The 57,671-nt window shown below is 48.1% G+C and carries 55 protein-coding genes and 1 riboswitch (2 of these 56 cut by a window edge); of the genes, 7 read left to right on the top strand and 48 right to left on the bottom strand.

Annotation, left to right across the window (positions count from 1 at the left end; translation table 11 throughout):
* Positions 1 to 35 carry the beginning of a hypothetical protein gene (locus tag SPSPH_RS01665; protein WP_075752605.1) on the bottom strand. It extends 544 nt beyond the left edge of the window, so 35 of the gene's 579 nt are visible here — the first part of the coding sequence; the start codon lies at positions 33 to 35; the stop codon falls past the left edge of the window.
* A gap of 708 nt (positions 36 to 743) precedes the next feature.
* Between SPSPH_RS01665 and SPSPH_RS01660 the strand changes: the two genes are divergently transcribed.
* Positions 744 to 995, top strand: a complete 252-nt coding sequence (locus SPSPH_RS01660) for a hypothetical protein (protein ID WP_075752604.1) — start codon at positions 744 to 746, stop codon at positions 993 to 995.
* 20 nt (positions 996 to 1,015) lie between these two features.
* Here SPSPH_RS01660 and SPSPH_RS01655 read toward each other — a convergent pair whose 3' ends face one another.
* From SPSPH_RS01655 to SPSPH_RS01620, 8 genes are all read right to left on the bottom strand, one after another.
* Complete coding sequence (locus tag SPSPH_RS01655; protein WP_075752602.1) at positions 1,016 to 1,708, bottom strand: response regulator; 693 nt, start codon at positions 1,706 to 1,708, stop codon at positions 1,016 to 1,018.
* A gap of 197 nt (positions 1,709 to 1,905) precedes the next feature.
* Positions 1,906 to 2,181 (bottom strand): HU family DNA-binding protein, encoded by a 276-nt coding sequence (locus tag SPSPH_RS01650; RefSeq protein WP_075752600.1) that lies wholly within the window; start codon positions 2,179 to 2,181, stop codon positions 1,906 to 1,908.
* 95 nt (positions 2,182 to 2,276) lie between these two features.
* Positions 2,277 to 3,746, bottom strand: a complete 1,470-nt coding sequence (gene mazG, locus SPSPH_RS01645) for a nucleoside triphosphate pyrophosphohydrolase (RefSeq protein ID WP_075752598.1) — start codon at positions 3,744 to 3,746, stop codon at positions 2,277 to 2,279.
* 1 nt (position 3,747) lies between these two features.
* A complete protein-coding gene (locus SPSPH_RS01640; protein ID WP_075752596.1) occupies positions 3,748 to 5,349 on the bottom strand; it encodes a putative polysaccharide biosynthesis protein in 1,602 nt (533 codons plus the stop codon).
* Positions 5,350 to 5,515: 166 nt separating this feature from the next.
* Positions 5,516 to 6,082 carry a stage V sporulation protein T gene (gene spoVT, locus SPSPH_RS01635; RefSeq protein ID WP_075752594.1) on the bottom strand — a complete coding sequence of 189 codons (567 nt, stop codon included), beginning with the start codon at positions 6,080 to 6,082 and terminating at the stop codon, positions 5,516 to 5,518.
* 175 nt (positions 6,083 to 6,257) lie between these two features.
* Positions 6,258 to 9,557 carry a transcription-repair coupling factor gene (mfd, locus tag SPSPH_RS01630; RefSeq protein ID WP_075752592.1) on the bottom strand — a complete coding sequence of 1,100 codons (3,300 nt, stop codon included), beginning with the start codon at positions 9,555 to 9,557 and terminating at the stop codon, positions 6,258 to 6,260.
* A 274-nt stretch (positions 9,558 to 9,831) separates the two neighbouring features.
* Positions 9,832 to 10,080, bottom strand: a complete 249-nt coding sequence (locus SPSPH_RS01625; protein ID WP_075752590.1) for an anti-sigma-F factor Fin — start codon at positions 10,078 to 10,080, stop codon at positions 9,832 to 9,834.
* Positions 10,077 to 10,493 carry a hypothetical protein gene (locus tag SPSPH_RS01620; protein ID WP_075752588.1) on the bottom strand — a complete coding sequence of 139 codons (417 nt, stop codon included), beginning with the start codon at positions 10,491 to 10,493 and terminating at the stop codon, positions 10,077 to 10,079. The genes SPSPH_RS01625 and SPSPH_RS01620 overlap by 4 nt, the downstream gene beginning before the upstream one ends.
* Positions 10,494 to 10,737: 244 nt before the next feature.
* Here SPSPH_RS01620 and SPSPH_RS01615 point away from each other — a divergent pair, with 244 nt between their 5' ends.
* From SPSPH_RS01615 to SPSPH_RS01600, 4 genes are all read left to right on the top strand, one after another.
* Positions 10,738 to 11,679, top strand: coding sequence for a hypothetical protein (locus tag SPSPH_RS01615; protein WP_075752585.1), 942 nt, complete (start codon positions 10,738 to 10,740; stop codon positions 11,677 to 11,679).
* 189 nt (positions 11,680 to 11,868) lie between these two features.
* On the top strand, positions 11,869 to 12,879 hold the full coding sequence (gene hutG / locus SPSPH_RS01610) for a formimidoylglutamase (protein ID WP_075752583.1): 1,011 nt from the start codon (positions 11,869 to 11,871) through the stop codon (positions 12,877 to 12,879).
* A gap of 117 nt (positions 12,880 to 12,996) precedes the next feature.
* Complete coding sequence (gene ftcD / locus SPSPH_RS01605) at positions 12,997 to 13,887, top strand: glutamate formimidoyltransferase (protein WP_075752581.1); 891 nt, start codon at positions 12,997 to 12,999, stop codon at positions 13,885 to 13,887.
* A gap of 15 nt (positions 13,888 to 13,902) precedes the next feature.
* A complete protein-coding gene (locus tag SPSPH_RS01600) occupies positions 13,903 to 14,529 on the top strand; it encodes a cyclodeaminase/cyclohydrolase family protein (protein ID WP_075752579.1) in 627 nt (208 codons plus the stop codon).
* Positions 14,530 to 14,762: 233 nt separating this feature from the next.
* On the opposite strand, the gene SPSPH_RS01595 is transcribed toward SPSPH_RS01600, so the two are convergent.
* From SPSPH_RS01595 to SPSPH_RS01490, 21 genes are all read right to left on the bottom strand, one after another.
* Positions 14,763 to 15,581, bottom strand: coding sequence for a methyl-accepting chemotaxis protein (locus SPSPH_RS01595; protein WP_188398466.1), 819 nt, complete (start codon positions 15,579 to 15,581; stop codon positions 14,763 to 14,765).
* 154 nt (positions 15,582 to 15,735) lie between these two features.
* Entirely contained in the window at positions 15,736 to 17,067 is a 1,332-nt protein-coding gene (locus tag SPSPH_RS01590; protein ID WP_075752577.1) for a YjiH family protein, read from the bottom strand.
* Positions 17,068 to 17,555: 488 nt separating this feature from the next.
* Positions 17,556 to 18,836 (bottom strand): imidazolonepropionase, encoded by a 1,281-nt coding sequence (gene hutI / locus SPSPH_RS01585; protein WP_075752575.1) that lies wholly within the window; start codon positions 18,834 to 18,836, stop codon positions 17,556 to 17,558.
* 202 nt (positions 18,837 to 19,038) lie between these two features.
* Positions 19,039 to 21,069 carry a urocanate hydratase gene (locus tag SPSPH_RS01580; protein ID WP_083945351.1) on the bottom strand — a complete coding sequence of 677 codons (2,031 nt, stop codon included), beginning with the start codon at positions 21,067 to 21,069 and terminating at the stop codon, positions 19,039 to 19,041.
* Between the two features lie 135 nt (positions 21,070 to 21,204).
* Positions 21,205 to 22,734, bottom strand: a complete 1,530-nt coding sequence (hutH, locus tag SPSPH_RS01575; RefSeq protein ID WP_075752573.1) for a histidine ammonia-lyase — start codon at positions 22,732 to 22,734, stop codon at positions 21,205 to 21,207.
* A gap of 285 nt (positions 22,735 to 23,019) precedes the next feature.
* Positions 23,020 to 24,408, bottom strand: coding sequence for an amino acid permease (locus SPSPH_RS01570; protein WP_109298162.1), 1,389 nt, complete (start codon positions 24,406 to 24,408; stop codon positions 23,020 to 23,022).
* Between the two features lie 106 nt (positions 24,409 to 24,514).
* Complete coding sequence (ltrA, locus tag SPSPH_RS01565) at positions 24,515 to 25,903, bottom strand: group II intron reverse transcriptase/maturase (RefSeq protein WP_075752891.1); 1,389 nt, start codon at positions 25,901 to 25,903, stop codon at positions 24,515 to 24,517.
* 589 nt (positions 25,904 to 26,492) lie between these two features.
* Positions 26,493 to 27,788: a nickel-dependent lactate racemase gene (larA, locus tag SPSPH_RS01560; protein WP_109298161.1), complete on the bottom strand. Its 1,296-nt coding sequence runs from the start codon at positions 27,786 to 27,788 to the stop codon at positions 26,493 to 26,495.
* Positions 27,789 to 27,862: 74 nt separating this feature from the next.
* On the bottom strand, positions 27,863 to 28,276 hold the full coding sequence (locus SPSPH_RS01555; protein WP_075752569.1) for an aconitase X swivel domain-containing protein: 414 nt from the start codon (positions 28,274 to 28,276) through the stop codon (positions 27,863 to 27,865).
* Complete coding sequence (locus SPSPH_RS01550; protein ID WP_075752567.1) at positions 28,277 to 29,491, bottom strand: aconitase X catalytic domain-containing protein; 1,215 nt, start codon at positions 29,489 to 29,491, stop codon at positions 28,277 to 28,279.
* A 25-nt stretch (positions 29,492 to 29,516) separates the two neighbouring features.
* A complete protein-coding gene (locus SPSPH_RS01545) occupies positions 29,517 to 30,965 on the bottom strand; it encodes a sodium:solute symporter family protein (RefSeq protein ID WP_075752565.1) in 1,449 nt (482 codons plus the stop codon).
* A gap of 121 nt (positions 30,966 to 31,086) precedes the next feature.
* The gene (locus SPSPH_RS01540) at positions 31,087 to 31,854 is read right to left on the bottom strand and encodes an AfsR/SARP family transcriptional regulator (RefSeq protein ID WP_075752563.1); all 768 of its coding nucleotides are present in this window, start codon (positions 31,852 to 31,854) and stop codon (positions 31,087 to 31,089) included.
* Between the two features lie 127 nt (positions 31,855 to 31,981).
* Complete coding sequence (locus tag SPSPH_RS01535; RefSeq protein WP_075752561.1) at positions 31,982 to 32,644, bottom strand: GntR family transcriptional regulator; 663 nt, start codon at positions 32,642 to 32,644, stop codon at positions 31,982 to 31,984.
* Positions 32,645 to 32,867: 223 nt separating this feature from the next.
* Positions 32,868 to 35,963, bottom strand: a complete 3,096-nt coding sequence (locus tag SPSPH_RS01530; protein WP_075752559.1) for an AAA family ATPase — start codon at positions 35,961 to 35,963, stop codon at positions 32,868 to 32,870.
* Between the two features lie 239 nt (positions 35,964 to 36,202).
* Positions 36,203 to 37,093 (bottom strand): M23 family metallopeptidase, encoded by an 891-nt coding sequence (locus tag SPSPH_RS01525; protein WP_075752557.1) that lies wholly within the window; start codon positions 37,091 to 37,093, stop codon positions 36,203 to 36,205.
* Between the two features lie 323 nt (positions 37,094 to 37,416).
* Entirely contained in the window at positions 37,417 to 38,379 is a 963-nt protein-coding gene (locus SPSPH_RS01520; protein ID WP_075752555.1) for a M14 family metallopeptidase, read from the bottom strand.
* Positions 38,380 to 38,393: 14 nt separating this feature from the next.
* Complete coding sequence (locus tag SPSPH_RS01515) at positions 38,394 to 39,344, bottom strand: ABC transporter ATP-binding protein (protein ID WP_075752553.1); 951 nt, start codon at positions 39,342 to 39,344, stop codon at positions 38,394 to 38,396.
* The gene (locus tag SPSPH_RS01510; RefSeq protein ID WP_198930878.1) at positions 39,337 to 40,125 is read right to left on the bottom strand and encodes an ABC transporter ATP-binding protein; all 789 of its coding nucleotides are present in this window, start codon (positions 40,123 to 40,125) and stop codon (positions 39,337 to 39,339) included. Before SPSPH_RS01510 ends, SPSPH_RS01515 begins: the two co-directional genes overlap by 8 nt.
* A 4-nt stretch (positions 40,126 to 40,129) precedes the next feature.
* Positions 40,130 to 42,550, bottom strand: a complete 2,421-nt coding sequence (gene nikC, locus SPSPH_RS01505; protein ID WP_083945348.1) for a nickel transporter permease — start codon at positions 42,548 to 42,550, stop codon at positions 40,130 to 40,132.
* A gap of 6 nt (positions 42,551 to 42,556) precedes the next feature.
* Entirely contained in the window at positions 42,557 to 43,495 is a 939-nt protein-coding gene (gene nikB, locus SPSPH_RS01495) for a nickel ABC transporter permease (protein WP_075752551.1), read from the bottom strand.
* Positions 43,496 to 43,732: 237 nt separating this feature from the next.
* Positions 43,733 to 43,937: riboswitch (cobalamin riboswitch) on the bottom strand.
* 140 nt (positions 43,938 to 44,077) lie between these two features.
* On the bottom strand, positions 44,078 to 44,401 hold the full coding sequence (locus tag SPSPH_RS01490; RefSeq protein ID WP_075752549.1) for a TIGR04076 family protein: 324 nt from the start codon (positions 44,399 to 44,401) through the stop codon (positions 44,078 to 44,080).
* 106 nt (positions 44,402 to 44,507) lie between these two features.
* Between SPSPH_RS01490 and SPSPH_RS01485 the strand changes: the two genes are divergently transcribed.
* Together SPSPH_RS01485 and trhA are read left to right on the top strand one after the other, a co-directional pair.
* The gene (locus SPSPH_RS01485; RefSeq protein ID WP_075752547.1) at positions 44,508 to 44,843 is read left to right on the top strand and encodes a winged helix-turn-helix transcriptional regulator; all 336 of its coding nucleotides are present in this window, start codon (positions 44,508 to 44,510) and stop codon (positions 44,841 to 44,843) included.
* A gap of 515 nt (positions 44,844 to 45,358) precedes the next feature.
* The gene (gene trhA, locus SPSPH_RS01480) at positions 45,359 to 46,021 is read left to right on the top strand and encodes a PAQR family membrane homeostasis protein TrhA (protein ID WP_083945347.1); all 663 of its coding nucleotides are present in this window, start codon (positions 45,359 to 45,361) and stop codon (positions 46,019 to 46,021) included.
* Positions 46,022 to 46,225: 204 nt separating this feature from the next.
* On the opposite strand, the gene SPSPH_RS01475 is transcribed toward trhA, so the two are convergent.
* The 18 genes from SPSPH_RS01475 to essC all read right to left on the bottom strand — a co-directional run.
* Positions 46,226 to 46,807 carry a hypothetical protein gene (locus tag SPSPH_RS01475; RefSeq protein ID WP_075752545.1) on the bottom strand — a complete coding sequence of 194 codons (582 nt, stop codon included), beginning with the start codon at positions 46,805 to 46,807 and terminating at the stop codon, positions 46,226 to 46,228.
* A 72-nt stretch (positions 46,808 to 46,879) separates the two neighbouring features.
* Positions 46,880 to 47,578 carry a hypothetical protein gene (locus SPSPH_RS01470; RefSeq protein ID WP_075752543.1) on the bottom strand — a complete coding sequence of 233 codons (699 nt, stop codon included), beginning with the start codon at positions 47,576 to 47,578 and terminating at the stop codon, positions 46,880 to 46,882.
* A gap of 86 nt (positions 47,579 to 47,664) precedes the next feature.
* On the bottom strand, positions 47,665 to 48,084 hold the full coding sequence (locus SPSPH_RS01465) for a hypothetical protein (protein ID WP_075752541.1): 420 nt from the start codon (positions 48,082 to 48,084) through the stop codon (positions 47,665 to 47,667).
* 102 nt (positions 48,085 to 48,186) lie between these two features.
* Entirely contained in the window at positions 48,187 to 48,618 is a 432-nt protein-coding gene (locus tag SPSPH_RS01460) for a DUF1036 domain-containing protein (protein WP_075752539.1), read from the bottom strand.
* A 59-nt stretch (positions 48,619 to 48,677) separates the two neighbouring features.
* The gene (locus SPSPH_RS01455; RefSeq protein ID WP_075752537.1) at positions 48,678 to 49,220 is read right to left on the bottom strand and encodes a LemA family protein; all 543 of its coding nucleotides are present in this window, start codon (positions 49,218 to 49,220) and stop codon (positions 48,678 to 48,680) included.
* 109 nt (positions 49,221 to 49,329) lie between these two features.
* A complete protein-coding gene (locus SPSPH_RS01450; protein ID WP_075752535.1) occupies positions 49,330 to 49,839 on the bottom strand; it encodes a hypothetical protein in 510 nt (169 codons plus the stop codon).
* Between the two features lie 35 nt (positions 49,840 to 49,874).
* Positions 49,875 to 50,060, bottom strand: a complete 186-nt coding sequence (locus SPSPH_RS01445; RefSeq protein ID WP_075752533.1) for a hypothetical protein — start codon at positions 50,058 to 50,060, stop codon at positions 49,875 to 49,877.
* A gap of 114 nt (positions 50,061 to 50,174) precedes the next feature.
* The gene (locus SPSPH_RS01440; protein WP_075752531.1) at positions 50,175 to 52,670 is read right to left on the bottom strand and encodes a LuxR C-terminal-related transcriptional regulator; all 2,496 of its coding nucleotides are present in this window, start codon (positions 52,668 to 52,670) and stop codon (positions 50,175 to 50,177) included.
* Between the two features lie 43 nt (positions 52,671 to 52,713).
* Entirely contained in the window at positions 52,714 to 53,127 is a 414-nt protein-coding gene (locus SPSPH_RS01435) for a hypothetical protein (RefSeq protein ID WP_075752529.1), read from the bottom strand.
* Between the two features lie 171 nt (positions 53,128 to 53,298).
* Positions 53,299 to 54,090: a hypothetical protein gene (locus SPSPH_RS01430; protein WP_075752527.1), complete on the bottom strand. Its 792-nt coding sequence runs from the start codon at positions 54,088 to 54,090 to the stop codon at positions 53,299 to 53,301.
* A 97-nt stretch (positions 54,091 to 54,187) separates the two neighbouring features.
* Positions 54,188 to 54,853 carry a hypothetical protein gene (locus SPSPH_RS01425; protein ID WP_075752526.1) on the bottom strand — a complete coding sequence of 222 codons (666 nt, stop codon included), beginning with the start codon at positions 54,851 to 54,853 and terminating at the stop codon, positions 54,188 to 54,190.
* Between the two features lie 24 nt (positions 54,854 to 54,877).
* On the bottom strand, positions 54,878 to 55,201 hold the full coding sequence (locus SPSPH_RS01420) for a WXG100 family type VII secretion target (protein WP_075752525.1): 324 nt from the start codon (positions 55,199 to 55,201) through the stop codon (positions 54,878 to 54,880).
* Complete coding sequence (locus tag SPSPH_RS01415; RefSeq protein ID WP_075752524.1) at positions 55,201 to 55,509, bottom strand: WXG100 family type VII secretion target; 309 nt, start codon at positions 55,507 to 55,509, stop codon at positions 55,201 to 55,203. The genes SPSPH_RS01420 and SPSPH_RS01415 overlap by 1 nt, the downstream gene beginning before the upstream one ends.
* A 19-nt stretch (positions 55,510 to 55,528) precedes the next feature.
* Positions 55,529 to 55,822: a WXG100 family type VII secretion target gene (locus tag SPSPH_RS01410; protein ID WP_075752522.1), complete on the bottom strand. Its 294-nt coding sequence runs from the start codon at positions 55,820 to 55,822 to the stop codon at positions 55,529 to 55,531.
* Between the two features lie 11 nt (positions 55,823 to 55,833).
* Positions 55,834 to 56,157 carry a WXG100 family type VII secretion target gene (locus SPSPH_RS01405; protein WP_075752520.1) on the bottom strand — a complete coding sequence of 108 codons (324 nt, stop codon included), beginning with the start codon at positions 56,155 to 56,157 and terminating at the stop codon, positions 55,834 to 55,836.
* 13 nt (positions 56,158 to 56,170) lie between these two features.
* Positions 56,171 to 56,461: a WXG100 family type VII secretion target gene (locus SPSPH_RS01400; RefSeq protein ID WP_233138819.1), complete on the bottom strand. Its 291-nt coding sequence runs from the start codon at positions 56,459 to 56,461 to the stop codon at positions 56,171 to 56,173.
* A gap of 23 nt (positions 56,462 to 56,484) precedes the next feature.
* On the bottom strand, positions 56,485 to 56,739 hold the full coding sequence (locus SPSPH_RS01395) for a hypothetical protein (protein ID WP_075752516.1): 255 nt from the start codon (positions 56,737 to 56,739) through the stop codon (positions 56,485 to 56,487).
* Positions 56,736 to 57,671: the 3' end of a type VII secretion protein EssC gene (gene essC / locus SPSPH_RS01390; RefSeq protein ID WP_075752514.1), read on the bottom strand. It continues 3,675 nt past the right edge of the window; 936 of the gene's 4,611 nt are visible here — the last part of the coding sequence; its start codon lies beyond the right edge, outside the window; it ends in the stop codon at positions 56,736 to 56,738. Before essC ends, SPSPH_RS01395 begins: the two co-directional genes overlap by 4 nt.

Below are 57,671 nucleotides of genomic sequence, written 5' to 3'. Positions count from 1 at the left end.
GGCTGAACCTTTTCTATTAATTCATCTGGTGTCATAGTAACACCCCTCTAACTTTTTGTAATCGCAATCATTTTTTCGTTTACATTTATATACTACATTAGATATTATTGCTTTGTCAATACTTTTATTTTCTATGCAATTCTTTTCTCGACTAGCATTATCCATTATTCATCGTTAATGTCTAAAATCACATTTTTTCATGCTAACTGTCCAAAAAACTGTCCAGAAACAGAAAAACACTGCACTTCTACCCACATAGAAATGTAGTGTTTACACGCCTTTACCGGTATTTTTGTACCGACAATGAATGTTAATATCTTGTTAAGTTTTTCTTAATTTTTATGAGTAACTATGTCCAGCAATACCTGCAATTCCGCACGCAGGCCTATCGTTTATTATAAGTTAAAACAGCTAAGCAATAACCGGGCCATCATGCCGGATTTTTTTTCCTGGGCAGTTCCCTCTTTTTATTGTCATAGTATAACCATTTCTAACATAATTTCATAAAGAAAACACGGCTTGCGCTGAGCCTTTGGTGACAGCGGAAGTCGATGTTGCCCTTATCCTGTTTTTAAGAAAGTTCTACTTTCTGTTGGGATAAAGAAAACACGGCTTGCACTGAGCCTTGGACGACGGTCTGCAGGAAAATAAAATGAGACTTAGTTTCAGTCAGGATTTTAACCCGGCTGAAGCCAGTCTCGCACAAAACCAACAAAATCCTATTCACCAGGAGGGTTGCCTGTATGAAGTCCAACGATACCGCGCCTGCCTGTCCTGAGCTAAATCCTGAGCAATTGGAAAAAAAGGCAAAAAGGCTGGCCAAATCCCACAATGTAACGATTGCCGCCGGTAACGCAGTGGTATTGTTTACCATGTTCGTACTGGAAGAAATCCTTGAACAACTGCTCCTGGACCCAATTACCAATCTTACCAGCATCCTCGCGTTGGCCGATATTATTGCTAATTTAAACGCCAGCATCAACCTTGACCCGTAACAACCGTCCGGTAAATACTGCTACAAGTCTTTAAAGCGGTAACCAACACCGCGCACTGTTTCAATCGCCTCAGCCACTTCATTATCTTGCCCCAGCTTGACCCGCAAATGCCGCACATGCACATCCACCGTCCGGGTATCGCCGAAGTATTCGTAGCCCCATACCTTTTCCAGCAACTGCTCTCTGGTAAATACTTTACCGGTATTGGTTACAAACAGTTTGAGCATTTCATATTCCTTCGGTGTAAGCTCAAGCTTAACCGTCCCTAAATACGCTTCATAACGGCTAAAATTGAGCTTCAACTTACCTATGACCAATTCGCCGCCGGCAACATTGTCCTTGTGGCTGCGGCGCAGCACTGCCTTAATTCTGGCCACAAGCTCCCGCGGACTGAACGGCTTTGTCAGATAGTCATCTGCGCCTAACTCCAGCCCAAGGATTTTATCAATTTCCTCATTCTTGGCAGTCAGCATAATGATGGGAATGGCTGCCGTTTCGCGGGAGTTTTTGATTATCCGGCATACCTCCAGACCGTCCATACCAGGCAGCATCAGATCCAATACGACAAGATCAGGCTGCTCTGCTTTTGTCACAGCCACCGCCGTCTGTCCATTGTCTGCCTCAAGAACCTTATAGCCTGCCTTCTCCACATTGAACTTTATAAGTTCGCGAATGTTAAGCTCATCATCAATAACCAAAATTTTGCCTGCCATGAATGTATTACTCCTCACTTTTTATTTGAATCGGTGAGTCAGGAGGCTGCCGCACAGGCACCGTCAGTTCTGCTGCCATAAACGCTCCGGCCGCCCCCTGCTGTTTCAGCTCGGCTGCACAAGTGCACACGTATTACCAGAGTAAGCAAAAACCAGGTTTTTAAACCTGGTTTATTGTCATCTTGTCCACTTTTGAATTACGCGTTTACAGCATCCTTCAGACCTTTACCTGCTTTGAACACAGGATTTTTGGAAGCGGGAATAGTAATTTCCTTGCCGGTCTGAGGATTACGTCCTTTACGCTCCTCACGGGTTTTCACTTCGAAAGTACCAAATCCAATGATTTGTACTTTATCATCGTTGGCTAAAGCTTCTTCTACAGCGGCAAATACAGCATTGATAGCTTTCTCTGCGTCTTTCTGAGTCATATCAGCCTTTTGAGCCACTGCTTTGACAAGGTCGGTTTTATTCACAATCTTGCTCCCCCTAACGTAAATCGATTACGAATAGCTTTATTCGCTATGGATTTTTTTATTCCTGCCAATAATAAAAAAAATGGTAAAAAAACTCATTCTTTTGCTTCTTTTTCTTTAGCTTCCTCCCATAAAACATCCAATCCGGCCAAATCCATGTCTTCCCAGCGGCGATTTTGGGCTGCAAGTGCCGCTTCAATGTGGCTGAACCGCCGGCGGAATTTATTGTTGGCAGCGTTTAGCGCCGTTTCCGGCTCAATCCCCATAAACCGGGCCAGGTTAACAACTGCAAACAGGACATCGCCCAATTCGTCTTCGGCCCGTTGACTGCGCCGAGGTTCAGGCAAGGCTACTGCTTCCCTCAATTCTGAGAGCTCCTCGGCCACCTTGTCCCACACCGGGCCAATATCTGCCCAGTCAAAACCAACTTTGGCGGCTTTGGCCTGCAATTTGAAAGCAGCCATCAGGCTGGGCAGACCAATCGGGATACCGTCAAGCACGTTAGTTCGCTCCCCGGCCTTCTCCCGCTTTTTAATTTTGTCCCAGTTGACGACAACCTCGGCAGCATCCCTCACAGTAATTTCACCAAATACATGGGGATGACGACGAACCATCTTTTCCGTCACCGTATCCACCACATCCTGCATGGTGAACCCACCGCTTTCTTCGGCAACACGGGCATGGAAAACAATTTGGAGCAGTAAGTCGCCGAGTTCTTCGCATAACTTGACCCCATCGGCCAGTTCAATGGCCTCCAGCACCTCATAAACTTCCTCGACAATATAGCGGCGCAAACTCAAATGGGTCTGCTCAATGTCCCAGACACAACCGCCAGGCGAACGCAGGCGCGCCATGACATCAACCACCGGATCAAGGGAAAAAACCTTGCTTCTGGCCTGACGCGGCGGCACATACACACTGGTAAGATGGTCAATAACCGGCAAACGGTCAAGCTCAAACAGCATAACTTTGACAATTTCCTCATCAGGCAAGCCTAAATTGCGGACAACCGTCACCTGGTACTCATCCCCGAAATAATCCATCAGCGTCAGTTTAGCCTCTGAGGCTACCTGACGGCTGTACACCTGCGTAATGATCAGACCGGTGGCAAGATCGGGCGGCAGCGCGGCTAAATCCGCGGCATCCACAATAGTTACACCGGTAATCGGGTCAACTCCCAGCCTGGTGTACAGCACTTCCAGAAAACTCATAGCCGGAATAATGGTAAGGCTGATACCGGCGGCTTTCGCCTGGGAACTGATTAGCTCTACCGTTTTTTCCGCCACCAATGGGCTGCCGGGCACGGCATAAACAATTTTCTCACCCCGCCTGGCCTCAGCAATTACCTTGTCGGCTATTTGCCGGTAAAGGCTGGCGAAATCCTCAGCCTGCTCATACAGATGGTCAAAAGCAGTAAATCCAAGGCCCCTGGCTTTAAGCACCTCCACACAAGGGTGTTTTTCTGTACGCAGCAGCAATGTGCCTGCACCTGTTAGGATATCCCAAGTTTCCAGAGTTATGTGTTTAAAGCTGCCAGGCCCCAGGCCAACAATCGTAACTCCCATATTATCGCCTCAACAATCGTAATTTAATCAAAAGAGCTGCCAGCTGCTCTCCGATACGGGGCAGTTGCTCAATATCACGGGCCTGCACCCCGCCGACCAGCAGAAACACAGTACCAAACACAGTGCCGCCGGCTGCAATCGCCCCGATAGTAGCCACCGTATTGCGAAGAGTATAGCTCATCAGGGCATCATAGGCCAGCAATACGACAGCCCCCATGACGGCTGAGGCCGCAATGGCCTTAACCGTATCCTTGATATCCAGACTGAAACCGGTATAGCGGTATACAAAAAACATATTCAGGAGCGCCGCCACACCAAAATCGGCCACCGTAGCCCAGGCAGCCCCCATGATGCCCAGTGCAGGCATCGCGGTAAGCAGCCAGCTCATAATAACCTTGACCACAGCCGAAAGCGCCATATTAATAACCGGAATAGCGGTATGTCCCAAGCCCTGCAGTACACCGGTGGTTACCTGGTGGACACCCAGCAGGAAAATACCTATCGACAGAATGGCAATAGAGGTACCGGCATTAGGTGTACCGTAAAGCATCAGCGAAATAGGCGTGGCTAATAAGCCCATACCAATAAAACTGGGAATGGTAATCATATTAGAAATACGCATAGCCGTCGCCGTACGCTGATAAATCAGTTGCTTGTTGCCGAGCGTGAAGGCCTCCGACACCGCCGGCACCAGGCTGGCGGCCAGAGAAGCTGTTAAAATTGTCGCCAGATTAACCAGCGGTACTGCCATCCCGGTCAAATAGCCGAACAGTTCGGTGGCCTGCTCGACAGAATAACCGGCTACTTCCAGCCGGGCAGGGACAATTAAGAGATCAATGCTGGCTACCACCGGCAGCATGATATTGGCCAGCGACACCGGCAGTGCCAGTTTTACAATCCGGCTGATAATACTGACACTGGTTTCCTGGATAATTTGCGGCTGGGTCTCCATCTGATGTTTAAAGCCAGGCTTGTGTTTCCAATAAAAATATAAGAGCACCAACAGACCGGCAGCAGCCCCCGGACCGGCTCCGAAACTGGCGCCGGCAGCGGCAAACTCAAGACCGTGCGGCAACAGGATATAGGCAAAGGCAATCATGGTAATAACCCGGAGCAACTGCTCGAAAATCTGGGAAACAGCAGTCGGTGTCATCATTTGCAATCCCTGGAAATAACCACGGTAGCTTGACAATACCGTGACAAAAAAGATAGCAGGGGCCAGCGCCGCGATAGCATAATAAGCCCGGGGATCACGGACAAAGTGATGGTCGATCAGCCAGCCGGCACCAAAGTATAAGAGAAAGGTAAATAAAAGACCGGTAGCCGCCAGTACGCCTAGCGAAATACGAAATACGCGGTTAGCACCGCGATAATCACTCAAAGCGATTTTTTCAGCCACAATAATGGAAATAGCCACCGGTATGCCGGCCGAAGAAACGCTGAGTGCCAATAAGTAAATAGGATACGCCATCTGATACAGGCCTATCCCTTCGCCGCCCAACAGCCGGGACAGCAGAATGCGGTTAACTGAGCCGATAATTTTTACAATAATACCGGCCACAGTCAGGATAAATGCGCCTTTTAAAAATGTATCTTTACTCAACCGAGTCAGTCCTCTCCAAATTTTGCCTAATTGGCCACTTTTACTATTATAGCAAAATCTCACTACCAATAAAACAGAAATGTAACAGGTAAAAAATAATATAAAAGTAGCGAACTTAACAGAATTGTTATTGTCCGCTACTTACGCCATGTAATGGTGTGTAATATTATTGAGCCATTTGTTTTGCCAGGAATCCTGCGGCTGTTTCGGCTAATTTAACCTCCATATCCGCCATTTGTGCGCCAGGCTCTTTGGAACAGATTAGAACAGCACCGATGGCATCACCTTCAACAATAATAGGGGCAATGACCTCTACTGTGAATTTGCAGGGTTGATCATCCTCACATTGAGATGCGCAGCCTTTACAATGCTTATACTCGCCTGGATTGGTAATAAGAACGGTTTTGCGCTCTTCCATTACCTTCTCAACAGCCGGCCCAAGGGGTTTGTTTAAAAACTCCTTTTTGGAAGCCCCGGCAACAGCTACGACGTTATCGCGGTCAGCAATGAGTACAATGTGACCAATGGCTTCAAATAGTGAATCCGCATATTCTTTGGCAAAATCCCCCAGTTCACCGACAGGAGAGTATTTTTTTAGAATTACCTCACCCTCACGATCAACATATATCTCGAGTGGATCCCCTTCGCGAATTCTTAAGGTTCGTCTGATTTCTTTTGGTATTACAACCCGGCCTAAATCATCAATTCTGCGTACAATTCCGGTTGCTTTCACCAATATCCCCCTTTCTGCAGCTTACGTCAACTAGTGTAATACGGAAACAATTGCAACAGACAAATCGAAGCCAAACAAACACATTCACTGGCAAATACTTAATCCTTCATTGATAGTAGTATATATCCGGCCAATAGGTTTTATTCATTTTTCTGGATCACTTACAAGAGATAAATTAACATTTTTTTACATAATCCAAGCCAGCCAAAGTGGAAAATAATTTGATCAGCGCATCCGGGATAGCCACGGTAAGGCGGGAAGTAGACAGACGCATGGTTTCAGGCGGGCCGGGCAGGAAAGCCAGTTTGCCGGGAAAAAGATTTTTGGCACTCACTAAACCACCATCAGCTACCTGTGGATTATCACCAAAGGTAATCTCCACCCGGTTATTTTGCTCAACAATGGAGCGAACCCCGAGTCGCCGGGCCAGGTTCTTAATCCTGGCGACAGCAAGTAAATTGCTTACCGGCAGCGACGGCTCGCCAAAGCGGTCAATCAGTTCATCAATCAGTTCCGTCAAATGAGACTCCTGACGCACGGCGGCAATACGCTGGTATATTTCAATTTTATGCATGGCATCACCGATATAATCGCCGGTCAGATAGGCATCGATATTAAGTTCAATGGTTGGCTCCGGCGGCGGGACAAACACCTTGCCGGTTTTGAGTTCTGCGACCGCCTCATCCAGCAAACGGCAATACATTTCAAAACCAACGCTGACAATATGTCCGTGCTGTTCACGACCCAAAATATTGCCTGCGCCTCTAATCTCCAGATCTCGCATGGCAATTTTAAAACCTGAACCCAGTTCGGCAAACTCTTTGATGGCCTGCAGCCGTTTTTCGGCAACCTCTGTGAGCACTTTGTCCCGCCGGTAAGTAAAGTAGGCATAAGCCATCCGGTGCGAACGGCCAACCCGCCCGCGCATTTGATACAATTGGGACAGGCCAAAATGATCGGCATCATAGATAATAATCGTATTGGCATTCGGTACATCCAAACCGTTTTCAATAATACTGGTGCAAATCAGGACATCGTCCCGGCCTTCGTAAAAGTCAAGCATAACCTGCTCTAACAGTTCCTCCGGCATTTGGCCGTGCGCTGTTTTAATTGTGGCATCAGGCAGAATTTCGCTTAGCCGCTGGCGTACCTTATCAATAGTCTGCACCCGGTTATAGACAAAATATACCTGTCCGCCGCGCTTCAGTTCCCGGACGATAGCCTCACGGATAATTTCCTCATTATATTCAACAACATAGCTTTGCACCGGAAAACGCTCTTCCGGCGGAGTTTCAATAATGCTCATATCCCGTGCACCTACCAGCGACATATGGAGAGTGCGCGGGATGGGCGTGGCACTTAAGGTAAGCACATCCAGATTGGCCCGCCAGCGTTTCATCTTTTCCTTTTGGGCAACACCAAACCGTTGTTCTTCATCCACAATTAAGAGCCCTAAATCTTTAAACACCACATCGGACTGCAAAATACGATGGGTGCCGATAAGCACATCCACCTGGCCAAGAGCCAGTTTTTGCAAGGTGGCCTTTTGTTCTCTGGCACTGCGAAAACGGCTGACAACATCAACGCTTGTGCCAAACTCGGCAAAGCGGGCGCTGAAGGTCTGATAATGCTGCTGGGCAAGCACGGTTGTCGGCACCAGGACGGCTACCTGTTTTCCGCCCATAACAGCCTTAAAGGCGGCGCGTATGGCCACCTCAGTCTTGCCAAAGCCGACATCGCCGCATAACAGGCGTTCCATCGGCCGCGGCTGTTCCATATCGTGTTTGACTTCAGTAATGGCTTGCAGTTGGTCTGGTGTCTCCTCATAAGGGAAGGTATCCTCAAACTCCCCTTGCCAGGGAGTATCCGGCTGAAAAGCATGCCCCACCTGCAATTGACGCTGAGCGTAAAGTTCGATCAGCTCTTTGGCCATATCGGCCACGGCGGCTTTGGCCTTGGTCTTGACCTTTAGCCAGTCGCTGCCGCCCATTTTGCTGAGACGAGGCACCTCACCCTCGGCGCCAATGTATTTCTGCAACAGCCCCACCTGGTCTGTCGGCACATACAGTTTGTCATCACCGGCATAGCGAATGTAGAGATAATCCTTATGTACGCCGCCCACTTCGAGCGTCTCAACCCCGACGTATTTGCCAATACCGTGATTGACATGCACCACATAGTCGCCCAGGTTAATATCGCGAAAATAATTAATCTGCTGGTCTTTCCCCACCCGGGGCCGGCGTCTGCGCTTCTGCCGTCCGAAAATATCAAGCTCGGTCAGCACGACCAGCCTGGCCTGGGGTAATTCAAAGCCGCCTGACAGCGTACCTGTTGATACAACAACAGCGCCCGGAATCAGCGGCATGGGACCCAGCGGCGCTATAATAGTGGTAATCCCCTCTTGGGTCAGGTTCTGCTGGATATTGGCTGCCTTATCCTGACTGGGCATAAATAAAGCAATACTGTATTTCTTCTCCTGCCAGCCTTTGATTTCGTCAATTAGCATATCAATCTGACGATGAAACGGGGCAATGCCTTTGGCTGTTATGCTGACAATCTCTGTTGGCTGGGTGTTAGGGATTTTTTGCAGCAGCAGCGACAAATATACGGCATTATAGGCCTGGCAGGCAGCGGCGAGTTCAGTCCAGCCCACTACCCGGCGTTTAATATCCGGGTTTTCCTTAACCAGTTTGGCCATCTGCTCCCTAAGCCGCGCCGGTTCGTCCATTACAATGGTGGCGCCTGCCGGCAGATAAGAAACAAACACCGCCGGTTTGCCGCTTAGCTCCTGTTCGGTTAATGGCATGATGTCGGCCAGTTCCAGATCCTGTACCGAACGCTGGCTGACAGGTTCAAATTCACGCAGAGAATCTATTTCGTCCCCAAATAACTCAAGCCGGAGCGGCAGACTCCGGTTAACAGCAAAAATATCAATAATCCCGCCGCGTATGCTAAACTGTGCGGCACCGTCCACCTGGTCCACCCGCTCATAGCCAAACTCCACCAGCGAATGAATCAGTTCCTCCCGGTTAATGAGGTCGCCGCTGCTGATCGTAAGACGGCTGTTCAAAAACTCCTGTTTGGGTATAACCTTTTGCATGGCGGCTTCGGCGATAGCCAGAACAATGATTTTTTCTCCCCGTACCATACGGTTCAAAACATCCATGCGTTTGGCTGCCAACTCAACACTTTTGGCAGCTGCCGCAAAGGTTACAATATCTGCGGCCGGTAACTCGACTACCGGCACCTCAGGCAACAGCGCGGCAAAATCGGTTCGGAAGGTTTCTGCGGCTTCATGACCGGCGGTTATAATAATGGTCGGCCGGACTGCAGCCTGAAAGGCGGCCGCTATCAGCACACTTTTTTGCGAACCGGTGACGCCATAGAGCAGACTCTGAGCATTTTCCGCCGTAAATGCCGCCTGCGCCTGCCTTAGCGCCTTATCCTCATATAAAGATGCAAATAACGTCAGCATCGTTTTCTCTCCCATACTAAAAACCTCATTGATGGTAGTTATCCCATAAATGGAGACTTGATTCAGATAGGTTTTTAACCCATCTGAATCTTAGTCGGAATTATCCAGGAACTTAACCGCTCGCCTGTGCCCGTAGGGGTATAACTCCCGCTTGCAGAGGCGGGAGTCTTAGACGGGTTAGTCATCGGATAATTTTTTTTATTGGATTTCAAAAGGGCTTTAGCCTAGGCTAAAGCCCTTACATATTTATGTTTTTGCAAAAGCTATTTATTCATTAATGAATATAGCTTTTATTAGCAGTCGTCATGCCCAGTCCGATGGTATCCTCCAAACCCATGGCGGCAATACAGGAATCACACAACGATTTTACATACATAGCATTTTGCGCAGCATCAATCTTAATTATATCCTGGCGTTCCTGGGCAGTCAAGCAATCAAACCCAAACTTGGCTTCATCTACTTGATCTACTTCTAATGTATCGATAGGTTCATTACAATATTCACAAGTATAAAAAATTTTCATGGGTTATCCCTCTTTCTTGAATTTTTGCCGGTACGTTCAGCCAACAGCCGGATAACAGCAACATTGTAGACAAGATGCAGTACAATGCCTGCGGCCAGCCCCAGCCAGACAGTGCCTGTCATGGCCAGAATACCGGCAGTAGCCACTCCAAACAAACTGTGGCCGGCAAGGCTCAGCGCCGGTGCCGCCAGTCCACCGCCTTCCTGGTACCAGTCATATACTGCTTCAATAGCACCAAATATCACATGCACAGCAATAAGCTCAGCCCCCAGATAATAGGCCAGCAGCGTTTTGGCAGCTTCCTCCGCAACCGGTCCCAGGCTAATAACGGTGACCGGTCCGATATACCGCAGGAACATCCGGTTAAGTAAAAAGCTCAGACTGGCCATCAGCGCAGCAATTATATAAACCATGAGTTGTCCTCGCAATAGACAGGTAAGAGTACCCTATAAATCCAGCGCAATAATGTTAACTGCAAGCTTGGGGTTACGATAGTACAAAATCTACAATTATTATTTCCCAAGAGAACAGCCATGTATACTCCAGCATGCCTTGACGGTATTTTTTGCATTACCGCCACCATAGCAACAGGAAAAAACTGCATATGCGGCGAAATTATTTTTAAATCAATGAACAAATAGCTTTGGAGGGATAATTTTGCAAAAATTTTATAACCAACTAGTACGCCTGGCAGCCTTGGCGCTGGCTATCATCTGGTGCTTGCCGGGCATGGCGCTGGCAGCACCGAAAGAAAAGGCCCCCACGTCGCTTGTGCCTGTAAAAATCACTGTACTGGCCACAGCCGGAGTTAACGGCCATCTTATGAATTGGAATTATGACCTTTCCCGGAAAACCGATTTTGGGCTTGTACGGATTTCCAGCCTGGTGAAAAAAGAACGCCAGAGTAATCCGAACGTGCTGTTAGTGGACGGAGGCAACATGCTGTCCGGCTCCTCCTTAACCAGCTATTTTGCAAGCGATCCGCTGCCCCTGCCGCCCCCAATGGCTGCCATGTACAACTATCTCGGCTATGATGCCGTAACGCTTGGCGAAGGCGAATTGGCCTACGGCCCGGCTTACCTGTCCAAATCACTGGCAATAGCAAGATTCCCGATGTTATCAGCCAACGCCCAGATTTCGGATAAAGACAAGACCTTAGCGGCAATTACGCCTTATACCATCAAAGAGTTTGAAGTAAGCCAAGGCAAGAAAAAGGAGAAACTCCGCATCGCCATTGTCGGCGGTTCAACCATCAGCCCTTATGCCAATCAGGTTGACGGGCTTACCTTTACCGATCGCGATAAAGCCATTAATGACATCGTCAAAAAAATTCAGAAAAAGGTAGACGCTGTCATTATTGTGAAAAATGACGGCTTAACCGTAAACGGAATTACTGCTGTCGAGCCCGGCAAATTGGGCAGCAGCATCAGCAAAACAGAAATAACCTTTGTTAAAGCAAAAAAACAATGGGTGGCTGTACAGTCAGAAACCTCCAGCCTGCTTACCTTAACCGCAGCACCGGACAAAGGAATGGAGGATGCGATCTGGCCGTATCATGATGCCACACTCCAGTACCTAACCAAACGCCCTCAGCAATAAGCTGACAGGTGCCATAAAAAGCAAAAGACGGCAAACCGGCGCAATAGCCGAAAAGCCCACTTGTGGCGATACTCTAAGAGGCAGAACTTCTGCCTCTTAGTTTTGTTTTGGCGATTCATTGACGCTGACAACGGTAAAATATATTGTAATCCTGTCGGGGTTCTATTATTACTGAAAGGTTTGATGATAATGTTCGATGATAGATATCTGGCAACCGATATGAATATATGGCAAGGCCGCACCGACAGTTTTGACAACTATGATGCATTTAGATGGCATCAGTGGATACGCGGCTGGGATTTAGAAAAAGATACCCTGTTGGCATGCAATAAGCAGGGGTTTGCGCTAGTGGGGTTCTGCTGCGATGAGGGTATCAGACGCAATAAAGGCCGTGAAGGCGCTGCTATGGGGCCTGCAAGCATTCGCAGGGAACTTGCCAATTTACCATGCTCATTTTCCCCTGAGGTTATGCTGGTGGATGCCGGCGATATCCTGTGTGAGGATGGCAATTTGACTGCCAGTCAGGCTGCACTTGCCAATGCCGTTTGTCGCATCCGCAGCGCTGGTCTGTTCCCTATTGTTCTTGGCGGCGGACATGAAGTGGCTTTAGGACACTACAATGGGCATGTGAAATTTTTAAATCAATCCCACGACAAGCCCCATGTGAGTATAATAAACTTTGACGCCCACTTTGACCTTCGTCCCGTACACCAGAAAGGCAGTTCCGGCACTATGTTCAGGCAAATTGCCGAGGAGGCCTTAAGCCAGGGACAAAAATTCAATTATTTATGCATGGGCATTCAACGCACCAGTAATACCCTGGAGCTTTTTAAAACAGCCGAACGCCTAGGGGTTACCCATGTGCTTGCCGGCGACATTAATTCCCGCAAAGATGAACATGTATTAGATAAATTAGATGACTTTACCCAGGCAAATGAAAATATTTATCTAACCATATGTGCTGATGTCTTTTCTTCGGCTTTTGCCCCCGGCGTCAGCGCCGCCCAGCCTTTAGGATTGCATCCGGAGGATGTGTTACGTTATATCAAGCACATTATCCGTACAAATAAAGTAGTAGGTTTTGATATTGCCGAGGTTTCACCCCGTTTTGACCGAGATCATACAACAGCCAGCCTGGCAAAAATCCTTGTTTTCTCGGTGATTGACACCATCTGCCGGTTAAAGGGGCTGGCCCGATGAGTGATAGCTCCTTGTCTGGAGAAAATTTGACGTTCTCTTGACGCCTGCTGGTTTATTATGCATAGTGGTGGCAAATATATAGCAAATAGAAAAATTTATTATAAGGAGAATAGCAAAATGAGCAAACTTGTTGAATGTGTACCTAATTTTAGTGAAGGGCGCCGTCCTGAGGTAATAGCAGCTATTGTTGAGGAAGTAAAGAAAGTTGCGGGGGTTTCGCTCTTAAACGTTAACTCAGACGCCAGCCATAACCGCACGGTAGTTACTTTTGTCGGCGAACCGCAGGCAGCCAAGCTTGCTGCTTTCAAGGCCTGTGCCAAAGCGGCTGAGCTTATTGATATGGAGCAGCATCAGGGAGAACATCCCCGCGTAGGCGCTACCGATGTTATTCCCTTTATTCCGGTAAGTGAAGTTACCATGGAAGAATGTGTTGAGCTCGCCAATGAATTAGGCCGGGAAATTGCCGAGAAACTTGACATTCCGGTATATCTGTATGAAGCGGCTGCCAAACTGCCGGCCCGGGTTAAATTGCCTGATGTCCGCAAAGGCGAATACGAAGGCCTGAAGACAGCTATCACCTCACCGGAACGCCAGCCAGACTATGGCCCTGCCCGGATGCATCCAACCGCAGGCGCTACCGTGGTCGGCGCACGGCAGTTTTTAATTGCCTATAACATCAACTTAAGCACAAGTGATGTCAACATTGCCAAAAAAATTGCGGGCAGCATCCGTGAAGCTAAAGGCGGCTACAAATATTGCCGGGCTATGGGAGTAATGATTGAAGACAGAAACATGGCACAAGTTACCATTAATATGGTAGACTATACAGGGACACCGCTGCACCGGGTATTCGAAACCGTCAAATCAGAAGCTGCCCGGTATGGTGTCAGTGTCATCGGCAGCGAGGTTGTCGGTATGATACCGCTCCAGGCACTGATTGACACAGCCGATTTCTACCTGCGGTTCGAAGGCTTTGAGCGCAAGCAGGTGCTTGAAGAGAATATTTAAAAAGGGGTCGAAAACATGCTCATTCAAATGAAAATCACAGATTTTCTGGAAGAACTGGGTTCCAATTCACCGGCACCGGGGGGCGGCAGTATCTCGGCCTTAGCCGGTGCACTCGGCGGAGCCTTAACAGCCATGGTATGCCGCTTGACAGTTGACAATAGCAAATATGCGGAAGTTCAAAGTGAAATCCAGGCGATCCTTGCAGAAGCAGACAGGCTGTCTGCCAAGCTGACCAACTGTGTTGATGCTGATACCGAAGCCTTTAATCAGGTAATGGCCGCCTACAAACTGCCGAAAGCAACCGATGCCGAGAAGACCGCCAGAAGTGAGGCCATTCAAAAAGCCATGCAGCATGCCGCTGATTTGCCGCTGGGTGTGGCTGAGTGCTGTTTAAGGGTACTGGAAATGTCCGGACGTGTTCTTAAAATAGGCAACGCCAATGCTGCCAGTGACGCCGCAGTTGCCGGACTAATGGCCCATGCCGGTCTCCATGGCGCACTATATAACGTAAAAATTAATTTAGGCAGCATTAAAGATGAAAAGTTTGTGGCAAATACCCAAACTAAAGTTTCAGCAATAATAGAAGAAGATAAAGTGCTGCATCAAGAGCTTCTGGCTACCGCCAGCCAGGTTATCGGCTGATAGCCGGGTGCTGCAGACTTTGCCCATATATAATATAAAAGCGTTCAGACTATTTAGTCTGAACGCTTTTATATTACTCCCACCGTTTTTATCCGATGACTACTCGCTCTAAGACTCCCGCTTCCATAAGCGTGAGTTATACCCCTACGGGCACAGGCGAGCGAGTAAGCCCCTGGATAATTCCGACTAGGATTCAAATGGGATTAAAACCCCCACCTGAATCAAGTCTCCATTTATCTCTGCAATTTTGCGACTCGCTCAACCTCACCGGCTGTGGCAACCAACTGCTGCAGGGAAGCCGATATTTCCTCAGTCGCGGCAGCCTGGCGTTCTCCCACCTCGGCCGTACTAATAACCGTACTAACCAATGAGTCGGTTTCTTTTTGTATATTCTGCAGTATGCCTTTTATATTTTTTACTGCCTCAGCACTATTTACAGCCATTTTGCGGATTTCCTCGGCCACCACCGCAAAGCCTCTGCCATGTTCCCCGGCCCGTGCTGCTTCGATGGCGGCATTAAGGCCAAGCAAATTTGAGTTTGCAGCAACATCACTGACAAAACGCAAGATACCGTCGGTTTTTTGTATGTCGCCAAGAACCCGTTCCCCACTGCTGCGTATGTCCCCCAAGTTACTTGCCAGACGGGTTGCCGTCCCGGCCAATTCTCCCGAGGTAGCTGACAATTGCTCGGTTGTGGATGCTATTGTTTGAGCTGTCTCATTAAGAGCATGCTGGGTTTCCATACTGACAGCGCAGGATATGGCTCCAACCAGTTCTCCTGCTTCAAATATCGGCATACATGTCGCCTTGGCATGAAATCCGTATACTTCATACGGAAGCATCTTATGTACACTGCGTTTAGTTCTTAAACATTCGTCAACAGCGCCACCACTTGGCACCTTGCCACCGACAGGATTGTTTAGTTTAAAACTCTCCGCATTGAGAAAGTGGACAACATTCCCCTCTGCGTCGGCAATCATAATACTGCAATCATATGTGTTTAATTTCTGATAAAGACCGGCCGAATTAATTGCTGCTTCCAGTTGGTTCATACGGCTTCCTCCTGTCAATTGATTTGGGATTTCTTCTCCCCCATACATATTGATTACGGCAACGTTCGCAGGCAAAAGGGACTTACCCTTAGCGTGAGCAAGTCCCTTATACCTAATTTTGATAGGCTTTATCCCTTAAATGCTACCTTGGTATTCAGAACAGCCAATATGCAATAGGTGTTGTTATAATTAGTGTAAGTATTGTTCTCTGAAACCATATTAAAACTATCTCAGGTATACTGAGTGGTATTTCAGTTGACAATATGCACGGTATTGACGCCGAGAAAAACAATATCGCAGAAATTGATACTACAGCTATTACGAATTTGGTTACCAAAGGAGCACCAGCAACCAATAATGCCGGTAAAAACATCTCTGCTATGCCGACTGCACATGCTTTTGCAGCCAAAAACGGCTCTGGCAGTTGGAGCAATAACGTCACCGGATAAAAAACATACCCCACTATGTCAAATACAGGTGTGTATTTTGCCAAAATCAAGCCAATTAATCCCACAGACATAATTGACGGCAGTATTCCCATCGCCATAACCAAACCGTCTTTTAAATTATCAATAATGTTTTTTCCTATTGGGACAGAAATTTCAGCACCTTCCATGCCGGCTGCCCACGCACTTTTTAATAGATTTCCCTCGTTGTAGTTCTCCGGAGATCCTTCTTGATTATTATAGTACTCATCAGGTTTCGTGCTCAACGGTCTTATTCTGGCAGTAATGGCAGTGACGATAAAAGTAATTACCAGTGTTATCCAAAAATACTCATTCCACAAATGCATGATGCCTAAGGTTTTTGCAACGATAATCATAAAGGTTGCCGATACGGTGGAAAACCCTGTAGCAATGATCGCCGCTTCTTTAGTTGTGTATTTTCCTTCTTTATATACCCTATTGGTAATTAACAGAGCAAGTGAATAACTGCCTACAAAAGAAGCAACAGCATCAACAGCCGAACGCCCCGGTGTTTTCCAGATAGGTTTCATAATTGGCTTTACCAAGGCACCAATAAATTCCATTAGACCATAGCCAACTAAAAATGCCAAAAAGACCGAACCTAAAGGCACAATTACTCCCACTGAAAGAACCAATGCATTGAATAAAAATGGAATCATATCCTTCTCAAACAACCAAGCTGGTCCAATCTTGAAAAAGGCCATAAATCCAATTATGATACCTAATAGCTTAAGCACGGAAAATACTATTGCTACCTTAGTTTTATTCCATGTTTTTGTATAAAAAGGATATAATCCGCCTAAAACAATAATTACCAGGCCATAAATTCTAACACCTTCCGGCGATAAGCCTTTTATTGCATTAACCAGATGGTCTATTGGGATAGTTTCCTTGCCGTTTATAGTTATGGTTATAAAAAACATGAATATTCCAACTGCACTATAAACTAAAAACTTCAACATATTAGCTGTATTATTGGCTTTAAGATTTGCATTTACTGCTTTTTCCATAGTATTCATTCTTACCTTCCCTCCCGACTAATGCCGTATTAATTCGCTGGCCTTGGGCAGCTTGCCCTCTCTCTTCCCTACGGAAGCCTCTCCTTTCGAATAGAATACATTTGATAAGACCTTAATCTTAAGGTTTTATCGTAGTGGAATAGTAATAATACTGGGATCCTTTGATTCTGAAGTTGCCGTTTTGGTATCGCCAAATGATTCCCCAGATTACGAAGATTACGAATATACTTTTATAATAAACTACAATCGTCGATATAACGTCAACACCTTCAGACAGGGTTTTAACCCCCATCTGAAGGTTAGGTGCCAGCTGACTATTTAAACGACTGATCCTGATAAATTGCGTTCTCTTGAAATAGGGTCACTAAACTTTTGTATCTAACCTCAAATATACTTGCTTTGGAAAAAAAGAGGACTTGCCCTTAGTGTGAATGATTCTGCATTCCGCGAAAAATTCACAGCTAAAAGCAAGTCCATTATTCTGATGGTTAACAGGTCTTATCCCATACAACTTTTCCGTGCTTTATTACTTTACTCACAATGTTCATACCGGCATGATAGACTAAAAACTGGTGTGACGGATACTCTAAGAGAACCAGATCTGCCTCCTTGCCTACCTCTAAACTGCCTACCCGGTGGGCCGCGCCTACGGCAGCAGCGCCATTGATTGTCAGTGCATTGACTATCTCTGCCGCTGTCATGCCAAGCTGAGTTGCCGCAAGCGCGGCTACCAGCGGAATAGAATGACTGAAGCAGCTGCCCGGATTGTAGTCGGTCGCCAAGGCCACCGCGGTACCGCTGTCAATCATTGTCCGCGCCCGGGCATACGGTTCCCTAAGGCAAAATGCTGTCATCGGCAAAATAGTAGCCACTGTTCCACTGGTTCCCAAAGCGCTAATCCCGGCATCAGAAGCCTGCAGCAGATGGTCGGCCGAACAAGCCCCAAGCTCGGCTGCCAGTTCAGCTCCACCCAAAGAAACAATCTCATCGGCATGCAATTTAGCCTTGAGTCCCAGGGCTTTGGCGGCTGTCAGAATACGCCGCGACTGTTCTATCGAAAATATGCCTTTTTCACAGAATACATCACAGAAAACGGCTACTCCCTGCTCGGCAACAGCCGGCAGCACCTCATCAATGATAAAATCCACATACTCATCGGTTCGCCCTTTATAATCAGGCGGTATCGCATGAGCCCCCATAAAAGTCGGCACAACGTCCACCGGATGTTCCCGGTTCAGCTCATCCATGACTGCCAGTTGCCGCAGTTCTGTTTCGCAGTCCAGACCATAACCGCTCTTGCCCTCAACGGTAGTGACACCCATGGCCAGCATGGCATCCAGCCGCTGCCTGCCCAAAGCCTTCAGTTCTTCCTTGGTGGCTTGCCTGGTAGCCTTAACCGTGTTCAAAATACCGCCGCCACGCTCAAGAATCTCCAGGTACGGCAAACCGCCCAGCCGCCAGAAAAACTCGTCAGCACGATAGCCCCCAAATACCAAGTGCGTATGGGAATCAACAAATCCGGGTAATACACACCTGCCGGCAGCGTCCACTATCTCGCACTGAGCCTGGTCCACTTCCGGCAACTCATCGGTCTTGCCTACCCAGATAATTTTGCCGTCTTGTGCCAGCAAGGCTCCATCTGTAATAATTCCCATTTCTGCCATGGCCGCCCCCGCTTTGGGGGCCGGTCCGGCACAAGTTACCAGTTCGGCAGCATGTTTAATCAATAAAAATTTCTTGTCAGATTTTTGGATAAAACAGTCTCTCATGCTATTGCTCCTCTCAGCCCGGATATAGGTTTAGGATTTAGGATTTAGCCAATTCTAAATCCTAAATCCTATCATTTATCCGATGACTAACTCGCTCTAAGACTCCCGCTTCCATAAGCGTGAATTAAGAGCGAGTAAGTCCCTGGATAATTCCGACTAGGATTCAGATGGGATTAAAACCCCACCTGAATCAAGTCTCCATTTATTTCGCGAACAATTTAGCAACCAATCCCTCGACCAGCTCTTCTTCCGGAATATAGGGCAGGGTTGCGTGTCCCTTACCTGCATAATTCTGGTTGAACTCTACAATGGTTTCGATGGAGTGTTCATTTCTGGCCCAAGCCCGCCGGGCAACACCGCCAATAACGTCCCACAGCATAGCTTGCTTGAGTATCTCATCAACCCGGTGGCTGCCGTCAAGCACCATTCCAAAACCGCCGTTAATGGATTTACCAATACCCACACCGCCGCCATTGTGCAAGGCTACCAGGCTCATACCCCGGGCAGCGTTGCCGGCAAAGCACTGCACTGCCATGTCGGCCATGACGTTACTGCCGTCTTTAATGTTGGCAGTCTCTCTAAACGGTGAGTCTGTACCGCTGACATCATGATGATCCCGCCCCAGCATAACAGGTCCAATTTCCTGGTTACGAACCATCTCATTAAACTTAAGGGCTATCTTAAGCCGGCCCTCAGCATCCTGATACAGAATCCGCGCCTGCGTACCAACCACAAGTTTGTTTTGTTCGGCATCGCGAATCCAGATATAATTGTCGCGGTCCTGACCTCGGCGGTTAGGATCAATACACTCCATGGCCGCTTTATCAGTCTTCTGCAAATCTTCCGGAGCACCGCTCAGGCACACCCAGCGGAACGGTCCATAGCCATAGTCAAACAGTTCCGGCCCCATAATATCTTCTACATAGGACGGGAAAATAAAGCCGTCACGCTCGTCATACCCGTTCTTGGCAACTTCCTTGACACCGGCATCATAAATAGCTTTCAGGAAGGCATTGCCGTAGTCAAAGAAATACGTACCGCGTTCACTAAGTATCTTGATCAATTCAAAATGACGCTTAAGGCTCTTGTCAACCAAAGCCCGGAATTTTTGCCGATCACTCGCCAAGAGTTCGGTGCGTTCATCAAAAGTCAGGCCCTGGGGGCAATACCCGCCATCATAGGCTACATGGCAGGAGGTCTGATCAGATAAAAGCGGAATGTGTTTGTTGTTGGCAACAGCATATTCCAGTAAATCTACGATATTGCCGTGGTAAGCAATGGAAACCGGTTCTTTCTTTTGCTGATATTCTTCTGCCAGCGCAAATACTTCTTCCACCTTGTCAGATACCTTGCTGACCCACCCCTGATCATAACGGGTTTTAATGCGCGAATAATCTACTTCCGCAACAATGCCTACACCACCGGCAATCTCAATAGCCTTAGGCTGAGCGCCGCTCATGCCGCCTAAACCGGAAGAAACAAACAGATGTCCTCCGAGATCGCCTTCTGCCGGAATACCCAGCCGCTTTCTGCCTGCGGTAAGCAGGGTATTAAAGGTACCGTGAACAATGCCCTGCGGCCCAATATACATCCAGCCCCCGGCAGTCATCTGCCCGTAGTTGGCCACACCCATCTGCTCGGCAATCTCCCAATCCTCCTGGTTGTCAAACATGCCGATCATCAGCGCGTTGGTAATGATTACCCGGGGTGCTTCAGGCTTAGACGGAAACAGGCCCAGCGGATGACCGGATTCGAGGACCAGGGTCTGCTGATCGGTCATGACTTCCAGGTATTTTTTGATAAGCTGATACTGCAGCCAATTCTGACAAACGCTGCCGGTTTCGCCATAGGTAACCAGTTCATAGGGATAAAGTGCCACAGCAGGGTCTAAGTTGTTATCAATCATTACCTGGAAAGCCTTGCCTTCCACACAGTTGCCCTTGTATTCGTCAATAGGCTTTCCGGACAACTTTTCTTTCGGCATATAACGATAGGCATAAATTCGCCCGAAAGTGCGTAATTCCTCCAGAAACTCCGGCGCCAGTACTCTATGCAGTTCGGCAGGCACATACCGCAGCGCGTTCTTTAAGGCTACTTTAGTCTGATCAGGCGTCAGCCGGAAGCCGCGATTAGGAGCGCGTCTGATTCCCTCTTCAAATACAGGCATTTCCGGCAGAGTATTGTCAAGCTTGATTGTCATTGCATTGCCAATCCCAGTATTGTTTATCACCATGTTTTATCCTCCCCTATGACTATTTCAGGTTGCTTAGTTCCAATCTATCACAGTTTCCGTCTATCAAACGTCAAATTGGGGTAATCCCCAAACTTGCTATTTCCTGTTTCCAGTACCGCACTGCCTGTAACTGGCTTAATAGATTTTCATCGGACCAATAGCCGCCTCTACCACTTTAATCAGGGAGCCGTCAGCGATTAGCCGATATATACTTTGGATATCAGGTGCCGGTATCCGGTCTTCGTCCAAATGCGGCACAGCCTGGCGAATGGCCTTATGTGCCGCGCCGGTACCAACGCCTGGGGTCAGCGGGGCTAAAAAGTCAATGCCCTGGGCAGCCGCCAGACACTCAATCGCCAGAATATGGCGGACATTCTCCAAAATTTCCCGTGCCTGACGGGCCGCAATTGTTCCCATGCTGACATGATCCTCCTGGTTAGCTGAGGTAGGAATGGAGTCAGCACTTGCCGGATGCACCAGTACTTTGTTCTCCGACACTAACGAGGCTGCCGTATACTGGGTAATCATCAGCCCTGAATCTTCTCCCGGATAAGCAGTCAAAAATGACGGCAGTCCGCTCAAATGGGAATCCAGCAAACGGTTGGTACGCCTTTCCGAAATATTGCCAAGTTCGGCCAAGGCCAATTTCAGATAATCCATTACCAGGGCAATGGGCTGTCCATGAAAATTGCCGCCGGAAATGGCTTCACCGGTATCTGGCATAATTAACGGATTATCGGTAGCCGCATTGATCTCGATAGTAAGGGTTTCTTCCGCCCGCCGCAAAGCATCTTTGGAAGCACCATGTACCTGCGGAACACAACGCAAAGAGTACGCATCCTGTACTTTGGCACAATCGATATGCGACTCAATAATCGGACTGTGTTCAGTCAACCGCAGCATATTCTCCGTGGTAGCCACCTGTCCGATATGCGCTCTAACCTGACTAATTCGCGGATCAAAGGCAGTGCGGGTGCCCTTCAGGGCTTCGGTGCACAGAGCGGCTGCAACATCGGCGGCCTTCATCAGGTTCACAGCATCCTGCCATACCATTGAGCCGACAGCAGTCATTATTTGCGTACCATTAATCAAGGCCAGTCCTTCCTTACCGCCCAGGGCTATCGGTTCCAGGCCGCTCACTGCCAGTGCTTCTGCCCCACTCATTAACTTGCCATTAACATAAGCCTCGCCTTCTCCCAGCATGACTAACACCATATGGGACAGTGGCGCCAAATCACCGCTGGCTCCCACCGAGCCTTTTGACGGAATGGCCGGGGTTATGCGCTTGTTCAGCAGTTCTAAAAGCCGCTGTACCGTAGAAAGCCTAATCCCCGAATAGCCTTTGGCCAATGAGTTGGCCCGGAGCAGCATAACAGCCCGCACAACATCTTCCGGCAAATGCTCGCCCACGCCGGTGGCATGACTAAGAATCAGGTTTTTTTGCAGTTTTTCTCTTTTTTCCTTAGAAATAAAGATTTGGCTAAAATTGCCGAAACCGGTGGAAATACCATATACCGGAGTCTCAGCTTCCAGGATTCTATCCACAATGGCACGACTGTCCTCAATTTGTTTACGGCCCTGCTCGCTTAAACCTGCTTCCTCATACTCTCTGGCTACTTTTACAACATCTGATAGAGTTAACGCATATCCGTCTAATAATATCATGACTATACCTCCATTTTTTTGAAAATAAAAAAGAGGGTAAAACTCATCAATGAGTTTACCCCCTAATATCTCATAACTGTGGGCACGCTATTCAGTAACATTCGCATCTCACAAAAACCGGTAAAACTACTTCAATTAAACCATTCCGCCTAGCCAACTCTCATCTCTCGCATCTTAGGAAGGCACCTCATTTTTATAATAGTTGACAAGACTGCTAAAGTCAAGTCTAATATCTTTTCGACAAGGGAGGGTAAACTCATTTCCGAGCCTACCCCTTAGTTCTCATCATTTCATTATTGCTTTGGAACCCTCGCTGGCTTGTGGTTTGCATTTATAGCCAAGATACAAGACAATAAGCCAAATAGGGGTCAGGTACAAGGAAATGCGCCAGTCGCCGCCCATATACCCCATCAGGGCAAATACCATGGCCAAAAAGCCCATGCAAATATAGTTGGTGACAGGATACCATACTGCCGGAAAGTCGATCTTTGCCCCTTGGGCTAACTTGGCCTTGCGGAATTTCATATGACTGATACTAATCATTACCCAGCTAATAATATCAGCAGAAACAACCAATGCCATCAGATAAACGAAAACCTGACTTTCGATAAGATAGTTTAAAAATACCACCAAGCCCATCAGGAAAGACGAAAATAACACTCCCGCTACCGGTATTTGCGCCTTATTCAATTTTTTAAAAATGGCCGGAGCATTGCCTTGGTGCGCCAGATTATAAAGCATGCGTCCATTAGTGTAAAGACCGCTATTATAAGCTGAAAGAGCCGCCGTAATTACAACGACATTCAACAAGGCAGCTGCCGAGGAAATGCCTATTTTCGAGAAAATCTGGACAAAGGGACTGCCTTCGGCTCCGCCTACCCCTAATTGATTCCACGGATAGATCATCAAAATAACCAGCAAAGCGCCAACATAGAAAATCAATATCCGCCACATAACTTGGTTAATGGCCTTAGGAATAGTCTTTTTGGGATTATCGGCTTCCCCGGCTGCGACCCCTACCATTTCAGTCCCGCCGTAGGCAAACATGACAATAGCCAAAGAACAAAGGAAGCCTTCCAGACCATTGGCGAAAAAGCCGCCATGATTCCACAGATTACCCACACCGCTTGCGCTTCCTGCATCCCCTTTTAAGAGAATCAGTGTACCAAAAACAATCATACCGATAATGGCTACTACTTTGATAATGGCAAACCAGAATTCAAATTCTCCGTATAGCTTAACATTGATTAAATTAACCACAGTAAGAAAAGCCCAGCATACCAGGGCCGTGACCCACACCGGAATATCCGGCCACCAAAACTGAATATATTTCCCTACTACCGTCAGTTCTGCCATATTGACAAGCACATAGGCCATCCAATAATTCCAGCCTGACAGAAAACCGGGAAAATCCCCCCAGTACTTATAGGCAAAATGACTGAAGGAACCTGATACAGGTTCGTCAACAAGCATTTCACCCATGTGACGCATAATCCAAAAAATGATGATACCGCCAATCAAGTAAGAAAGCATAACAGACGGGCCAGCTATTTGAATAGCTTTGGTTGATCCGTAAAACAGCCCTGTACCAATTGCCCCTCCCAAGGCAATCAATTGAATATGCCGGTTTTTTAGCCCTCTGTGCAATCCTTCAGCTTGAGAATGTTCGGACACTTCGTTTTCCCCTCTTTCTTTTTAATAATAATCGAGTAAGAGGCTACGCATTAGTTGAGTAGCCGACTTCTCACACCACCGTACGTACGGATCCGTATACGGCGGTTCAATAGCTTAAGTGCAATACCTCGTATCTTTTGGCTATATCATCATAGCCGATGGATGCGAGGTATTCGTTCGTTAATGACCTGCATAAAATCCAGCTACCTGCAATACGCCAATATCCTAGTCGGGAATAAGACCATTCTCTAGCCTTCTGCTTTGGTATACCGTGGAGCATGAGGTTCTTAAATTTTGCGGAGGGTTTCTTCCACTGTTTCCAAAAGATTTGCCTTATTCTTCGGCGTATCCATTCGTTAAGAGATTTTATCTTGGAACTCATTTCAGCTATTGCATAATAGCCTAACCATCCGGTTGTATATTTCCTGATATTGTTTAGAATTGCCGGGATAGGCTTGGCTTGCTTTCTGCTTGTTAATTGCCTGATTTTGTTCTTGAATTTCTCCATCGACTTGGCATGTGGCCGTATACCCATTCTTTTCCCTGTCTTAAATAGGGAAAAACCTAGGAATTTAAGTTTTAATGGGCTCCCCGCCTTGCTCTTTTCCTGGTTTACCTTAAGTTTTAATTTGTTCTCAAGATATTTCGTGCTGCTGGTCATTACCCGCTCGGCCGCTCTTTGACTTTTGACGTAAATATTGCAGTCGTCCGCATACCTTACAAACTTATGACCTCTGCTTTCCAGCATTCGGTCGAAAGCCGTAAGGTATATGTTGCTGAGAAGTGGTGAAAGGTTGCCTCCTTGTGGCGTTCCCTCCGTTGTCGGACTGACTAAGCCGTTTGCCATAACGCCGCTCTTTAAGAACTTACGTATCAGCTTGATGACGTGCTCATCCTTAATTACTTCTCTTATCCTATCTATGAGAATGTCATGATTGACTGTATCAAAATATTTAGCGAGGTCTATGTCTACGACTCTGATATAACCCTGCTTATAATATTCTTCGGCCTTCTTCATGGCTTGATGGGCGCTGCGCCCCGGTCGGAAACCGTAGCTGTTTTCGGAGAAATGGGGCTCAAACATGGGTTGCATTACCTGTACTACGGCTTGTTGTACCATACGGTCTATGACCGTTGGTACTCCAAGGTTTCTCTTTCCCCCGTCTGGCTTTGGTATTTCTACTCGTCTGACCGGTTTGGGGTTGTACCATCCGGCACGAATACTTGCCAACAGTTCCTCTTTATGGTCCTTTAGATAGGGCAGCATTTCTTCTACTGCCATTCCGTCAACTCCCGGAGCGCCGCCGTTTCGCTTTACTCGTAGGTAGGCTGCATTGAGGTTGTCCCTGTGTAATATGGCTTCGAGCAAACGACTTGCACCGTCTTTCTCTGCGGTTTCAGGCGTAACAATGCTCCGCGCTCCGCTATTACTCTCTGTTTCCAACATACCCTCACACCGGTAGCCGACTTTCGTCGTTTTCTGCTCTCTTTGCATTGCTTCACCGTCCTCTCGTTCAAAGACTACTATTGTTCGGTCCTTCCCGGAAAAAAAATCCGGTACTATGACCTCTGCTGACTTCTTGCAATTTAGCCATACATCACTGCATGGGTTCTCCGGGTGTCATGGGGTTGCCTATGTCTTTCGGAGCCTTGCGAGACCTCCCCCGTTAAGAGCGATAACCTTCCCCTCATATATCTGCTACATTTACACCACAGGGTTCGGGCAGTATTGGACTTTGTTTTAGTTAGCAAACTCGTCCTCCCTGCATATGCCTTATATGTAGTTTCTATTCGTCAGACCAAGGGTTTGCATTAGGCTTACTTCAGATTCCGCCTCACGGCGGACACCCTTGCCCTCTGCTAACAGTTCCTACTGCCAAGCCTGTAGTGGACTTTCACCACCAAGTTATCACCCATTCGAGGCAAACTAAAAAGGAGGCAAAACTCAAATAGAGTTTTGCCCCCTAATTTCTAATAGCTATAGGCATTTCTACAATTTTAAATTTTCTTAACTTTAAATATATTATAAGTTAAGCATTCAGCACTTGTCAATGCTTTTTTTGAGCAGAAAACAACAACTGGAATTACCGCCTTATCGGCAGGCAATCTCCGCCGCGAGGCAGAACTCCGATCTTCCCATTAGGAATTTTCTGCAATACATAGTCTACTGCCGCCTGAAGCGTATCAAACTTTTCGTAGCCAAGGACACCAATATCCTCCTGACTCAAGCCGTCACTCACAATCAAAATGTTGGCTTTTTCACGAATTCTGGCATTGCAAATAGCAATATCAGCCGCCACCAAATCCGAACTTTCATCATCCAAAACTGTATGTCTGGCTACATCACAACCTTCCTTATAGGAATATTTTAACCACTCTCTCAGTTTCGGATGATTATGCTCAAGTCCTTCATAACACGGAGAAACGAAAATGATATAGCCACCGTTTTTAACGGTGAAATAAGCTGCAACCAGACCTTTCATAGCTTGCCAATAATCAATATTACACGGGTGCGAACTTACAATTGTTATATCAGCTAATGCCGGTATATCTACTCCGTAAACCTTGGCAGCTATTTTAGCCCCTTCGCGATGCGCTGTAACAAAGTCGCCTGCGACCACATCGACAACTTCCTGATTGGCATTCATAACTGTGTTGATGATGAATCGTAAGCCTACTCTCTCCGCTACCTTTTCAATTCCTAACCGGCACGGATTCTCGGCATCACCCAGCGGAATCTCTTCCAGCAATGCCCCTGTAATATGCGTGCTTGCCGTAGTAGCAATACCACAGATTCCAGGCTGCACAATTTTGCCGCCGCCGCTATAACCGGCATCACAATGTGGCACAATATTACCCAAACCTAAAATAAAATCCACAGCCAGTGCCCGTTTGTTCACCTGAACCGGTATCTTATTCTGCCCTGCTGCTACAGTACCCAAGTCGGCAATATCACTTTTTTCTGTACAGTCGTGCTGATAAATTCTAAGCTTGCGAAAAACATCCAAACCTACCTTCTCAATTATTTCTTCTTCAGTCATAATACGATGCGTGCCTGTTGCTATCAATATTTCAATTTGACCGGCTTTAACCCCGTGTTGCTCCAGATAATTAATCAAAACAGGCAAAATGCGTTTAACCGGCGTTTGCCGCGTATTATCTTCCACCAAAATCATAATTTTGTCTGACTGTGACACCAACTCTTTTAACGGCTTACAGCCAGTCGGACAATCTAGTCTGGCAAGCACCACAGCTTCTAAGTCAGCTAACGGAGAACACTCGGGCATAGTACCATTAAAAATTACCGAATCCGCAGAAACCGATGCTCTTACTGTCTCGTTCCCGTATGGCACTTCAATTAATTTCATCTGGCATTTCATTTTCGTTGCCTCCTATCCCATTAGTTAAGAATACAGTGTTGGCATCCTGTACCAACACTGTATTCTGGCATTTGCTACTTTCTGCGCAATATCGCAATTTCACCGTTATTTGCATCTACTCGAACTATATCGCCATTTTTAATACTGCTATAAAACTGTTCTTCCACTTTATCCACCATGGCAATTTCCATAATGATACCACTAGTGACCAACACTGTCTCAGGGTTTTTAATGACCATGGCTTTGGGGGCATTTTTTTTCATTAACAACTGGAACAGGCCGTCTGCCTGTACAACTGAACTGCCTTTACCGCCAGGAAACACCAATATCTTTTGCGCTACGCTTTGTCCTTCAATATCATGCCCACTCTCAATTACATTGCCTGTAGCGGGATCAACCAGATAGTAACAAATATCATCTTGGGATATGAGTACTTCACCTTCAACCACACCCTCTGAAAGCTTATGGCATAAAAAATTATCCTTCATTTATTCTACTTCTCCTTTCAATGCAGCTTGAACACTGGTTTCTAAATCCCTGATGACAAAATTTATTCCGCGTTTTTTCGGATAATATGCCAATTTAGGTGAATCGGTAATACCGACTTTCCCCTTCAAAAAATGCCAGCATGGCTGATCCATACAGGTTTCCTCTACAATATCAGCACCTGCCGCATTAAGAATTTCTTTAAGTCCCATTCTCTCGGCAAGATACTTATTATTAGCGGAAGTCATGATCCATAAATCAACAGCTAACTTCTGCCCCTGAACAATATCCGCCACTTGCTTTATTTGATTAATACTGAAATGCGGGCAACCAAATAAGGCAAAATCAATACGCCCTGGTGCATGCGAAATAGTGTCGCGAATTTCTTTTAAGTCCTGGTTGGTGATTACCACTTTTCTTGCCGGTTCCTTGCCGCCAAATGCCGCTTCAAGCGTCGGAGCCTCCGGCGTTACGCCTACGATATGATACATTCCGTAAGCCCCTGAGGTATTCAGCTGTGCTCCTAAATTCATTAAGGCTTCCGGCGTAGGACGTTTAGCTATGCCAACAAATACCGGTATTCCCGGTCCAATTTTTTTCCCCATATAGCCAAGCATTTGATAGGCAAAATCCTTATCCATATCGGCCTGTACTTCCACCAGGATATCGCCTTTACGGTTTTCATCCAGCAAAAGCCCGTATTCCGGTACTAGCCCGGTAATAGCAGCACATAACGCACTCAGCGAAGATTCCCGATTGCTTCTTGCTCCCCATACCGCATTTACATAGGGGGTAGCACTGGATTCCGAAAACCCGATAACTTCTTTAAACTGAGGAATATTACTGCCTAAATAAGGAGTGCAGTTGTAAGTCAGAACGGCTCCCAGCTGCTTGTAGACATTATGTGTTCTGTGCATCATATCTACATCTTCTGCTGTCATTGCCTTTTGTGACTGACAATGACCACAGAAATATTTCAATGAAAATCCTGGATTAACAGTAGGGGCAATCTTACATTTTGCACCTGCCTTTGCCATTTTTTCGGCAAACCATGTATCTGCATCCTGATTGCTAAGAGCCACATGGGCCCTGGTAATAGGAACCATACGGGCAGCACCAAACGCTTCCCCTGTTGCAACCTGCACTTTCATAGCTAAAGCAACGCCCTCACCATGTTTTCCTGCCAGCATCTCTTGTTCCATTTGTGTCAATTCCATCTCATTCATCCCCCAAACCAAGTTCTTATCCTTTAATTACATTGACAGTTTCGTCCGGTTTCATCAATCCCATTTTTTCTAAAACAGCTCGATCGGCAGGCGGCAATACCATCATACCAATGATGACAGCAATGAGAGAGAAAAGTCCCCCCACTGCCGCCGGACCAAAGCCCATAGGATGCCATCCCATATAACTGACAGCCCAGCCGATCATGCCGGCAAGCATAGCGTAAAATCCAGCCTTTTCACCAACCCTGGGCACAAAGAAACCGGCCAATATCGGCACCGTCAGAGATGCCCCCAGAATATCCGCACTGATTACAAATAGCTCAAACATGCCTGGTGCGGCAAATACAAACACTAACACTAACACGCCTAAGCCCAGTGTTGATATTTTTGAAAATTTCAACAATTCGGCATCGGTAGCATTTGGCTTGATGATCCCGTTATACAAATCACGGGTAAAATGGGTTGAAGCAACCAGCAAACAAGCCGAGGCTGTGCTGGTAATAATAGCGACTAGCGCCGCTAGCAGCAATCCGCCAATATAGGGACTGAAATGGTGGATTACCAGAGTTGGAAATAAGCTTTCCGGATTCGCAATATTGGGTTCTAAAACCTTGCCAGCAAATCCAATCATATAAATAAGCGTTTCAATAAACACAAAGCCTGCTACCAGATACATTAAACCCATGCGAGCTTCACGTTCACCTTTGGCGGCTAAAACCCGCTGCCACCAGTCCTGCATCGGTATGATCCCTAAAAAGAACACCAGGAACCACGTCAAAGCCTGCCCTGGCGAAATGTAGCCAACTAAACTAAAATGCTGCACAGGCACAGCGCTTGCTATCCCTTCCATTCCTCCAGCCTTCATATAAAGAACAGGAGCCATAATAAGAATACCGATAAAGACCAATGCACCTTTAACTACCCCGGTTATGGCAATTGCCCACATACCGCCATACGAAGTATACAAGATAGTAATCAGGGCGGCAATCAATACTGCGATATTGTAGTCAATGCCTGTAACGGTATTAATAATTCTGCCTATACCCATATACTGAAACGCAGCAATTGACATAAACGCAAACCACATCAAAGTAGCACCTATGTAACGAGCCGATTTGTTATAGCGCATCTCCAAAAAATCGGCAAAGGTATAGGCGTTACAATAAGTGCCAAACCGCCGGACACGCGCGGCCAAGAACAGCCCGATAAACAAAAACACCACTGCGTATCCCGCAGTCATCCACACCTGCGACAACCCGCGTTTCCATATCCACGCTGTTGTTCCCACAGTTGTACCGGCCCCCAAAAACGTTGCCATCATTGTAAAAAATACGAAAACTATTCCAAACTGCCGTCCCCCTAAAAAGAAATCTTCATTAGATGTCGTTCTTTTGCGACTATAGATAATCGCAATGGCGAAAGCGATAATAAAGTAAACTATCATGCTGACCGAATACACATTCATACTAATTTTCACTCCTTAATTTTAGATTTTTTAGGGTTGCTTTACTGTTTTACCTTGCCCCTTTTCCCAGATTGAAAAATACTATCGTTACCACAAACATAATATTACAGTTATCGCAAAATCAACGCCAAATTATCGTCAAATCTCTTGCAAATTTGGTAATTTGTTCAAGTGCATCTAATCTCTGTTTATGCTGTTGAGCCACTCTTGCATATATTTCCTTAGTTTTATTGCTAGGACATAAATTCAGTTCATCAGCCCATTTTTTTTCTAATTTATGATAAGTTTCAGTGACCTTATAAAAAGCTTCTTCACGTTCGTAAATCTTCATCAATAAACGATAGGCACTCTCGTTATACTCATCTATTTTTATTAATTGCTTAATGTGCTTTTTCGCATCTGTGTATTGTTTATTATGTATAAAATTCAGTATGCCACTAGTGAGACGCGTTATCATTATTTCTTTAAATTCCAGACGCTTTGCCATAACCCAATCGTCAAATAACTCCGCATCTCTGCAGTAAAAATTTTCTAGGAAATCCCCGGATTGCTTTTGCAAAAAATCCTGTACATCCGATTTATTCAATAATTCAATATCTGTTGCATAAATCAACTTACTATTGAGAGAAATCATTTTTCGAGTTGGTGTAATAAACAATTCAGGTGATATCATTTTTTTGATTGAATAAATTGTATTCCTTAAGTTCTTTTTCGCATCCTGATCCGCCTTTTCTCCCCAAAGCAACATTGCTAACTTATCACGTGTACATTCGCCCTCAACTAACAAATAATATAGTACCGCCTCCATTTTCGCAAATGGGAAAAATACTTTATTATCATTCCAGTAAATAGCAGGTGTTCCAAACATTACGACCCGTAACATACACATAAAAATCATCTCCTGTGAAATTAGAATGAAACTACTAAATATTCTGTCAAAAAAGCTCAACTATACCTTTTATCAGATAAAACTATATGTATTCAACTTGTATACAAGTTGCTTTAAAATTTTTTTCTTACATATTCTTCATAATGTATTCTTTCGACTGTATTAAGTGATTTTCCAAACTAGCACAAATCAAATTACTATCTTTTGCTTTTAATAGCCTTAATAATTCGAGATGCTGAAGTATAGTTACTTCCGAATTCCCCAATGATTTAGCCGCTAGCCGCTGATATCTAAGAATTTTACTGTTTAATAAATTATATATATGTTTTAAGATATTGTTATGACTCTTATATATAATCATACGATGCAGTTCATTATCTGATGATACAACCTGCTTCCAATTTATATTAGTATTATGTTTCAGTGCTTCCCACTCGGCTATCATTTTATTAATTTGCTGATCATCAATATAATGAATGGCTTTTTCTACGGCTAAGCATTCAAGGCTAATTCTAACTGAAAAAAGGTCGGAAAGTTCTTTTTCCGTAACGCTTTTAACAAACGTTCCACTCCCCTGAATTACTTCAATTAAATCATCTTTTTGCAACATCCTTAAGGCTTCTCTAATAGGTGTTCTGCTCATCCCTAATAAATCTGCCAATACATTTTCACTTAAAATGCCACCAGAAGGTATTTCATCATCAATAATCATATCTAGAATTTTTTGATAGGCCACTTTTGTTAATGTTTTTTTCTGTGGATTATTTATTTCCTGACTTAATTTAAACACATGATCCTCCTACCAACTTGTATACCATTAGTATACTTATCTATATTAAATACTGTCAATATTAAACGATAGAATTTTCAGTTATCTAGCAACTTAAAAATTCAAACTTAAGCAGATTGATAAAATTTATAAATTATACATTTACTATAAAAAGCTAAAACTCCTGTTAAATTAATAAAATTAACAGGAGTTTTTATAATCAGGCGATGCTCCAAAACAAGCACTAACTCCCCTTATAACCCGCATAGACTTCATCCAGTAACCGCTGATCGAGCACACTATCCAAATGCAGAAAAATTTCCTTCCCCCGCCGGTAATATTCTTCAACCGGCAACGGCAAATAATCCCTGAAGGCTTGCCTAAGCTTACCGTCTTGCTGCATCCAGATAGCAAGCTGGAGTTTTGTCCGCAAGATTACTCCGGCTTGGTAGGCATCATAATGCCTTTGTAAAATTGAATCGGCTGTTTTTAAATGCTGCCGTCCTGCCTCCGGCCGCTTATCCCTGATAGCCAGTAATGCCAGTAAAGAGTGCAGTGTTGAATAGCACCTGAGACACCAATAGCCACGCTGGTCCCCAAACCGCTGGCCTAGACCTAAGGCGTCCTCAAGGTATTGATAAGACTTACCGTATTCGCCCAACTCATAGGCAGCAAACCCGGCGTTGATGAGAAAGATGGAAAACCCGGCACTAACGGTATGTTTGCCGGTTATGCGTATAGCCTGTTCATAATAATATAAGGCTTCTGCCAGGTTGCCATCCGTCCGCCTGAGCTCACCGATATAATTATAGGCGGCTGCCATATGCAAACTATAATTAGAATTTTCTTCTCCCAGCCGCTTAAACACGGATAATGACTGCCGGTAACACTGTTCTGCCAGTTCCTGCTCTCGCCGTAAAGCATGAGCTATTCCCAAAAATCTGGATACAATAGCTGTCTTTTCCGCTAAATTTTCCTCATCGGCTTTCTTAAGCAGTTTCCCGGCAAACCATTCGATTAATCTTGGATGGCGAATTTGAATCCCACAATATACGACCTGCTGATACCCTTTAATCAGGTAATCGTCAAAATTCCACTTGGCTGACAAACGCAGCATTTGATGAATGGCTTTGAGACCCTCCCGATGATTACCCTGCCAAATATAATACCGCCCTAACATTTCTAAATACGCGACACGAAACCTGCTTATGCCCCTTTTATCCACCGTGCTGTGCTCCAGTGCGACTAAGAGCTCCCGGATATTGTCCAGCTGCCGCAGTATTTGTGCACCATCATCAAAAACACAGGCGTTACCACCCCGAAGAATTTCACTAAGGTCAGGGAATAGTTCATACTGCGGGCAAGAATACCGCTCGGCTATTTTAACAGTGTATTCCAGTACTTTGACTTTCTCCTCAATCTGGGAATAATGATACAAAATTTCCGAATATAAATCCTGGCCTCGGAAATCCCGCTCCAGCAATCCCTCCAGGTAGGTTCCGGCTTTTCTGTGCAGCATTCGCTGCCTGAGAGATGACAACTGGGAGTACACATACTCCCGGATTCGCGTATGGCTATATTTATAAATAGGTCCTCTACGCCCCAGTGCCGCGCTATCTACTTCCTGAATCAAATGTTTTTGCTGAATTTCTTCAATAGCTTCCACAATCCCGAATTCATCCATACCACAGACGGCGAAGATCTCATCATAACTAATATCGCTGAAAAAAACTGAAATAACTTCAAGTACTTTCCGGGCATTGTCCGAAACAGCATTGAACCGTTCCTGCAAAACGCCGCGCAATCGTGCCGAAAGCCCCAGTTCCTGTCCTAACTGAATAAGCTTGAAGCACTCCACTAAAAACAGCGCATTTCCCTCTGTATATTCATAAAGCTTCTGTTGTAATTCGGCATGTATCTTATCAGGCGGAAGCACCTGTGTTGAAAACCTGACCACTTCCTCCCGGCTAAAGTTTTCTAACACAATATATTCCAGCAAACCGGCCTTCTCAAACTCTCCGGTAAATCGCCCGCAGGCTTCCTGATATTCGCTGCGGCAGGTAGCAATACACAATACCTGTCTGCCAAGGACCCGGATAATAAATTTTAGCGCCGTCCACCCGGAAGTATCAAGCCATTGAATATCTTCCACAATCAAGAGCAGTTTCCCCTGACCGGCAGCCTGACCAAGTATGGCGCCCATGATTTCTTCCACCATACCGGCATGGATGTCATACGCATTGATTAAGCCGTGCTGGGGGGCTGATACTGTAGTGTTGACAAGGGCCGGAAAGACATAGGATATTACCTGCTGCCACATGGCAGGCAATACTACGCCTCTTTCTCCCAAGAGTCCCAATGCCTGACCTAGAATTTGGTTCCACGCCTTATAGGGGTACTCTTGTTCGGCTTGATAGCACTGGGTACGTAAAAGCACACTGCCACTGCCCACACGCTCTGTTAGCTGCTGCACAATGGCCGTCTTTCCCACACCCTGTTCACCACAAACCAGAACCAGCGACCTTGGTTGCCGCCCGGCGCAAAAGTTTTCATACATATTGGTAAGCAGTGCTAATTCCCGTTCCCGTCCGAAAAATATTTCCCCGCCAAACTCTTTCGGTCTGTCCGGCTTAACGAATTTCCGCGCTCGAATACGATTATAAACTTCTTTTGTTTTATCGTCAGGTTCTAATCCCAGTTCAGCGCTAACTTTTGCAGCAAGTGCGCTATATACATCAATAGCCTTATTAAAAGCGCCTTCGCGTTCATAAATTTTCATTAGCGCGCGATAAGCGCTTTCATTAAGTTCATCCAAGGCAATCAGACGCTTCAGGTAACGTTTGGCACTTGCGTAATCCTTATTATTCATCTTGCCTACAATGATTTTGGTAAAACGGGAGACCAGTTCTTCTCTGATTTGCTCCCGTTCACCACTTAACCATGTTTCAAACAGCTCGGCGTCCTTACAGGCAAAGCCTGCTAAAAATTCTCCCCGGTATAAAACCAGCGACTCCTCCAGCCCGGCAGCAAAAAATTCTTGTAAATCGGTGCTGGCAGCAATGGCTTGGCTATTCAGCAGCACATTAGCCCGTGATGGTGTCAACAAAAAATCATCGGCAATCAGCTTTTTAAGCAGATAAATAGTATTGCGCAAATTTTTCTTAGCTGCCGCGTCCTCCATATCACCCCATAATAGTGCCGCCAACTCTTCCCGCGAAGCACTTTTCTTGACTAAAAGGTAATAAAGAAGCGCTTCACTCTTGGCAAAAGGGAAAACCAGTTTCCTGCCATTCCAGTAAACTTCCGGACTTCCCAATAATACTGCGTTTAACTCGCCCATCACAGTTTCATCTCCCATTATGGTACGAACTCTAATTGTTAACTACCGCTCGCAAAGTTTAGAACAGTTTGATTATAACAATATTTTTGACTCCAGGCTACGACAAATCTTTACATTGTAGCGGTAATGGACTTAAAACACTGGATGAGGAAGTTGTTTTTATTAGGCAAATTAACAACTGATTTAAGACAATCCCCCTCAAAAAAAGAGATTGCCGCAATGGCAATCTCTTTTTTTTTTTACGGCAGCAACCCCATCGGGTCTACCGCCTCACCGTCTTTTTGGATTTCAAAATGCAGGTGCGGACCTGTCGAATTGCCGGTATTTCCCATGGAAGCAATCCGTTGACCTGCCCGTACATATTGGCCCCGTTCAACAAAATAATCGTCCAGATGACCATAGAGACTGACATAACCGCCGCCATGATCCAACATGACAGTGTAGCCGTAGCCGCCCCGCCATCCGGCCCAGATGACTCTCCCTGCCCGGGCAGCCATAACATGGGTGCCAATATCGTTGGCAAGATCAACACCGGCATGGAGTCGGCCCCAGCGCCAGCCAAACGGAGAGGATACTTCGCCCCTGGTCGGCCAAATAAACCGGCTGACCGTGGCCCGCGCTACCGCCGTTTCGGCTCTGGCCCAACGTGCTCCGGGAATGAAAAGTTTTTCGCCAACAGCAAGATGATCATCCTGTTTACTATTGGCTGACTTGATTTCCTCCACCCGTATACCATATGTATGCGCAATATCCCATAAGGTATCTCCGGTATTTACCTGGTAAATTACGCCCTTATTGGCCACTATATCCAGTTGGTCACCAGGGTGAATAAGGTCGCTGATGCCAGGGTTTGCCGCCATTAGTGTATCAAGGTCAATGCCATGTTCCTGAGCAATACCACTCAAAGTGTCTCCAGCCACTACCGTATATTTTTGGATTGGCTGCTGACTTGACTGGACAGCGGCAGTTGGGGGTGGTTCCACCACTTGTTGTTCTTCGGCTGCAGGTGTTTTCACAACCGTCTCCGGCGAGACCCTCGGCCCGGGAGCAATCCAAACTCCGGTCAGCAGCGCAACCCCGCCCAGACAGGCCCATTGCTTGTTACTTATTCGCGGCAGCTTCAAATACATCACCTCGCTTACTGGTCTAATGTTGGTTAACAGTTAGTCTGTTAACTCAAACTATCCCCAGTATTATCATAAGCACTAGACTCACAAAATATGCATAACTTGGATGATTTTACTGAAAACTTACATATTGTATAGTATTATTACAAAAAATATTCATTTTTCCGGCATAAAAAAACGACTTACCGCCAGGCCTTTGGCCTAAACGGAAGCCGCTGCAACAAGTTCACTTAGTTAATATAAACAGTATCGGTGCTTGAACCAAATCGTCTTTGCCTACCTCCGGTTTATACTATAAAACCGCCTGTTTTACGCCGTCAGCTGCCCTATTCAGCATATCTCTCCAAGCCGTAAGCCACCAACTCCTGACCCTGTTTTACCGCCAAGCCTCCCCGATAATAAAACACTGTGCCGTCAGCTTGAGCCCGGTACTCAGCTATGGTGTTCCCGAAAAAATCCTCCATCCGTCCGAGCAAATCGCCCTCCTTGACGGCTGCATTGGCAGTAATGACAGGAAACCAGAGACCGGCATGCGCGGCAGACAAATAGATAGTTTTATGAAACACCTTTTTGGGGCATACAGCCTTATTATCCTCATAAGGGTATACAGCCAGATGCCTGAGCAAAAGCCGGATATCCCGGTAATATGCCTCGACCCAACTATCTTCGCACAGGCCGCTATGGCCGCGTTCCAACAACAGCCCCGGAATTTTCAAGGCGCTGGCAGCATAGCTGTAGTGGCCTGTTGCTGCCGTTGAAGCGATCAAATACGGAATATCGGTAACATAAGCAGCGGCTTTCGCTGCCTGCCGCACCACATCGCCTGCGGTATCCGGGAAAAACAGGCATGGCGTCAGCGGCTCCATGGCGCTCCCGCTATGCAAGTCAATGATAAAGTCTGTTTGGGGAAATATATGTCTGACAAAAAAGTCGGCGATTCGCTCACCTGCTGTCCCATCAGTTTTACCTGGGTAGTTGGCGTTGAGATTGGCGCCATCTGACGGCACATACCGGCTGCCTGCCCAAAATCCGGCTGTGTTAACACAAGGGATGATCAAAATTTGTCCGGTTACAGCCGCCGAGTCAATTTCATTTGCCGCTCTGATTGCCGCAATGATACCCGGATATTCATCGCCATGAACGGCTGCCGTGATTAGAACAGTTTTTCCGGGCTTCTGCCCTTTGATCATCACTGCCGGCATTTCGCAGCCGGCAATATCTGCAGTCAGCATAATCTGCTTTTTTTCACCGCATGCGACTGCCTGTCCGCATATTGTCCAAGTATTCATAGCTATCCCGCCTTTTATAATAATAGATGACACGCCGCTTGATGCTCTGAAGCAATCTCCCGCAGCGCCGGCTGTTCATGCCTGCAAATTTCCACGCAGCTGGGGCAGCGGGTATGAAAGGAACAGCCGCACGGCAAATCAAGCGGACTGGGCACATCTCCTTCCAGCGTATTGAGCGGCTTGTCAAAATCCATATCTGTTGCGAAAACAGAACCCAAGAGTGCCTTGGAATAGGGATGGCAGGCCTGATTCCACACCTGATCACCAGGCAGAGCTTCCACAACACCGCCCAGATACATAATCATTACCCGGTGCGCTATCGACTGGACGAGCGCCAGATCATGACAAACAAAAATGATCGACAGTCCGCGCTGTCGTTGAATGTCTGCCAGCAGTTCAATAATCTGCCGCTGCACCGACACATCCAAGGCGGAAGTGGCCTCATCACATATCAGAATATCCGGATCAAGCGCCAACGCCCTGGCTATGGCAAGCCGCTGCCGCTGGCCCCCGCTCATGGAATGAGGATACCGGTCCGCGTACTCTGCCGGCAAGCCCACCAGTTCCAACAGCTCGGCTTGCTTGTCCAGCAGCTCCTGCCGGGAAAGCTTACGAAAATTGCGGAGCGGTTCGGTAATGGCTTCACCGACCTTCATTCGCGGAAAAAAACTGGCAGCCGGATCCTGAAATACCATTTGAATATGACAGCGATTGCGGCGCAAAGACTCGCCTTTGAGAAAAGTGATCTCCTGTCCATTGAAAAACAACCGGCCTTCAGCAGGACGTTCCAATTGGGTCAGAATCCGCAGCAGCGTACTTTTGCCACAGCCGCTCTCGCCCACAATGCCCAGCGTTTCTCCCTTGCGCAGCGTGACATCGACAGCACGGCAAGCGGTAAGAACACGACCGGTATCGGTTTTGTAGCACTGCGTCAAGCCCTTGCCCTCCAGAATAAAGTCAGACATAGCGTTCCCCCCTCATGGACGGAACAGCCTCCAGTAAATCCCGGGTATAAGAGGCAGCCGGCTGATGCAAAAGACTCTCCCTGGTTCCTTGTTCAACAATGCGGCCATCTTTCATGACAATGATGCGGTCTGCCATATAGGCAGCCACACCAAGGTTATGGGTTACCAGCAGAATCGCAGTGCCATATTTCCCGCGCAGCTCCAGCATCTGCCGGATAATCTGCGATTGGGTTGTAACATCCAGGGCGCTGGTAGGCTCATCAGCCAACAGAATCCGCGGCTGAAACACCATCGCCATAGCGATGCCCACCCGCTGGCGCATCCCGCCGGAAAGCTGAAAAGTATACGAATTCATGATGGTTTCGCTATGGGGCAGTCCCATGCGCTCCAGCATCACCCGCCCCAGCTCCCACGCTTCCTGCTTCTGCACCGACTGGTGGGCGCGGATATATTCAACAAACTGACTGCCAATCCGGCGGATGGGGTTGAGCATAGCTCCCGAATCCTGAAAAATCATCGACATTTGCCTGCCGCGCAAAGCCTGCCATTCCTTGGACGATAACGTAAGCAGAGATTTTCCGTTAAACAGAATATCCCCGTCGACGACTTCGCCGCCGCCGGGTAAAAGTCCAATGGCCGTCCGGATGGCGGTGGTTTTGCCGCTGCCGCTTTCGCCCACCAGCGCGACAATCTCTCCCGCCGCCACATCTAGTGTAAAGCCTGTAAGGGATGGGCCCCCATCCCCATAGGCAACCGATATATTACGAAACTGCAGTATCATCGCATTACCTTACAGGCTTGATACCGGTAGTCAGCCAGTAGTAGTCGATAGTGGCAATATCTGCCCCTGTAACCTTATTAGCCCGGCTGAACATCCGGCTGTTATAATAGCCATAAGCAATGGTAGCGGCATCATCAATCAGAATCTGCTGCAGCTGGGTAATAAGCTCCACCCGGCGATCCTGGTTCATCTCTACCATCAGCTGCTCAAAAGCGGCATCATACTTGGGATTGGAATAATAGCCGAAACCGCCGGAGTTACCGGAGTACCAGTTGCCCAAATAGGCTTGCGGATCACCTACACCCACAGTAAGCGTATTGCATGTCCACAGATCGAACTCGCCGGCCTTTAACAGGGCAAGTGCAGTGTCATAATCGCGGATGTTGACTGTTACCTTAATGCCGATTTCGGCTAGCTGGAGAGCAACGGCCTCGGCAAAGTCGTTCAGATTACGGCTGGTAAAGGCAACATGATCCAGATTGATCATTTTCCCGTCAAGCTCGCGCCAGCCGTCACCGTCCTTGTCTACAATGCCTGCCTGGTCCAAGAGGGCTATAGCCGCCTGTTTGTTAAAGGGAAACGGATTGGTCAGCTTGTCATAATTATAAGCCAGGGAAGAAGGCAATACCGAAATGCCCGGCTTATACATGCCTGATGTCGTGATATCACACATGGTTTGCTTATCCAACGCCATCATAATAGCCTGACGCAATGCGTCATTTTTCAGTACCCCGTGGAAATTCATATAGGCGTTGGCGGTACGCACACCCGCCGCCGTGGAAACATAATAGGCATTGTCGCTGGAAAGCGATTTCAAATCACTGGCAGTGGTAATATTCTCGACCAGATCAACATCGCCCCGCTTCAGCGCCATGGCCTTGGTGGAGCTGTCATCAATAAACATAACCGTAACCTTTTCATAAGGAGCAGCTCCATTCCAGTAATGCGGATTGCGGGACATCTCCACACTGACACCGGCTTTAAAACTGTCCACCTTATACGGCCCTGTCCCGATAATTTCCTTGTCAGCCACAGACGCATCAATAATGGCGAAATAAGGGTGTGACAGAATGCCGGGGATATTAGAGGTAGGCTTACTGCACACGATGGTTACCGTTCCAGCTGCGTCATCTGCCGTAATGGAATTGTAAATCAAATAACCCTTTGGCTTGGAGTTGCCTTTGCCGCCCTGCGCAGTATCGGTATTTTTGTACAGGCGCTCAATAGACGCCTTGACGGCTGTAGGGGTAACATCGTTGCCGTTGGAGAACTTGACGCCCTTGCGAATATGAAGTGTCCAGGTGGTGTAATCGTCCGAAACCTGATAACTGTCGCTCAGATTAGGCTCGGCTACCACCTTATCGGAAAAACGGAAAAGACTCTCGGTGACAGCAAAACGCATCGCGACCCAACTGGAATTTTCATTATTGGCCGGGTCGAAGGAATCTGAATAATTGTAGCAGCCAAATTTCAGATGATTGTTGGTGGCAGCTGCTTGCTGTGAATTGCCGCCGCAGCCTGTTGTGACAGCCAGCATGCAGACAATCAGCAGCAAAGCTGCAGCCTTGATTTGCTTGTTCATGTTTGGTACTCTCCTTTTTTTCTGAAAAATATTAATTTGCTCCTTCGGGTCAAGAATATCCCGCAAGCTGTCCCCTAATAAGTTGAATGCCACCACCGTAATGAAAATGGCAAGCCCGGGAAAAAGCATCAGCCAGGGGGCAGCTTCCAGATAGGCCCGGCCTTCATTGAGCATATATCCCCACTCAATCGAGGTGGACTGTGCGCCCAGCCCCAAAAACGAGAAAGCGGCAAGCTCCAGCATCATCCCCCCCATATCGGTCGCGGCAGTAATGGCTAAGGTGGGTAAAACCGAAGGCAGCATATATCGCCAAAGGATATACCGCGTGCGGGAACCAGACATAATGGCAGCCAAAATATAATCTTGATGCTTGACCTTTAGCACCAGGCTGCGGGCCAGTCTTGCGTACTTGGTCCAGCTAACCATAGTGATAGCGATTACGGCATTGGTGATGCTCGGCCCCATGATGCCTGCCATCGCGATGGCCAGCGCCATGCCGGGAAAGGATACCATCATATCGGAAATACGCATGATTACCGTATCGGTTTTGCCGCCCATGTAGCCGGACACAACCCCAAGCACACCGCCTACGGTAAAGATACTTACCACTAAAACCAAAGTCGAAGCCAGCGAGGTGCGGGTACCATAAATAACCCGCGAGAACAAATCCCGCCCCATACGATCGGTGCCAAACCAGTGTTCGCTGCTCGGTGGTTTGTTGGCTGCAGTCAACACAGCCTGTCCCGGATCATGGGTAGCAATCTGCGGGGCAAACACCGCCACTGCCACGATGCCTAACACCAAGGCCAGAAATATGTAAAATTGACATCTGCTCCGCGCCATCGCCGGTTATACCCCTTTCCTGAGGCGTGGATCCAGAAAACTGTAAGAAACATCCACTGCCAAATTAACGATCATATAAATCAGGGCAATCCACAAGACATATCCCTGAATCAAGGGGTAGTCCATCGACGTAATGGCGTTGATGGCCAGGCTGCCCAGTGCCGGATAGGAAAAAATGACTTCAACAACCGCTGTGCCGCCAAGCAGTGAACCCAGGGACAGCCCCAGCAGCGTTAAGAGCGGCAGCATGGCATTGGGGATAACGTGCCGCCACAGCACAACTGTTTCCGATAATCCTCTAGCCAAAGCTCCATAGACATAGTCCTGACTCATTTCCTCCAATATAGCCGCGCGAACCTGACGCGCATATTTCCCTGCCATGGCAAAGGCCAGGGTAAAGGCTGGCAGAATCATCTTCTGCAAGCCCATGCCGGTGGAAACAACCGGCAGCAATTCCAGTTTAAGCGCCACAAAGTAAATGAGCAGCAGCCCCGCCCAGAAATTCGGCAAAGAAATGCCGGTGAAGGTAACCGCCCGGATAAAATAATCCAAAAACCGGTTTTGATGCAAGGCCGATAGCACTCCTGCCGGTACCGCCATCACCAGCATCATCACCAGGGACAAAAGCGCCAGCTGCAATGTGGGCAGAACCCGCACCGCCAGCATCTCGGACACCGGCTTGCCCTGAGAATAAGAAGTGCCAAAGTCTCCTTGCAGGCAGTTCATCAGCCAATGTCCATACTGCACCAGAAACGGGCGGTTCAGCCCCATTTGTTCCCGCATATCTTCCAGTATTTCTTCTGATGGAATATTGCCGGTAACGGCGAACATGGCCCGCACCGGATCTCCGGGCGCCAGATAAATGAGCAGAAAACTTAAAAAACTAATACCAAAAAGTACGATGACGATTTGAAAAAGCCGCTGCAACAATTGTCGCTTAAGAATACTCCATCACTCCTGTTCCTTCTGCAATCGGCGCCATCTGTCCAATAAAGCCCGATTGCACTTACGTAATAAATATAAAAGTCCTCCGCGTAAGCGGAAGACTTTGTCCACATATTGTCCCGTAAATAAAAATTCCTGACAATACGTCAGGAATTTCAATACGGCGCAGCCATATGCAAAAATCCCCTTCCCCATCGCTCGCGGGTTCCATGGATAGACAACAGCAGCTATCCATATTCGGTGATTGCTAAACAGGCAGTTCTTCTGGCTACGGTTCATCGCTTTGCCTCGCCTTCTCAGGATGTTGATCCTAATGGCATCATGGAGACAAAACTCACCGTTACAGCGGCGGGACCGCGCCGGACTCGAAGGATGCCAAGCATCCGTCTTCACCGGTCTTCCCTATTAAGCCCCGGAGGGCACCTGCTTCTACAATATACAATTGTAACCTATATTTACCGATTCACTGTATTGTCTATAAAAATAACATAAAAATACACTTTAGGCAATAACTTTATTTTTGCCTTACTTTCTCAAAAGCACTGTCCAAAATCAAGAATGGTTACTTATATTGGTTTGCTGCTAATTTTTGTTTGATACCTGATCTGTGGCTGTGATCTTGAAAATAACTGGTCTTAGCCCATCATTACAGCTGCAGATTGCCACTCCAGGCTTATCGATCCAATCACCATAATAAAAAATATCACTCCCATGTGCCAGGGCAAATACATATTGATACATGGCTTTCCAGGCTTCATCACATAGCCCTTCCGGTTTAGCGTAATCGCCATAATAGATATCGCCAACTTTATGCATTGGACATTTCCCCAGTCCCTTGCAGCCATAGGCTCTCGCTAATTCTTCATCAAATGTAGTTTTAATAACTTCAATTTTACACTTGTTCATGCATTCTGCTCCTTTACATTAAGTATAGCTATATCTTACAATGAAAAGGAAATAACTTGAAGTATGCACTTTTATGCCGCATACTGGTGAAAAGGTAAGTGATACTATGAGCATGAGAGAACAACGCCCAATCAACAGCTTGAAAGATACACCCTTTGGTTATACTTTATCAATGATCAGCGGCAAATGGAAAATGGTCATTTTGTATTGGCTGGCTGAAGCACAGCCAATTCGATATAATGAATTACAACGACTGATCGGTACAATTTCACATAAGACCCTGAGTGTACAACTGAAAGAATTAGAAAATGATGGCCTAATCACACGTGAAGAATATCCTCAGATTCCCCCAAAAGTTGAATACAGCTTATCTGAAAAGGGGCTATCACTTTATCCTTTGATGGAACTAATATGTCAATGGGGAGAAAAACATAAACCATAGATGATACTCTGCGGGTGCCTTTTGTTCTCCTCGAGATTTTTTCTGAGAAGCAAGTTAAGATTAAGATAAATCGAAAATGAGGAATACTATGAAAAGATATGCAAGTAAGCCCCAGAGGGACAGCGGCAAAATGCTATCGTAACTTGGGTGTTCGAGAAACCAAAATAACTTCTTACAGCCGCACACACTCACGCAGCCTTTTGGCAAACAAGCGGTTTACGGAATGTTATCCTTGATGCCGTCTTGCAAAATTTCCTCGTTTTGTGTACGCTTCATAGTAAGATGCCGACTCAGCACATTGCCCATATATTGCCTGGAACCTCTTTTCAAAGAAACGGCAGTTAGATTGCTCAGAAATGCGTGGATTTGGAATCGTTAATTCCTTCAATCATAATATTGAAATTACCTGTAAAGGGGACTCCAAAGGTAAAGTAGCCGCCATGTGTCCTCGGTTATAATTTGAAGCAGAAAGAGATAATAACCATGGACAATAAATCACAGAAGGGGATGAGTAGATGGTAAAGAATGCAATGACCGCGAAAGTTAATCTAGAAGAAATATTGAATGCTGCTACACATGGCGTGGGAACGATTTTTGCACTAATCGGACTTGGTGTGCTTACGGTATCAGTCTATAACAATGGAAGTATATGGCATTTACTAAGCGTTATCATCTATGGTACTTCTTTGGTGCTGTTGTACTTGTCATCAACACTTTATCACAGTTTTACTAATGAAAGAGCAAAATATATCCTGAAGATTTTTGATCATGCAGCTATTTATGTACTGATTGCCGGCAACTATACACCGTTCACTCTGATTCCGCTGCATGGCGCACTGGGGTGGACAATCTTTAGTGTAATATGGGTACTCGCGATAATTGGGATCATTTTTCAAATATTTTTTGTCAACCGATTCAAGGTTTTCTCAACCTTATGCTATTTATTAATGGGATGGTTTGCGGTAGTAATGATCAAGCCGTTGTTAGTTACGCTGCCGATTGAGGGTATATACTGGCTGGTAGGCGGCGGCCTTTTTTATTCTGTTGGTGCTATATTTTATTTAGTACACAAGATTCCATATAACCATGCTATCTGGCATTTATTTGTTCTTGCGGGCAGCATCGCCCATTTTGTTGCTGTTTTAAAATATGTTCTGCCTATTCCAGTGATGGGTTAGCCAGTCCTGGATGGTCAAGCAGCATGCCTTACTTCGTTCAGGGTATTGCCGCTAGCTGTTCCGCTGCTGCCGGGATTGCCTATAATCAGCAATGACATAAAAACCATAGTAAGGCAGACAATTTTTCGTCTGCCTTACTATGGTTTTTATGTCATTGAATAATTAAGAGTAGCAACTCCGAAGCAAAAAGAACGTCCCCACGCTTCACGCCCCTGTACTCTGTGTGAGCGGCTGCTCTTTTACAGCGACGGTTGCCAGCCTGCTGCCAATTTCATCGTGATAGGCTGTCGCAAAATCGACCGATACGCTTGTATGAAGCCGGAAATCTGCCGTGTCTGTATGGACATATATGTCCACACAATGCCTGGAGTCCTCATTTTCGCCTTTGTCATACACTACAAGCCACGCAGGATATGACAGGAGCAAGGAGTGCTCTTCGGACGGGGTTAAGGTGAACAGACGAAGGTCATGGCCTTCCCGGCTTTTTATCCTGTGTAATACGTTATCCCGGTTATTGCTGACAGGCGCCATTTTTTCCAGGGAAAAATACACCATTCCGTCCAACATATACTCATGGCCGGGAGTAATTACTTCCAGTCCCCGGGTATCAAAGCCCAGCCGCAAACCCTCACGGCATTCGGTTTCGCAGCTGCCGGCCGTACCCTGCCGGCAGGACAAGGGAGAAATAGCTTCCGCCGCAGTCGGACGGGACGCGCCTTCGGCGCCAGCCACAGCCGGTGCCGTCAGCAACAGCACCAGCAGCAGACTTTGCAATATTTTTTTCATCCCCACCCCTCCTCAGTCGGTTGCAGTTATAGCTTTATCCGTATTATTGAGGCATTTCCATTGCATGGCAGGTTAGACACGCTCATCCCGATAGACAAGCGCCGACAGGGACACGACGGCGTAAAGGCCAATCATAAGAGGCAATGTAAAGAAAATGTTCTCGCTCTCCGAATCCAGGGAGGTAACAGCCACTCCCAGGTAAGCCAGCGCCACTAAGCCGGCTGCGGCTGCCGACAGAAACAGCAGCCATGACGGTGTCATTGCCCGGATAGTTGGCTGCCGCAGCAACAGCAGGCTCATCGCGGCCGACGCTGCACAGGTTACAGCAGCCACTGTGTGGGGAATAACACTCATCAACCAGGCGTCCTGCTCCTGAAAGTCACCGGCTGCCGCCAGCAAGCTGGCAATAAAGGCCAGGGTGCCGCCGGCCGCGATTTTAGCGGCAAGAGCGGCTTTTTCTTCCCAGGCAGGCCGCAAAGCAAAACGGAAATACAACAGGACCAGGGGCAAAAACAGAATCGCAGTGATCACGGCCGCCGCTGTCAGCGAGGTATCTTCCAGCCGGTAGCCGGTGACATCCAATTGTTCACCCGGCAGTACGGTTTCCAGCAAGTCCATGGACAAAAGGGTCAGATCTCCCGGCCGCGCCCGTGTATGCAGCGTAGCTGCCACCATATTTCCCAGTATCCCCGCACCGGCCGCACCAACCAGTCCGGGCACAGTCAAACCGGCCAGGGGCCGGGGGAAGGATTGCAGATTCGTGTCATGCATTATCAATTAACCTCCTTGCTCTCTATCTGGCGGGAAATACGGCATAGCCCGGTTGTACGCCGGCACGTTCATGTTATAGACCGCTATTAATCGGTTACCGGCTGCAATATCGCCTTGTCCGGTATGTACCGTTCGCCGTCCGCCTGCACTCTGAAAACCTGCCACAGCAGAGTGCCGTCATCGCTAAAAATCAGGTTTGCCCACCCTTCGGCATTGCTGTATCCGCTTTGCCAGCGCACAATGTACTCGTTCGGGTTATCTTCGCTGGCACCCTCAATCGAAATATCGTCCCAGGAATCGTCAATACGGTTCCCATTTCTCGCCCATCCCATATGCTGACCCCACACCTTGCTGCCCTCACGCCAGAGGGTCATAGAAAATCCGCTGCCTTGCTGCTCGTTGGAATACGACCATTTGCTGACAGATGGCTCAGCGAATACCGCTGCGGCTTGCAAAACAAGCAGCAGCCCAATAAGTATTATTCCACATAGTTTTTTGCTTTTCACTGATATGCACGCTCCTTATTCGTCCCTGCAAAACGGTTGACGCATCATTCCCGGCTAAAAGAAGCGAAAGGACGTAAAGTTTCCGGGAAGCTTTACCGGCAATCAGGGTCTCCAGTAAACGACACCGTCGGTTTCCACATACCACCGGTCAAGGGACACCTGCCGGCGGTTACTGCCCGGCGGGCATTTTTCCCCATCATAATATTTGAAGGATTCTTTAATCACTGTCCGCTTTATGGGGTCAAGGCCGCTGCCGCCCCAGGACGCTTCCCGGGTGTAAGCATGGATATAGACGGAATTTTTCTTGGTCGAACCGGAAAAGTTCAAGTTTCTTGTACTGTTGGGATCAACTCTGTACCAGCCTCTTGTTACCCATTTGTTGGACGAATCCTCAAAATATACAATAGCCGTCCATAAGGTATCCGAGTAAGGATTTCTAAGGTTGATATTGACGGCTTCCGCCGGCTGCGGAACCATAACCGCCGCTAACAGAATAAATGCACCGAAGAGTATACTAAGCACGCTTTTTTTCATTACCTTTCACCTCATCATTTAATTGTTTATTTGGGTATGTCCGCCCTGCCAAAGAAGCATCAGTCAAAATTCATCGCCACATCATCTTTTTTGCCAGCCTCGGCTTCAAAAAACGCCTGAGGTGTCCGGTGCTGCAGCCCGGCGATAATACTGGCGGGAAACACGGCAATGGCCTGGTTGTAAGCCGACACGTTCATGTTGTAGACCCGGCGGGCTGCCTGCAGATGGTCTTCGACGGCGGCGATAGCGTCCTGAAGATTTATATAGTTTTCACTGGCTTTGAGTTCAGGATAAGCTTCGGCAAGGATATTGACCCGGCGGAAAATCTCGTCCATCTGCTGACTGGCTGCGGCTTTTTCGGTGACAGACATGCTTTGCCGCAGCCGGACCACGGCAGTCAGGGCTTCGGTCTCATATTTTGCATAGTTTTTGCAGACTGCCAGCAGCTTGGTCAGCGTGTCATAACGCTGAGTCAGCGCAACCTCGATACCGGAATCGGCTTCTTCGATTTTGACCAGTATCCGCCTGAAATTATTGGATGTGTTAATGGACCAGTAAACGGCAAAAAGGACGGCTGCTCCCGCAGCAAGGATAATTTCCATGTATTCACACCTCGGTTTCTTTTTGTCCGGTCAAAGCTTGCCCCGGCAAGGTTTTCTGCCGCTGCAGAATGCGGGAAAGGCGGCAAGCCTGCTGGTACGATATATCGGGCTACTCTTTTTCCAGCTGCAGTGTAACGCTGCGCAGGTTGATGAAATACACTGTACCGGAATGAGCATTACTCTCATCGGGCTCGATGGACAGCTGCCAGGTTCCGGCCTCCAGAGAAGCACCGCCGATTTCGTGGGTTTGATAAACCGACCAGTCCCCGTTATCTTTGCCGGTGGGGCGCACCGTAAAGTTCAGTTCATAGGAGTCATGCTGATTATGCTCCAGCAGGACGGTGCCTTTGGCCTTACCGGCCTGGCCCGGACGGGAGTATTCTATACTGACTTTGTACATGCCTGTCTCCGGAACTTCCACTTTCCACATGGGATGGCCGCCCTGCCAGCCGCCCAGATTATAGGGTGGTTTGTCAGGCTCCACCACAATATCGCTGGCAAAACCCAAATGGGCTTTTTCCGGCAGCAGCTTAACCTCCACTTTCTTGCCGCCGCAGCCGGTCAGCGCCAGCATGAATAACAGGCCTGCGGCCAGCAGGCATATCATACTTTTTTTCATCTTGTGTCCTCTTTTCTCTTTATTGACTTATTGTGTTATATTCCGCCTGTCAGCAGCAAGGTCGCCGCCAGATACAGGCTCATCAGCAGGGCAAGCAGCAGGCCGCAGCCTCCCAGCAGCCGGTTCAGCCAGGGCGCCAGCCATCGGCTCCCGTCCCGGAGAAAAAACAGGCTTGCCGCAACGCCCACTCCCAGTAAAAGGGCCGCCGCATAAGCTGTCATTCCCTTCACCCCCTCATTTTGCAGCAATAAACAGCCGCTGTTTGATGTTAAAATTATACAAAGCATTTTTTTACACCAACAGTACCCGCCGGGTAATTTTGCCCGATAAAAATTTTATTTCTTTGCTTTACTGTCTTTTAAGCGCTCCTGCAGCTGCACCCGCGACTTAATGGCAAGCTTTTCAAAAACCATTTTCAGTCTTGCCTTGACGGTATTTTCGGAAATCACCAGATTGCCGGCAATTTCCCGGTTGGATAAACCGGCGGCAGCCAGAACGGCAACCTCATTTTCCCTGGCTGTCAAATCCGGCTTATGGGCGGCAAAATGCGTCCGCAGAATTTTTTTGATACCCTGTTCGTGCTTTTTACGCAAAGAGAATATCTGCTTCACATGGCCGGCATACTGTTCTTCAGCGGCAAGTTGTTTTAAAAGGTCCATGATATAGCTGCCATTCTCGGCAAAAGGCAAATATACCCTGTCGGGAAGGGCAATGGCCAATGCGGCTTTAAGGCTGGCGATCGCCTCCTCTTTTGCAGTCAGCTTATGGTGCGCGGCGGCCAGATAGATCCGGGTGTAAATCTCGCTGAGCAGGTTCGGATATACGGCGGCGGCCGTTAAAAACACCTCAGCCATTCCCTGCAGTTTCCGGTACTCGCCGTTTGCCAGCAAGTAGCGTCCCTGCACGATATAGAGTGCAGGCAAAGCCGGAAACATCAGCCGGGTACCGGTATAATTACCGCCGGCAATCCACCCGGCGGTCCTGCCAGGCAGGTTAAGCAGCAAATACATATAGGATTCGCACATATCAAGTGTGTGTAATAAAAGATATTGTTTGTTAGTCTCGATCAAATCCCGCGTCTGCCTTTGCAGGGAAACCGCTTCCGGGTAGCTGCCGTGCAGCAGGGCCAGCCGCATTTGAACAAAGGCGGCTGCCAGCATTATGCTCCACTGACCTTGCCCCCGTGCGTAATGCTGACCTTTATGAATAACCGCCTCCGCCTTTTCTATGGCGCCGACGTATAAAGCGGCTTCCGCTTCCATAACGAACTCCGCACCGCTGCCATGTCCGTCGGCCAGCCGGCAATAATAAGGCAGGCATTCTTTCAGGTCGTTCACCTGGGCCGCCAGCCGGCCGCTTTCACGGTAAAACATCAGCAGCACCGACGGTGAGCCGAAGGTCCAGTTGCCTTTGTTTTCTTCACCGGTTACCGGTTTATCCATATAATACAGAGCGTTGCGGTGATGTTTGGACATTTCCCGGATGTTATTGTATTTTGTCAGGCTTAAGAGACGCTCATATTCCATCCACAGGGCGTTTTTTTGTTCCCGGGTCCCGCCAAAAGCATCAATTTGTCCTTCAAATACGGCGCAGGCTGCCTTCAGCCTGACGCTTTCGTTATAAGAAATCATAAAACGGATAAAAACCAGCATGGCGGCAAGATTTTGGATTTTCAGCTCCTGCGGGCAGTCGTCAAAATATCTGATTATTTTTTGCCTGTGTTCTCCGGTAACGGCTGCCCCTTTAACCGTGCTGAGGGCCATGAGAATTAAACGGAAATTGCCGGCGTTTTCAAAGCAGGTCATAGCCTGGGCGCATTCCTGCTGTTTGAGATGCCAGTGTCCCGCCCGCTCCCATAGCGCGTTTCTGCATTCCTGGCTTTGCCGGGCAAACGTCGACCGAACATGGGAAAGAAACAAATTATGAAAGCAATAGCGTCCTGTCGCCGCATCCCTGGCAATAAAAGCGTTTTTGCGGAAAAGCTCCTCAACCGGACCGGCGGCATTTTCTTCCGGGTACATATACTGCGCCTGCTCCATAGTGAAGGAGTCGAACAGGCAAATACAGTGTAAAAACTTCTTCAGACCGGCGTCCAGCGGCTGGTATACCATGCTGTGCACCAGTGCCGCAACATTGTCTGAGATGAAAAATCTGCCGTGCTCGACATATTGGCGCATAGACAGATACAGCGGCGTGATCCAGCCCTCACTGTACGCAAACAGGCTCGCCTGCTGTTCCTTGGTAATTACGATACCGCATAGTGCATAATATTTGGCAATATCGCCGGACTGCAGCAGAAAGCATTCTGTACCAATATAGTTTACGGCACCCTTTAGCTGCAGGCCGGCTATCACCTTGGGCAAAAATACGGTGCGGCTCGTAATAACGATATGAAGCTTTGGCGGCAGGTTGGCCAGCAAAAACCAAAAGAAATTATCCAGGCTGTCAGAGGCGACAAAATGATAGTCGTCAATAACCAGCACTGTCGCTTGGGTGAGTCTGACGCCGCCAATGAGCTCCACCGCTTTTTGCACCAGCACGGCATCTGTCGGTAAACCCAGTTTTTGCAGGCTGTCGGCCAGTTCCGGCCCGAGAGGCGCCAACGCCTTGCAAAAGCTGTTCCAAAAATAAGCCACGCCGTCGGCATAGACTGTGTGCCAAAGAATGCTGGCATTTGTATTTTGCAAAACAAAGCGCACTGCCGTCGTTTTCCCGTAACCCATAGGCGCTTCCAGGACTGTCAGCGCATAGTCGGGTATGGAGTTCAGCCGGGCTTGCAGTTTTTCGGTAAAATACAGTACGCCTGTGTCATACATGTCTGCAATGGGCAAGTGATTCACTCCTTCACACCAAAGGCTTTGCTTCTGTCCCTGTTCAATCCTCTGTCCGGGAATGGATCCGCATATCGCGGGCAATGACCATGCATTCCGGCTGATTGTCCAGGTGATGCCGGTACAGCCTGCTGCCCAGCCGCTGCAGTAAAAAAAGAAATTCCGGCGTCACAGGGTTCCGGGAGGAAAAAAGCTGCGCGGCGGCTTGACTGTGGCAGGGCTCGTTCAGAATATACAGGGAATCCTCCTCCGCCAGGAGAATCCGCGCGCCAAGCTGGGCAGAACCGAATTGACCGGCATATACGCCGCGATAGACGATGGTCTGCAGTTCCCGTTCGGCGAACAGGAGTTTAAGCAGCAGCGTCCCCCCGGCTTCATCCGGCCAAATCTCCCGGAGGATGGCGTTGCCGTATAAGAAACGACCGCCCGTATGTCTGTGAAAACTTTTCCCGGTCAAAAAGCTCCCTCCTTTCCCGCTTTTTATACCACTATACATCGGAGTGAGGTGGCTGCAATAGCCCCGAAAAGTATCCTTTTTCGTCTGAAAAAATAAAAACGCGCGAATTCTCCGCTTGCCTGCGGAAAACCCGGGCGTTTTATTTCCAGACTGCTACTCAGCGTTTGCCTGCTAATGCGCCGGCGCCTGCTGATAAGCAAGCGGCGGGCTCATCTGATCCATGTCATAGGGGTCGAACAGGCATTGGCTGTTCAAGGAAATCAGCTCATTCAGGGCTGGAGTATAAGCAAAAAAGCGTTTCCACGGTTCTCCTGCAGAATTCTCCAGCACTACTGTCAATAGCAGCTGCGTTATGGGCCCTGACGGCCCCTGGATAATCAAAAAGCCTGTCGCCTTAACCTCTCCCACCGACAGGGAGGGAACCTCCGGCACATACAACGTCTTCACCTGACGCGTCAGCCTGCGCTCATTCAGGTTTAGTTCACTCAATACCTCCTTCAGGTTCATAAACCGGTTATCCTGCTTGTCAAAATTATAGCTCCACATATCGCCGTCAGTCCCGTATGCGGGATAGACAGCCGCTGTCGTCACGATTTGCAGATAACGCTCACTGGTGAAGGGATAGGATCTGATCTCGATCCATTCTCCGTCCCGGCTGTTTGCCATGAAATCATAATAGAGCTGCTGAATGCCGCTCCTGACTGTAAGATTGAGCGACTCTGCTTCCGGATTTTTGCAGCCGAACCCGGCAAGCGCCGGTTGGCCGCCATCATAATGTATCGCCAAAATTTCGGCAATATTATCCCCGATATACTCTTGCGTCATGACGCCGATGACAGTGTTTTCATTATTGATGACGCCGCTGCCCGCATTCTGCTGCCGCGCACCCGCGGCGCCGCAAGCCGTTGCCGTCAATAGCAGCACCACTGCCGAGACCAACAGGCTGCACAATAAATTTCTCATGTTCAGACTCCTCCTCCTCCTCCTCCGCAGGAATTTCAGCTTCTCCGTCAAATCAGGACTGCCGCCGCGCAAGGACACTCCCGGTTTCGTATACACATCAGGTGCCGCGGCTGCCCTGTTTCTCCAGCAGCCGCATCCGTTCCAGCGCCTTTTCCAGCTGAGCTTCCGGCGTATCGGCAGCAGGCACCCCGGTCTTTTCGGCCGCTTCCTCCTCACGCTGCTTTTTCAACCGCAGCGCACCCATGGCAGCACCCGCGCCGGCCATAGCGCCCAAACCGCCGGCGCCGGCCATGTCCGCGCTGCCGGTGCCTGGTCCGGCAGCAGCGGAATTAACCGCCGGCGCAGCAGCCGGTTCCGGCGCGGCGGTATAGTTGACGGTGGTGGCATTAATCGTCACTCCGGCCGTCGGCGGTACGGCAGCCGCGCCGCCGACAGAGGCTACAACCACCGGGTTTTTATAAAAATCCCGGTTATGCGCCTTCAGATTGTCTACTTTCTTCACCTGGCGGGTTTCAGCCGCTGTGTAGCTTCCCACGCTTTTGGCGAGAATCTGCCCTGCCGTGCTCAATACCGCCCGTGACTCCCCGAGCTGTGCACTAAGTTTTTGCAGATTGCTCCGCACGGCGGCCAGCGTCTCCGTCTGCCCCAGCCTGCCCTGAATCTGGCTAACCTGCTGCGCATAGCCGTCCAGCAGCTTGGCGACAGCCTTCAGTTCCTCAGCCTCTTTGCTTAAAACCTTATATGACACCTTATACTTCGCCATAAGACCGCTCCTTTTCCCCGGGCTTTATCGCATAGTGTTGTTCGGCAGCTTCGGCAGCTTAGAGGCTTCCTGCTGCACCGCTTTTTCATTGCGCTCATAGGCATCGGCGGAATCGTACAGCGCGTGAACCAACCGCTCCACCGTAGCCAGGCTTTCGGCGCATTTGTCCAGGATTCTCTGGAAACCGGCATTAAAGCTGATGGCTGCTTCCCCGGTCCAAACCCCCTTTAATGTACCCACCTGGCTGTTGGAAGCATGGAGAGTATTTCTCAGGGCGGTGTGAACCTTGCCGATATCATCGGCGATTTGACGCAGCTTTGCCGGATCGGCCTGGATATCGTTAGTCATTATTTCCGCCCTCCCATTTTGGCTTTAATGGCTTCGGCGGCCGCCATATCGGCCTTGCCGTAGGTATTGGCAATGGTGGTGAGCGAAGCGGAGCAGCTCATGATGGCTTCCGCCAGCTGCAAAAAATTCTGCGTGTTCTGGAGATACGCATTCTGATAAGCTTTTGCCCCTTCGCCTTTCCATACTTGCCCCAGATTGGCTATGCTTTCGTCCAGTTTTTTGAGTTGATTGTTGATGGTGGCATAATTTTTGTCAAGCTCGGCTGCCACACTTCTCATTTTTTGGATATCAACCATGCTTTGCGCCATGTGGTTTCACACTCCTTGCTTACACTCGTTGCGCAGACTGCCTGGCGGCTGCGTCTGCCGCCTGTATCTTTTTAGCGGCTGTACGCAGGAAATCCGCCGTATCACGCAGATATTTCGCCTTTTTACCCAAATCCTCCTGAACACCCCGGATATAGGCAAGGTATACCTTGGCTGCCTGTCCCGACCACGCCGCGTCCACATTCTCATATACCGCGTCCAGCTTCCTGACGCCTTGGTTTTGCAGGTCGGACGCCAGCTCTTCCAGCAGTTTTGCCTGATTCAGGGTTTGATTGTAATCAAATTGAATGGCCAATTTCGCTCACCTCACCGAAACGGTTTGTCAAAGGTTAATGATTTTCCGGTTTCCTGAATATTTTTTTCTGTCTGGTCGTAGATACCGGCAATTTCCCGGAGGGTTGCCGAATAGCCCGACAAAGCCCCTAACAAATCGGCGGCGCTTTTTTGCACCTGCTCCACCGTGTTTTTGATATTGTCGGAGACATCGCCCTGCCAGCTTCCCCGCAGGCTGTTCATGGACCTGTTCCAGTCCTGGCAGAGACGGCCGAGTTCTTTGGCCGCACTGTCTACAGTATCGGCAGTGGCGGCAAAGAGCTTGGTATCAATTTTGCTTTCATTTCCCGTTGCCATTGGTCTGCCCCCTTTATCTCAATGAGGAAACCTCGCTGAGTATTTCGCTTTCCGTTTTGTCAAAATCGGCAGCCGTCTCCCTGAGCTGCAGGCTGATCTCCCGGAACTGCTCCAGCATTTCCTGCATGGCCTCCTCATCCCGCCGGTAGCGGCTCATAAATTCGGCCTTAACACCGGAAACCCAGCCTTTATCCAGGGCGGCGACAGCCTCCCGCACTTTGGCCGTCTGATTGGCAATGGCCGCCACAATTTCATCAAGCTGCTGTACGGCGCTGCCGATTTGCTCTGAGTCAATATTGCTCATATTGGCCACAGCACCTGCCTCCTTTATAACAAAATGACGGTATCGCCGCTGCTCACGCCGACCTCGCTTAAGATCTCATGGTCCTGCAAAAGTCCCTCCAACCGGCTGGAACAAAAGAGCACCTCGGCCGCGTCAGCGAAAATGTCCCGGTTTTCCACAGCGGAAATCTGGGCGATAAACTGCTTTTTCACCTTGCCCACCGACATGCCGTTATCGGCGGTGAACTCATAGGTTTTGGCATTGCCGGGAACCTGCACTTCCAGATAAATTTTACTCACTCAGAGCCTACCTCCTTTACCAGCGGCGTGATAATTCTGACAGCCGTTCCGGCCGGGCCGGCGGCATATCCGCTTCCCGCGGGAAGCTGACGCACATTGTCGGCGGCGGACAAAGAAAATTGCAGGATGCTTTGCTGATCAAACAGGCCGCCGAGATGCACGCCCCGGCGATAGCCCGCATAGGTACGCATGGCGGTATAACGCGCCATGTCGGCGTAATCGTCAGGCGTAACGGCCGCAAAGAATTGGATCTTGTGCCCAAAGCCTTTTTCCAGCGCAATTTCAAAAAAACCGCTCATTTCCATATCGGGACTGTACACCGCGGTGATGAACGCCGTCATGTTATCGATAATGAACACTATGCGCTCATGGTCCGCTAAGGCCGCGGCGATATCGCCGCCCGCGTCCCTGGTATCGGCAACAATGCCGTTGCGTTCGCTGAAGGCAGGCACAATCACCGACTCCATCAGCGCGAACAGTTCCGCGTCGCTGCAGACAATCTGTTCAAAACCGGCCAGGCTGCCGAGCCCGCTGTCCCCGTCGTCGAACAGAAAGAGACGCGCGCCTTTATCCCCGGCCTGTTTTGCGACAGCGGCCAGCAGATTGGTTTTGCCGGAAGCGCCGGAGCCGCCCACCGTATAGCAGAATTCCTCATCCAGATTCACGGTGACAAGGCTGCTGTCTTCGGTGCCGAGGCCGATTGCCAGCCGGTTACCGGGCAGCGCCTTAACGTCGGCCCGGTTTAACAGCGCGGCCAGGCTGAGACTGTCAGGCCGGTCGCCGATTTTTTTGACCCCCTCGCCGGTGGCGGGTTTCATGGCCGCAAATTTCCGGCGCAAAGTCTGCGCCTGGGAGAGTCCCTCATCCTCGCGCACGCAGAGCGCCACCTGGAATTCCACCGGCAACGGCGCCTTGATCAGGCCGCGGCCGGG

Origin of the sequence: Sporomusa sphaeroides DSM 2875, assembly GCF_001941975.2 — a bacterium.
In the GTDB taxonomy this organism is placed as follows: Bacteria; Bacillota; Negativicutes; order Sporomusales; family Sporomusaceae; genus Sporomusa; species Sporomusa sphaeroides.
Note: the sequence above shows the minus strand (reverse complement) of the source record. Positions and strands in the feature narration are given on the sequence as shown.

What these genes read in the sequence shown, in the direction of transcription:
- SPSPH_RS01660 (WP_075752604.1), top strand. Translation starts at nt 744, where the DNA reads ATGAAGTCCAACGATACCGCGCCTGCCTGTCCTGAGCTAAATCCTGAG.
- SPSPH_RS01655 (WP_075752602.1), bottom strand. Translation starts at nt 1,708, where the DNA reads ATGGCAGGCAAAATTTTGGTTATTGATGATGAGCTTAACATTCGCGAA.
- mazG (WP_075752598.1), bottom strand. Translation starts at nt 3,746, where the DNA reads ATGGGAGTTACGATTGTTGGCCTGGGGCCTGGCAGCTTTAAACACATA.
- mfd (WP_075752592.1), bottom strand. Translation starts at nt 9,557, where the DNA reads ATGCTGACGTTATTTGCATCTTTATATGAGGATAAGGCGCTAAGGCAG.
- SPSPH_RS01625 (WP_075752590.1), bottom strand. Translation starts at nt 10,080, where the DNA reads ATGAAAATTTTTTATACTTGTGAATATTGTAATGAACCTATCGATACA.
- SPSPH_RS01620 (WP_075752588.1), bottom strand. Translation starts at nt 10,493, where the DNA reads ATGGTTTATATAATTGCTGCGCTGATGGCCAGTCTGAGCTTTTTACTT.
- hutG (WP_075752583.1), top strand. Translation starts at nt 11,869, where the DNA reads ATGTTCGATGATAGATATCTGGCAACCGATATGAATATATGGCAAGGC.
- ftcD (WP_075752581.1), top strand. Translation starts at nt 12,997, where the DNA reads ATGAGCAAACTTGTTGAATGTGTACCTAATTTTAGTGAAGGGCGCCGT.
- SPSPH_RS01600 (WP_075752579.1), top strand. Translation starts at nt 13,903, where the DNA reads ATGCTCATTCAAATGAAAATCACAGATTTTCTGGAAGAACTGGGTTCC.
- SPSPH_RS01595 (WP_188398466.1), bottom strand. Translation starts at nt 15,581, where the DNA reads ATGAACCAACTGGAAGCAGCAATTAATTCGGCCGGTCTTTATCAGAAA.
- SPSPH_RS01590 (WP_075752577.1), bottom strand. Translation starts at nt 17,067, where the DNA reads ATGAATACTATGGAAAAAGCAGTAAATGCAAATCTTAAAGCCAATAAT.
- hutI (WP_075752575.1), bottom strand. Translation starts at nt 18,836, where the DNA reads ATGAGAGACTGTTTTATCCAAAAATCTGACAAGAAATTTTTATTGATT.
- SPSPH_RS01580 (WP_083945351.1), bottom strand. Translation starts at nt 21,069, where the DNA reads ATGGTGATAAACAATACTGGGATTGGCAATGCAATGACAATCAAGCTT.
- hutH (WP_075752573.1), bottom strand. Translation starts at nt 22,734, where the DNA reads ATGATATTATTAGACGGATATGCGTTAACTCTATCAGATGTTGTAAAA.
- ltrA (WP_075752891.1), bottom strand. Translation starts at nt 25,903, where the DNA reads ATGCAAAGAGAGCAGAAAACGACGAAAGTCGGCTACCGGTGTGAGGGT.
- larA (WP_109298161.1), bottom strand. Translation starts at nt 27,788, where the DNA reads ATGAAATGCCAGATGAAATTAATTGAAGTGCCATACGGGAACGAGACA.
- SPSPH_RS01555 (WP_075752569.1), bottom strand. Translation starts at nt 28,276, where the DNA reads ATGAAGGATAATTTTTTATGCCATAAGCTTTCAGAGGGTGTGGTTGAA.
- SPSPH_RS01550 (WP_075752567.1), bottom strand. Translation starts at nt 29,491, where the DNA reads ATGGAATTGACACAAATGGAACAAGAGATGCTGGCAGGAAAACATGGT.
- SPSPH_RS01545 (WP_075752565.1), bottom strand. Translation starts at nt 30,965, where the DNA reads ATGAATGTGTATTCGGTCAGCATGATAGTTTACTTTATTATCGCTTTC.
- SPSPH_RS01540 (WP_075752563.1), bottom strand. Translation starts at nt 31,854, where the DNA reads ATGTGTATGTTACGGGTCGTAATGTTTGGAACACCTGCTATTTACTGG.
- SPSPH_RS01530 (WP_075752559.1), bottom strand. Translation starts at nt 35,963, where the DNA reads ATGGGCGAGTTAAACGCAGTATTATTGGGAAGTCCGGAAGTTTACTGG.
- SPSPH_RS01525 (WP_075752557.1), bottom strand. Translation starts at nt 37,093, where the DNA reads ATGTATTTGAAGCTGCCGCGAATAAGTAACAAGCAATGGGCCTGTCTG.
- SPSPH_RS01520 (WP_075752555.1), bottom strand. Translation starts at nt 38,379, where the DNA reads ATGAATACTTGGACAATATGCGGACAGGCAGTCGCATGCGGTGAAAAA.
- SPSPH_RS01515 (WP_075752553.1), bottom strand. Translation starts at nt 39,344, where the DNA reads ATGTCTGACTTTATTCTGGAGGGCAAGGGCTTGACGCAGTGCTACAAA.
- SPSPH_RS01510 (WP_198930878.1), bottom strand. Translation starts at nt 40,125, where the DNA reads ATGATACTGCAGTTTCGTAATATATCGGTTGCCTATGGGGATGGGGGC.
- nikC (WP_083945348.1), bottom strand. Translation starts at nt 42,550, where the DNA reads ATGGCGCGGAGCAGATGTCAATTTTACATATTTCTGGCCTTGGTGTTA.
- SPSPH_RS01490 (WP_075752549.1), bottom strand. Translation starts at nt 44,401, where the DNA reads ATGAACAAGTGTAAAATTGAAGTTATTAAAACTACATTTGATGAAGAA.
- SPSPH_RS01485 (WP_075752547.1), top strand. Translation starts at nt 44,508, where the DNA reads ATGAGCATGAGAGAACAACGCCCAATCAACAGCTTGAAAGATACACCC.
- trhA (WP_083945347.1), top strand. Translation starts at nt 45,359, where the DNA reads ATGGTAAAGAATGCAATGACCGCGAAAGTTAATCTAGAAGAAATATTG.
- SPSPH_RS01475 (WP_075752545.1), bottom strand. Translation starts at nt 46,807, where the DNA reads ATGAAAAAAATATTGCAAAGTCTGCTGCTGGTGCTGTTGCTGACGGCA.
- SPSPH_RS01470 (WP_075752543.1), bottom strand. Translation starts at nt 47,578, where the DNA reads ATGCATGACACGAATCTGCAATCCTTCCCCCGGCCCCTGGCCGGTTTG.
- SPSPH_RS01460 (WP_075752539.1), bottom strand. Translation starts at nt 48,618, where the DNA reads ATGAAAAAAAGCGTGCTTAGTATACTCTTCGGTGCATTTATTCTGTTA.
- SPSPH_RS01455 (WP_075752537.1), bottom strand. Translation starts at nt 49,220, where the DNA reads ATGGAAATTATCCTTGCTGCGGGAGCAGCCGTCCTTTTTGCCGTTTAC.
- SPSPH_RS01450 (WP_075752535.1), bottom strand. Translation starts at nt 49,839, where the DNA reads ATGAAAAAAAGTATGATATGCCTGCTGGCCGCAGGCCTGTTATTCATG.
- SPSPH_RS01445 (WP_075752533.1), bottom strand. Translation starts at nt 50,060, where the DNA reads ATGACAGCTTATGCGGCGGCCCTTTTACTGGGAGTGGGCGTTGCGGCA.
- SPSPH_RS01430 (WP_075752527.1), bottom strand. Translation starts at nt 54,090, where the DNA reads ATGAGAAATTTATTGTGCAGCCTGTTGGTCTCGGCAGTGGTGCTGCTA.
- SPSPH_RS01425 (WP_075752526.1), bottom strand. Translation starts at nt 54,853, where the DNA reads ATGGCGAAGTATAAGGTGTCATATAAGGTTTTAAGCAAAGAGGCTGAG.
- SPSPH_RS01420 (WP_075752525.1), bottom strand. Translation starts at nt 55,201, where the DNA reads ATGACTAACGATATCCAGGCCGATCCGGCAAAGCTGCGTCAAATCGCC.
- SPSPH_RS01415 (WP_075752524.1), bottom strand. Translation starts at nt 55,509, where the DNA reads ATGGCGCAAAGCATGGTTGATATCCAAAAAATGAGAAGTGTGGCAGCC.
- SPSPH_RS01405 (WP_075752520.1), bottom strand. Translation starts at nt 56,157, where the DNA reads ATGGCAACGGGAAATGAAAGCAAAATTGATACCAAGCTCTTTGCCGCC.
- SPSPH_RS01400 (WP_233138819.1), bottom strand. Translation starts at nt 56,461, where the DNA reads ATGAGCAATATTGACTCAGAGCAAATCGGCAGCGCCGTACAGCAGCTT.